At 70.2% G+C, this 44,429-nt stretch carries 24 protein-coding genes and 1 tRNA gene; 14 read left to right on the top strand and 11 right to left on the bottom strand.

Annotation, left to right across the window (positions count from 1 at the left end; all coding sequences use genetic code 11):
- Positions 1 to 212 precede the first annotated feature (212 nt).
- From ACFW2Y_RS14010 to ACFW2Y_RS14020, 3 genes are all read right to left on the bottom strand, one after another.
- The gene (locus tag ACFW2Y_RS14010; protein WP_384877599.1) at positions 213 to 413 is read right to left on the bottom strand and encodes a DUF397 domain-containing protein; all 201 of its coding nucleotides are present in this window, start codon (positions 411 to 413) and stop codon (positions 213 to 215) included.
- Positions 414 to 592: 179 nt separating this feature from the next.
- Positions 593 to 1,453, bottom strand: coding sequence for a helix-turn-helix domain-containing protein (locus ACFW2Y_RS14015; protein WP_384877602.1), 861 nt, complete (start codon positions 1,451 to 1,453; stop codon positions 593 to 595).
- A 260-nt stretch (positions 1,454 to 1,713) separates the two neighbouring features.
- Positions 1,714 to 2,409: a GPP34 family phosphoprotein gene (locus ACFW2Y_RS14020; RefSeq protein WP_384877605.1), complete on the bottom strand. Its 696-nt coding sequence runs from the start codon at positions 2,407 to 2,409 to the stop codon at positions 1,714 to 1,716.
- A gap of 162 nt (positions 2,410 to 2,571) precedes the next feature.
- Here ACFW2Y_RS14020 and ACFW2Y_RS14025 point away from each other — a divergent pair, with 162 nt between their 5' ends.
- From ACFW2Y_RS14025 to ACFW2Y_RS14055, 7 genes are all read left to right on the top strand, one after another.
- Positions 2,572 to 5,073, top strand: a complete 2,502-nt coding sequence (locus tag ACFW2Y_RS14025) for a serine hydrolase (protein ID WP_384877608.1) — start codon at positions 2,572 to 2,574, stop codon at positions 5,071 to 5,073.
- A 137-nt stretch (positions 5,074 to 5,210) separates the two neighbouring features.
- Positions 5,211 to 7,082, top strand: coding sequence for an MFS transporter (locus tag ACFW2Y_RS14030; protein WP_384877611.1), 1,872 nt, complete (start codon positions 5,211 to 5,213; stop codon positions 7,080 to 7,082).
- Positions 7,083 to 7,308: 226 nt separating this feature from the next.
- Positions 7,309 to 9,480: a hypothetical protein gene (locus ACFW2Y_RS14035; protein WP_384877614.1), complete on the top strand. Its 2,172-nt coding sequence runs from the start codon at positions 7,309 to 7,311 to the stop codon at positions 9,478 to 9,480.
- 782 nt (positions 9,481 to 10,262) lie between these two features.
- Positions 10,263 to 10,670 (top strand): hypothetical protein, encoded by a 408-nt coding sequence (locus ACFW2Y_RS14040; protein ID WP_384877617.1) that lies wholly within the window; start codon positions 10,263 to 10,265, stop codon positions 10,668 to 10,670.
- 10 nt (positions 10,671 to 10,680) lie between these two features.
- Positions 10,681 to 11,484 (top strand): ATP-binding cassette domain-containing protein, encoded by an 804-nt coding sequence (locus ACFW2Y_RS14045; protein ID WP_384877620.1) that lies wholly within the window; start codon positions 10,681 to 10,683, stop codon positions 11,482 to 11,484.
- The gene (locus ACFW2Y_RS14050) at positions 11,481 to 12,782 is read left to right on the top strand and encodes a hypothetical protein (RefSeq protein ID WP_384877623.1); all 1,302 of its coding nucleotides are present in this window, start codon (positions 11,481 to 11,483) and stop codon (positions 12,780 to 12,782) included. The genes ACFW2Y_RS14045 and ACFW2Y_RS14050 overlap by 4 nt, the downstream gene beginning before the upstream one ends.
- Positions 12,779 to 13,390, top strand: a complete 612-nt coding sequence (locus ACFW2Y_RS14055) for a hypothetical protein (RefSeq protein WP_384877626.1) — start codon at positions 12,779 to 12,781, stop codon at positions 13,388 to 13,390. The genes ACFW2Y_RS14050 and ACFW2Y_RS14055 overlap by 4 nt, the downstream gene beginning before the upstream one ends.
- Before the next feature lie 335 nt (positions 13,391 to 13,725).
- On the opposite strand, the gene ACFW2Y_RS14060 is transcribed toward ACFW2Y_RS14055, so the two are convergent.
- From ACFW2Y_RS14060 to ACFW2Y_RS14080, 5 genes are all read right to left on the bottom strand, one after another.
- Entirely contained in the window at positions 13,726 to 14,172 is a 447-nt protein-coding gene (locus ACFW2Y_RS14060) for a hypothetical protein (RefSeq protein ID WP_384877630.1), read from the bottom strand.
- Between the two features lie 524 nt (positions 14,173 to 14,696).
- Positions 14,697 to 14,772, bottom strand: a tRNA-Arg gene (locus ACFW2Y_RS14065).
- A 218-nt stretch (positions 14,773 to 14,990) separates the two neighbouring features.
- On the bottom strand, positions 14,991 to 16,154 hold the full coding sequence (locus ACFW2Y_RS14070) for an ISAs1 family transposase (protein ID WP_384877634.1): 1,164 nt from the start codon (positions 16,152 to 16,154) through the stop codon (positions 14,991 to 14,993).
- Between the two features lie 335 nt (positions 16,155 to 16,489).
- A complete protein-coding gene (locus ACFW2Y_RS14075; protein ID WP_384877637.1) occupies positions 16,490 to 17,047 on the bottom strand; it encodes a hypothetical protein in 558 nt (185 codons plus the stop codon).
- An 87-nt stretch (positions 17,048 to 17,134) separates the two neighbouring features.
- Positions 17,135 to 23,074: an RHS repeat domain-containing protein gene (locus tag ACFW2Y_RS14080; protein WP_384877640.1), complete on the bottom strand. Its 5,940-nt coding sequence runs from the start codon at positions 23,072 to 23,074 to the stop codon at positions 17,135 to 17,137.
- Positions 23,075 to 23,817: 743 nt separating this feature from the next.
- On the opposite strand from ACFW2Y_RS14080, the gene ACFW2Y_RS14085 reads away from it, so the two are divergent.
- From ACFW2Y_RS14085 to ACFW2Y_RS14095, 3 genes are all read left to right on the top strand, one after another.
- Positions 23,818 to 28,122 (top strand): FG-GAP-like repeat-containing protein, encoded by a 4,305-nt coding sequence (locus ACFW2Y_RS14085; protein ID WP_384877643.1) that lies wholly within the window; start codon positions 23,818 to 23,820, stop codon positions 28,120 to 28,122.
- A 2,845-nt stretch (positions 28,123 to 30,967) separates the two neighbouring features.
- Positions 30,968 to 34,399 carry a HelD family protein gene (locus tag ACFW2Y_RS14090; RefSeq protein ID WP_384877646.1) on the top strand — a complete coding sequence of 1,144 codons (3,432 nt, stop codon included), beginning with the start codon at positions 30,968 to 30,970 and terminating at the stop codon, positions 34,397 to 34,399.
- Between the two features lie 340 nt (positions 34,400 to 34,739).
- Complete coding sequence (locus tag ACFW2Y_RS14095; protein ID WP_384877669.1) at positions 34,740 to 36,368, top strand: class I adenylate-forming enzyme family protein; 1,629 nt, start codon at positions 34,740 to 34,742, stop codon at positions 36,366 to 36,368.
- Positions 36,369 to 36,503: 135 nt separating this feature from the next.
- Here ACFW2Y_RS14095 and ACFW2Y_RS14100 read toward each other — a convergent pair whose 3' ends face one another.
- The gene (locus ACFW2Y_RS14100) at positions 36,504 to 37,775 is read right to left on the bottom strand and encodes a M6 family metalloprotease domain-containing protein (protein WP_384877649.1); all 1,272 of its coding nucleotides are present in this window, start codon (positions 37,773 to 37,775) and stop codon (positions 36,504 to 36,506) included.
- A 281-nt stretch (positions 37,776 to 38,056) separates the two neighbouring features.
- Between ACFW2Y_RS14100 and ACFW2Y_RS14105 the strand changes: the two genes are divergently transcribed.
- Entirely contained in the window at positions 38,057 to 38,722 is a 666-nt protein-coding gene (locus ACFW2Y_RS14105; protein ID WP_384877652.1) for a TetR/AcrR family transcriptional regulator, read from the top strand.
- Positions 38,723 to 38,819: 97 nt separating this feature from the next.
- A complete protein-coding gene (locus tag ACFW2Y_RS14110; RefSeq protein WP_384877655.1) occupies positions 38,820 to 40,349 on the top strand; it encodes an MFS transporter in 1,530 nt (509 codons plus the stop codon).
- 37 nt (positions 40,350 to 40,386) lie between these two features.
- Here ACFW2Y_RS14110 and ACFW2Y_RS14115 read toward each other — a convergent pair whose 3' ends face one another.
- Positions 40,387 to 40,884, bottom strand: a complete 498-nt coding sequence (locus ACFW2Y_RS14115) for a MarR family winged helix-turn-helix transcriptional regulator (protein ID WP_384877657.1) — start codon at positions 40,882 to 40,884, stop codon at positions 40,387 to 40,389.
- 95 nt (positions 40,885 to 40,979) lie between these two features.
- On the opposite strand from ACFW2Y_RS14115, the gene ACFW2Y_RS14120 reads away from it, so the two are divergent.
- A complete protein-coding gene (locus ACFW2Y_RS14120; RefSeq protein WP_384877660.1) occupies positions 40,980 to 41,786 on the top strand; it encodes a dioxygenase in 807 nt (268 codons plus the stop codon).
- 118 nt (positions 41,787 to 41,904) lie between these two features.
- Here the strand turns inward: ACFW2Y_RS14120 and ACFW2Y_RS14125 are convergent, their stop codons facing one another.
- On the bottom strand, positions 41,905 to 42,915 hold the full coding sequence (locus ACFW2Y_RS14125) for a questin oxidase family protein (protein WP_384877663.1): 1,011 nt from the start codon (positions 42,913 to 42,915) through the stop codon (positions 41,905 to 41,907).
- A 467-nt stretch (positions 42,916 to 43,382) separates the two neighbouring features.
- On the opposite strand from ACFW2Y_RS14125, the gene ACFW2Y_RS14130 reads away from it, so the two are divergent.
- On the top strand, positions 43,383 to 44,384 hold the full coding sequence (locus tag ACFW2Y_RS14130; protein ID WP_384877666.1) for a sigma-70 family RNA polymerase sigma factor: 1,002 nt from the start codon (positions 43,383 to 43,385) through the stop codon (positions 44,382 to 44,384).
- Positions 44,385 to 44,429: the final 45 nt, after the last annotated feature.

Consider the following 44,429-nt stretch of genomic DNA (forward strand, 5'->3'; position numbering starts at 1 on the left):
AGCCCCGTCCGGTCAGGGCCGGACGGGGCTTCCGCTCTGTGCTTCAGGGCTTCAGGGCGTGCGCAGGTGCGCGGACGTCGCAGTTCTGGTGCGTCGGGGCGGCATGAGGGTGACCCCTTCTGCACGGAAAGGGCCGAGCCCCCTCGGCCAGGACGGCGGACCGGTCGAGAGGGCTCATACGTGCTGCGGGTGGCTGTGTCTGTGCATCGGGGTCAGAGGGACCCGTTGCTCACCTGGCCGACGAAGGCGTTCCACGAGCCGGGACCGAAGGAGAGGGACGGGCCCTCGGGGGCCTTGGAGTCCCGCACCGCGATCGCGGCCATCACGGGGGACTTCACTTCGACGCAGGCTCCGTTCCCGCCCGAGTACGAGGACTTCGTCCAGGTGTCCGTACCGCCCTGAATGATTGCCATGCTGCTCACTCCGGTTCTACCAAGTAGCGTTTCTCGCCAACGTTCTTGATGGCGTGATCGACGCTACTCGCCGGCCCCGTCTGGCGGGGCCGGCGTTCACACGACCGAGTGGCATATACCAACCGTGCTTCCGTGGGAGCGATCACGGGCTGTAGGGTGCCTGCCCCAGCCTCCCCGGGTCATCCCTGGGCGTGCTTCTTGGCCATCTTCGCAATGAACTCGCGCGTCTGCTCGACGTTCAGCGCCTGGGCCCTCAAGTGCTCGTACATGACGGAGTACTTGCTGACGTCCGGGGTCTTTTCCAGGTACAGGTCGCTCGTCACGCCCTCGATGTAGACGACGCTGGAGTCCGAGGTGTCCGGGAACTCCAGGATCGAGTACTGCCCGCTGATCCCCGGGTGCGCGCCCATCTCGAAAGGCAGCACCTGCACGGTCACGTGCGGCAGCTGTGACTGCTCGATCAGGTGCTCCAACTGCTCCACCATCAGCTGCCTGCTGCCGACGATCCGGTGCAGCGCACCCTCGTCGATGACCGCCCACAGCCGTAGCGGACGCTCCTCGTCCCGGATCCGCTCCTGGCGCCGGGTGCGGACCGTGACCCGCTTCTCGATCTCCGCCGGCGTCGACTCCGGCAGCGCGCCCGCGATCACGGCCTCCGCGTACCGGTGCGTCTGGAGCAGCCCGGGGATGATCTGCGGTTCGTACATCCGCAGGCTCTCCGCATCCGTCTCCAGACCGATGTAGACGCTGTACGGGATGTCGCCGAAGGCGTGCCACCAGCCCTGCTGGCGGGAGTCCTTGGCCATCTGCATGAGGGAGTCGACCATGCGCTCGTCCTCGACCTCGTACACCCCGCACAGGTCGCGGACGTCACGCTGGCTGATGGAGCGCCGACCGTTCTCCAGCCGACTGATCTTGGACTGGGAGACGAGGAGGCGCTCGGCGACCTGCTCGGCCGTCATGTTCTTCGCCTCGCGGAGCTTGCGCAGCTCCTGGCCCAATCGGCGTCGCCTGACGGTGGGATTGACGTTGGACGCCACGGAAACTGCACCTCCGGCTGTCTGCTGCGTAGCTGTGCGTACCTACTGCTTGGCAGACTGCCACCAAAGGCCGGGTGTGCGCTGGGAAAACAGGACAACGCACGTGTGCGGGGCGGCCGTCCATCACCTGGCGGAGTGGGTGGTGGGGGGGGGGCCCCCCCGCGCCCCCCCCCCACGACCGTGCGGCTTTCGGGGTGGTTCCTCTGGTGCAGGGTGGTTCTCGGCGCCGGCCGCGCCTGGTCGCGCGCTCGACCGGTCGATCAGTGCACGGCCGCGCGGGCCATGCCGCCGCGGGGCTGCGCCGGGACGCCCGCGGTGCTCCGGCGCGGCTGCGCCGCACCGTTCTGGACGTCCATCACGGCGTGCGCCACGAGTCCGCCCATGGGGTCGTGCCGGATCAGGTCGCGCAGCCGGGACCGCGACGACCGTCCTTCGTTGCCGGGGTAGAGGTGCTTCCCGAGACCGACCGCATGGGCCAGCGCGGCAAGCGCCGCGGTCCGCGGGTCCGGCGGTACGCCGGTGCGGATCGCACTGTCCAGTCGGGCACGGATCTCCCGACTGATCGCCGTGTCCGTCGCCTGGTAGCGAGTCGTCGGCAACACCCCGCACATCTGGCTCTCCACGGCATGCACCATGCCGCATCGCTCCAGATGCGAGAGATACGTCTGACGGAGCCCCAGTCGGGGTCCGCCGATCCAGTGGACGGCCCGCACCGGGCTGCCGCGCCTGCGCAGCAGTTCCAACGCGGAGTCCAAAGTCGGATCTCCAGTCGGCCGTGGCATCACCACGGCGATACGATCCCCGTCAGGGGCTATCCGGCCTGCCAGAGCCAGCTCCACTAGCTGCGCTCCGGCCAGACCGAGGTCGAGCGACTGCGGCTGCGCTGTGGTACCCGTGGTCGGGTCCAGAGCGAGCAGTAGAAGCTCTTCCGGAATAGTTCTGCGGCTCCTGCCCATCCATGCCTCCCCGCGTGGATGAATGACAGGGTGACCCCTCTCACATTCATCTGTCGAGAGTGCCCGGGTGGTTCATCCGGGAACCAGTAGGTATGTCGTTCTCGTCTAGCACGGGGGCCAAGGGGTTCACACAGGACACTGGTAGACGGTTCGGACGTACGCATGACGCATGGAGGAGGCACGGTGGCGGGCGAGTCCCCCGACAAGGCGGAGCAGCAGGGGTCGTCTCAGGAGACGGCGGCCCCGGGCGGCGGGGACCGTGATCCCCGGCTCTCCGTGCTCCAAGGGTCAGAGTCCCCGTCGGTTCGGGTCGACCAGCCGACGGCCGTGTTCAAGAACCTGGCTCCGCGTACGCCCGAGGACGACGTGCAGAAGGAACCGTCCAAGCCGGCGGAACCGTCTGCGCCGGAGTCCGGGGCCGAGCCGGAGTCCGGGGCCGAGCCGGAGGGCGAGCGCCTGAAGACGGCCGTGGCGGCATGGGTCGCATCGACGGGGAAGCCGAAGGCCGAGGAGCCGGAGACCGGAGCGTCGAAGGCCGAGGAGACGGCGGACGAGTCGGAGGGCGCCTCGGAGCCGAGGTCCGACGGCGCGGCGGACGGCCCCGAGGCCGACGACTCCGAGCGCGCCCCGGCCGACGGGGACCGCGACGGGTCCGACGACGCGACGGACGGGGCACCTCGCAGCGACGCGGTCGCGGATGCGGACGACGCCACCGGCAAGGAGCCCGGCAAGGAGCCCGTCAAGGAGCCCGTCAAGGACAGTGCGCCGGTCGATTCCTGGTTCGCCGCACGGAAGCGACCCGTGACGGCGAAGTCCGAGGCGCCGTCCGCGCCGGTCAAGCCGTCCGCCCCCGCCACCGATGCCCCCGCCGGCGCAGGAGCACGCCCGGACGACGGCGGTGCCGCTGCCGCGAAGTCCCAGGGGGCTCCGGCCGCCGCGGACGACGAGGCCCCGGTCGACCAGCCGACGACCATGTTCAAGGCGGTCCGTCCGCCGGTCGTGGACCAGCCGACGACCGCCCTGAGGCTCCCGGCCGACCTCACCGCCGGCTCCGCCGCGAAGCCCGGCTCCGACGCCGAGGGTGGCTCCGCCGGGAAGCCGGGCTCCGGCGCCAAGGGCGACTCCGACAGCGAGCGCACCAGCGTCTTCCGGCCGCTGCGCGCCGACATCCCGGCCGAGCAGAAGGCGGAGAAGGCCGCACAGGCGGCACGGGAGACCGAGAAGGCGGCCGGGAAGACGGCCGAGGAGGCCGGGAAGGCGAAGCCCGCCACGGAGGCCGCCAAGCCGTCCGCGGCCGTGCCCGCGCCCGCCCCCGCGCCGTCCGCTGCCGCCGCCGCGTCCGTGGAGCCGGAGCGGACCCGGCAGCAGCCGCTGCCGCCGCTGCCCCCGCTCGACCTGCTCGCGGAACTGACGAACACCCCGCCCCCGCCGCCGAACGCGCTGCGGACGACCGCGCGCCGGCTGCGGATCTGGACCCCGCTGGTGCTGCTCCTGCTGATCGTCTTTGCGATCGTGCAGATGGTCCGCCCGCTTCCGGCGCCCGCCCTGACGATGTCGGCCGAGCCGACGTTCGCGTTCGAAGGCGGAAAGCTGGACATGCCGTGGCCCACCGAGGGCCAGGGGGCCGTCGAGGTCGAGGGCGTCGGCTCCATCGGGACGTACGGACCGCAGAAGCCGGCCCCGATCGCCTCCGTCACGAAGACGATGACGGCGTACGTGATCCTCCGCGACCACCCGCTCAAGGGGAACGAGACGGGTCCGGAGATCGAGATCGACCAGAAGGCGGAGGACCAGGGCAGGGCGGAGCACGAGTCGACGGCCCCGGTCAAGAAGGGGCAGACGTACTCGCAGAAGGAGCTCCTGCAGCTCCTGATGATCCCCTCCGCGAACAACGTGGCCCGGCTGCTCGCCCGCTGGGACGCCGGCTCGGAGGCCGCCTTCATCGAGAAGATGAACGCCGCCGCCCAGGAGCTGGGCATGACCCAGTCCACCTACACGGACCCGTCCGGCCTGCTCGACACCACCATGTCGACGCCGCAGGACCAGCTGAAGCTGGCGGAGGCGGTCATGCGGTTCGACGTCTTCCGCGAGATCGTGAACATGCCGAACGTGACGGTCGACGGCATCCCGGGCCGGATCGAGAACAACAACAACATCCTGCTCGAACCGGGTGTGAGCGGCATCAAGACCGGCTCCTCCACCCCGGCCGGCGGCAACCTGCTCTGGGCGGCCAACACGATCATCGACGGCCAGAACCGCCGCATCCTCGGCATCGTCATGGGCGCGCAGGACGCCAAGTACCTCGGCCAGAAGCTCCAGCTCGCCATCGACAACAGCCTCAAGCTGATCCAGAAGGCACAGCAGGACGTCACCTCGGCGGCCGTGGTCGAGAAGGGCCAGGTCCTCGGCTACGTCGACGACGGCCTCGGCGGCCGGACCCCCGTCGTGGCCACCAAGGAGCTCAGGGCGGTCGGCTGGCCCGGCCTCCTGGTCCAGCTGGACCTCAGCGACGGCGGCAAGGCCGTCCCGCACACCGGCAAGGCGGGTGACGTGGTCGGCCAGGTGTCGATCGGCACGGGCGCGGGCAAGGTCAGTGCTCCGGTCGCGCTCCAGTCGGACCTGGCGGAGCCGGGCTTCGACAAGAAGCTGACCCGCCTGGGCTGAGCGGCCACGCGCGCGGTCGGGCACCCGGGGTCACCGGGTGCCCGACTGTTAGCGTTTCGGGGGGACGAGACGGGCGGCGCCGGAGCCACACGGGCCGCACGAGCACGGGAGAACGGGCAGCACAGGAAAGGGCCGCAGTGACCACCGCCGAGCCGACACGCGCCGACCACGGGTCGAAGCGTTCTTCCCCTTTGCGAATAGTTCTTCCGGCGCAGCGTCCCGCACCGCCCCGGGCCCCGGTTCCTCCCGGCCCCGCACCGCGGCGGAAGCGCCGTTACACCGTGTTGGCCGCCACCGGGCTGGCCGCGGTCGCCCACCTCCTGTGGTACTTCCTGTTCGCGAACAGCGGCGGGGACCTGGCCGCGCAGGACGCCTGGGCCGAGTTCGTCGGACGGCACCCGGACTCCGCGTACAACCTGGCCTGGTACGGCGGGATGCACCCGATCTCGTACAGCGTGGTCTCGCCGTACCTGATGTCGGTGCTCGGCGTCCGCAAGACGATGATGCTCGCGGGGACGCTGTCGGCGGCGCTGACCGCGTTGATCCTGGTCCGGGTGCGGGCGGTGCGCAATCCGCTGCTCTGCTCGATCGCCGCCGTGTTCGCTTTCCTCTGCAACGCGCTCTCGGGGCGGGTGACCTTCGGCCTCGGCATGACGTTCGCGCTGGGGGCGGTCGCCGCCGTCTTCTGCTGGCCGCACCTCCGGTGCGAACACTGGCTCGACCGGACCGACTGTCGCTGCGCCCGTCGTCGGCGCTGGGCCAAGGCGGCCGTCGCCGCCCCGCTGGCCGGCCTGGCGACGGCGTGCAGCCCGGTCGCGGGACTGTTCCTCGGCATCATGGCGGGGGCGCTCTTCCTCAACAAACGGCGCCCCGGCGCGTACGCCCTCGGGCTCGCTCCGGTGGCCGTGGTCGGGCTCTCGGCCTGGCTCTTCCCGTTCTCCGGCACCCAGCCGATGGCGTTCGGCTCGACCGCGCTGCCCCTGACCTTCGGGGTGCTCGTCTTCTGCCTCGTCCCCAGGGACTGGCGAACGGTCCGGACCGCCGCCGTGGTCTACACGGTGGGCACCTTCCTGACCTGGCTGATCGACTCCCAGATCGGCTCGAACATCTCCCGGCTGCCGATGCTCTTCGCGGGCGTCGTGCTGCTCGCGGCCCTGCCGTACACGGTGCCGCGCTCGCGCCGCTGGTACGCGCTGCTGCTCGCCTTCGTCGGGCTCAACTTCTGGATCGGCTTCAAGGGCGTCGACGACGTCATCCGCACCGCCCCGGACGCCTCCTGGGCCCGCGAACTGGCACCGCTCGTCAACCAGCTCCAGGTGCGGGGCGCGGGCAAGGCGAGGGTCGAGGTCGTGCCGGCCTCCAGCCACCGCGAGTCCTCCGCGCTCAGCCCGTACATCAACCTGGCGCGCGGCTGGAACCGCCAGGCCGACATGGAACGCAACCCGCTCTTCTACGACGACACCCTGAACGCGCGGAACTACGAGGAATGGCTCCACCGCTGGGCCGTGCACTACGTCGTCCTGCCCACCGGCACCCCCGACTCCGGCGCCGAACTGGAGGCGGAACTGGTCGACGAGGGCCTGCCCTACCTGAAGCAGGTCTGGTCGGACGCGAACTGGCGGCTGTACGAGGTCGAGGACCCGACCCCGCTGGCCGCCCCGCCCGCCCAGGTGCAGAGCGCCGAGGAGAACGAGGTCGTCATCCGCGTCGACAGCCCCGGCCGGGTCCTGATCCGGGTCCCGTACTCGCCCTGGCTCGCCCTCGTCGACGAGAACGGCGGCAAGATCGCCCCGCCCCAGGAGACCGAGGCCTCCCGACTGGCCCGCGAGGAGTCGGAGACCGAGCTCCCCAAGGTCTTCGCCAACGAGGAGGGCTGCCTCTTCAGCGCGGAAGCCGACGCCGAGGGCGACGAGTGGACCGAACTGGTCGCCCCCCGCGCCGGCGTCTACCGGCTGGCCGCCCCCTACGAGTTCTCCCGGGGCACGCCCTGCCCGGAAGAGCTCCGCTGAGGCCCCGGGCCGCCCCCACCGCCGGAGCCCCGCCTCCCCGGCCCTATCGGAACCCCGCGCCCCTCCGCAACGTCCGGTCATCCCCCGAACACCTCCCCATCCAGTGACCGGCGGAGCGCCCCGCGAGAAGCCGGTTCACGCCGTCGCCGTCGCCGTCGATCACGGCGTCGGAGCGCGCGCAAAAACTCCCGTGCGTCGGCTCGCGCCCCTCTGCGACCATTCGCCCATGGCGCAGAATCTCGAATCGCTGGTCATCCGGCACACCCACCGCATTCCCTCTCCCCAGGGGTCTGCCGGGGAAGGCGCCACCGCCACAAGGCAATTCGACGCGGCGCTGACGACCGTGGGCTTCAAGCTCTCGGCCGAACTGCTGGAGCGGCTGTCCGGGCTGTCCGAGGCCGCGGTCGTGCACACCGCCCGGCGAACGCTGCGCACCGTGAGCGAGATGGTGGGCGACCACGTCCGGCACAACGCGTACTTCATCGACTTCCCGGCGAACGTGCCGGACACCGAAGAGTTCTGGATGCGGTGCGTGACGAAGGCGCTCGGTGACGACGCGTCGCGCGAGAGCGTGCTGACGCGGCTGAAGCACGGGACGCTGGACCTGCTCAGCCTCCCCTCGTACGGCCGCTACCAGCACACCTACGAGGAGATGCTCGCGGCTCAGGACGAGCTGATCGCCTCGGCGGGCGACCGGGTGACCGTCCTGCACCTCGGACGGGACCCGGAAGAAGAACTCACCGACCTGTACCTGTCCTTGGCCGGCAGCAGGACCCCCCTGGGCGAGGACCACCGACACGACCTCAAGACCCTCGCCGAGCGGTGCGCGCTCGGCCCGCAGCCGGAGTCGATCCCCGTCCGGGAGAACCGGGCGCTCGTCAACGAGGCCCGCCTCGCCGTCGGCGCCGACCTCCTCCTGGACACCGTCACCGACGTGCTGCGCCTGGCCTGCGCACTGTCGGGCGGCGACGTGACGCTCCACGAGCCGACCCGGTTCCGGGCGCTGTCGCGGCCGGTGCGCCGGGGACTGCTCGCGGGCCTCGACGCGGTGGTCGCGGCGAACCCGGCGAAGCTCGCCGACGTGCACGCGCACCGGGAGCCCTTCAAGAGGCTCGGTGAGCGCCTCCATCCACACGAGTACCCGCGCTGGCCGCACGCCGCCGACGTGTTCGCCGTCGCGCGGGGGGAGAAGACGGCGCGGTCCTTCGACAGCCGCGTCGAGGAGCTGCTCGACGCGTACGACGTCACCGGTGCGCTGAAGCTGCTGAAGTCCGCTCCCGGCAGACTGTTCCGCGCCCTGGACCTCCTGATGCGCATCGCCGCCGACCAGGAGGAGCGGGACGCGGTGGTGGCCGCCGCGGCGGAGGTCGCCCCCGGGGTCTCCGGCCGGGTCGTCCTCTCGGTCCGTGAGCACTTCCACAACCGGGAGGAGGAGACCGACGCACCCCGCATCTTCGTCAACCGCCGGGGCCGCGCCTGGGTGGCCCGCGACCACCGCCCTCCGATACCGGCCGCCGACCGCGACCGCCTGATCGCCGCCCTCGACGCCGAGGTCCGCCGCCGACTCCAGGTGCCGGACCGGCTGTTGCTCGACCCCGACGTCCTGGACGTGGCGCTCCCGCTCAGCGGCAGGGCGACCGCGGCCGGGCTCGGCGTACTGCCGCGGGGGTCCGTCTCCGAGGTCGACGGCGAGTTGCTGCGCTTCTTCGTGTACTGGAAGCAGAGCGAGGAGCGGACCGACTACGACCTGTCGGCCCTGCTCCTGCACGACGACTACACCACCGACTCCTGGCTCTCCTACACGGCCCTCACCGCCGTCGGGGGCGTGCACTCGGGCGATGTCACCGAAGCACCCGACGGGGCCTCGGAGTTCATCGACCTGTCCCTGGACCGCGTGCGCAGCACGTTCATCGTTCCTCAGGTCAACATCTACGCGGGGGAGGGCTTCGAGGAGGTCGAGGAGTCGTTCTTCGGGTTCATGCTGCGCGGAGGGGAGCAGAAGGGCCGTCCGTTCGAGCCCCGCACGGTGCGCATGAAGTCGGATCTGCGCGGGACGGGTCGTGTGGCCCTGCCCCTGGTCTTCCGGCGCGGGGACGACGGCGGGTGGCGCGCGAAGTGGCTGCACCTCTACCTGAAGGGCATCTCGGCGGCGAACCGGGTCGAGGAGAACCAGGTGTCGGTGTCCAAGGCGGTGCGTGCCCTCGTGGAGCGCGAGCAGCTGACGGTCGGTTACCTGATCGACCTGATGTCCCGCGGCACCACGGTCACGGAGCTGTGGGACGGCGGCCCGGTCCCGGACGGGCCCGTGACGTACATCGGTCTCGAACGTCCGGAGGGACTGCACCCGGACTCCCGGGTCATCACCCTCGAAAACCTGCGCGACGTGATCCCCGGCTGAATGCTAGTGTCACCTTCGGCGAGGCCATGAAGGGGCTTCCTTCTCATTCACTTCCAATGAAATCAAGTTCCTTCGCTTTCCTCGCCCTTGAATTCGACTGAGGGGCGTCCGTGCGGCGCCCCTCAGTTTTCGTGTGTGGCGACGGATCAACGTCGCGGAAAACCCACACGGATCCGCTTCGTTCGCGACGGGTGGCACTCCCACGGCGAGACCACGGAGGGACTTCCTCCTCCGCCGCGAAAGCGGCTCGCATGCGAGGGCCCCCTCCTCTCCCTCGCCCTCGACGCCGATCGGCCCCAGGACTTCCGTGATGCGGCGGTCGACACCCCACCGCAGGACGAGCCCTCGACCGCCGAACCACCCACCCCGCGGCGAACGGGCGAACACCGTGGCCGAGGCCGGCTCCTGCACCGCCGTTGGCCCCCGCCCCGGACGTGGGAGAGCTGCGCCGCTCCCCACGGCTCCGGACGGGACGCCGCTGTTCGAGACGAGCGGACGCCGGGCCCCGCAGGCCGTACTCCCGGCAGGGGCCAATGGCCGCACCGCTCACCCCTCACCGCGTGTCCTTGCCGGGACCGCTGCGCCACGGTGACCCGCCCGGGCTGATTTCGCGCCACTCGAACCACGTGAACAGGCGTACACCTTGTCGTGAAAGCGCCCTCCTCATTGCTTTCCAGCCATAAAAGCCCACATGTGAATTCCGTCATGCCGGTCGTGATCATTCGTGTTCTACGGTCACCACGTCGGCACCACACAGCCCACACAGAAAAACGGGGAACAACATGACACGCACGCGAAAGCGCATAGCGGCGGTCGGCCTCGTCGCCGCGCTCGCCCTTCCGGTCGGGGTCGCCGCCGCCGGTGAGATCACCAACAGCCGCCTCACGTTCTCGATCGCGACCTCCGGATCCAAGGAGGACGGCGACCGCTGGAACGGCCCCGGCTCCGGCCACGTCAAGGCATGCGGCGACGTCCCGACGTCCAACCTGAAGACGTTCAGCGGCTACGTGTACCAGGACAAGTCGTTCATGCCCGACCCCCAGATCGCCTCGGTGTCCCGCGGCTACTCGCAGGCCTACGGCTGCGGTTCCTACAAGGGCACCACCACGGGTGGTAAGTACTACACCAAGGCCACCTGGGCCGGAGTCTCCGGCAGCCGCGCCTACGGCTTCGTGGCCGCCCAGAACTGATCAGGAAACCGTGTCCGTAGACAACGACACCACCGCGGCCGGCGACAGCACGCCGGTCGCGGCCGTCGAGGGCGCCACGGTCCGCTACAAGGCCGTGGTCGCCCTCGACGGCGTGCGCGCGGAGTTCCACTCCGGCACCACCGCCCTGCTCGGACCGAACGGCGCGGGCAAGACCACCCTGCTCTCCCTGCTGAGCACCGCCCGGCGTCCCCAAGAGGGGGCGGTGTCCCTGCTCGGTGACCCGGTCCGCGGTCGCGCGGGCACGCGCCGGGTGCGGGAACGCATCGGCGTACTGCCGCAGTCCTTCGGCTACTACCCGCGCTTCACCGTCGAGGAGTTCGTCGAGTACGCGGCCTGGCTGCGCAAGGTACCGGGCAGCGAGCGGCGCGACCGCGTGCGCGAGGCCCTGAGGCTGGTGGAACTGGAGAAGTACGCGGACCGGCGCATGGGAGCCCTGTCCGGAGGCATGCTGCGCAGGGCGGGCATCGCGCAGGCCGTGGTCAACCGGCCGGCGCTCGTCCTGCTGGACGAGCCGACGGTCGGTCTCGACCCCGCACAGCGGGTCGGCTTCCGCACCCTCATCCGCGACCTCGGCGAACGCTCCGCCGTCGTGATGAGCACCCACCTCGCCGAGGACGTCGCCCACGTCTGCGACCGTGTCCACGTCCTCCTGGAGGGACGCATGCGCTTCTCCGGCACCGCCGCCGAGCTGTGCGCCCGCGCATCCGGCCACGACGGCACGACCCTCGACGGCTCCGCCGTGGAGGCGGGCTACCTGGCCGTCGTGGAGCGGAACGGAGGCGACCGGTCGTGATGCGCGTGCTGCTCCACGAGATGCGGCGCGGCGAGGCCGGCAAGGTCGCCGTGCTGTCGGCCGTGGCCGGCGTCTGGTACCTGGCCTCCGCGGACCCCTCGACCAGTGACTGGATCGGCTGGTGGAACCAGGCCAGCATCAAGGTCCAGGTCTTCGGCGTGATCGTCATGGGCTCCCTGATGAGCGCCGCCGCCGCCTGGACCGCGGGCCGTGCCCGGCGCACCCGTGCCGATGCCTGGGCGGACACGACGCCCCGGGGCGGCTGGCCGCAGGCGCTGCTGCTGTGGGGCGCGGCCTGGCTGTGGTCGTTCGTCGCCTACGCCCTGATGACGGCCGTCGCCTTCTACCGCACAGCCGGGATCAGCGATGTCACGAAACCCGTGTGGACGCCGCTCCTACTGGCCCTCGCGATGACCGCGCTGCAGACAGCCGCGGGCGTCGCCGCCGGAACCCTGCTGCCCTCCCGCATCACCGCACCCGCCATGGGCGTGCTCTGGTACGTGGTCTTCGTCGTCTTCGCGTTCGTGCCCGACCTCCCGCTGGCCAACCTCTTCCCGGCCATCGACGAACACTGGGACGCCACCTTCCGGCCGCACACCACCCGGCTGCTGATCGCAACCGCCTGGTGCGCCGCCGCGGCACTCGTGCTGCTCGCCCTGCCCGCCCTGCTGCGTCGCACCGCGCTCCCGCCCGGCCCGCTCGTGGTGGTTCCCGCCGTGGCCGCGGTGGTTGCGGGAGGCTCGCTGCTCACGTTCCGCGCCCCGGCACCCGACCCGTTCTGGGCGGTGCGGGCGGAGCAACCCGCCGAGCCCGTCTGCGTCACGCAGGGCCGTACGAAGGCGTGCCTGTGGCCGGACGACCGGCACCTGCTGCCCCAGGTCGGCGCCGCCGCCCTGGCAGTGGACCGGACCCTGGGCTCCCTCTCCGGATTCAACCGCAGTTTCCACCAGACCGGGCTGCGGCTGCCCAGCGGCCCGTACAACGCTGAACTGCCGGTCTACCAGCCGGTCGTGGACACCCGCACGCTGACCGAGGCCATGCTCGACGCCGCGCTCCCGCAACCCCCCAGCGGCTGCGAGCCGCACACCCCCGAGGAGACCGGCGGGCTCCCGGACACCTTCCTCTTCCAGGCCGTGGTCCACGCGCGCGCCAAGCTCCCCGTCCCCTATTACGGGGACGAGTTCGGGACCGCCCTGGAACGCGTCCTGAAGGCGCCCGTCGCCGCCCAGGACCAGTGGCTCACCGCCGCCGCGCGGGAAGTCGGCGCCTGTCGCCCCGTACCCCCGCTGCCTCGATGAACCCCGTCCTCGCCTTCGCCCGCAGCCGCGACATGCCCCGCGCGGCAGCCGGATCGCTGGTCGTGGCCCTGGCCACCACGGCGTTCACCGGGACGCGCCTGGAGTTCCCGGACTTCCGCCACCTGGTCGACTTCAGCATTCCGGTCGCGGCGGTCGCCCCCGTGGCGTACGCGGTCGTCCTGGGCACCACGCTGCACTCGCCCATGGCGGACCTGGAGCACACCTCGGCCCAGCCCGTGCACGCCCTCCGCCGCCTCCAGCTGGTCGCCCTCACGGCGCTGGCGGTCCTGCTGGCGGCACTGCCGATGTTGACCGGCCTCCCCCTGGAGGTCTTCGCGGCCTCGGCCCGCAACACCGCCGGGTACCTGGGCCTCGCGGCCGTCAGCGCCCGCCTCTTCGGTAGTGGCCTGGCCTGGTTGCTGCCCCTCGGCACCTTCGGTCCGACCCTCCTGCTCGGCGTGGGAGAGGACAACACCCCGGAATGGTGGGCCTGGTCCATCCAGCACCCTTCCGACGGGACGGCCCTGGTCATCGCCACCGTCCTGTGGCTGGTTGCCCTCCTGCTGCCCGCTCCGCCCCCCAGGCCGGAGGACAGGGCGGAGGTTTGACGGCCGACGACGGCGCACCGGCCCCGAACACGCGCGAGGCCCACCCCTGGGTGATCACGCACTGGGTCAGACGTCGGACCTCTGCCACGGGGCCGCCGAGGACGTCATCGGTGAGTTGCGACCGAGCCGGGCGACGAGTGGAGTGACCCCTTCGGATGCCGGCCATGGCGGCAAGGTGCAGAACGATGTGCCAGGTGACCACCGCATGTCCGGTGGCCGAAGCACTGAGCTTGGGAATCACCGTTCTCCGGCGACCGATAGGCGCTGTGACCTGTGGACACGAGCGCCGAGTCGAGCTGGGCGGCCCTTCTCGGCACCCGCTGTTGCCTGGCAGATCACTGGCCGAGCGGACTCCAGTCGAACCAGCCCCGGGAGGTGTCGTACGGGTACGTGGGTTCGTCGCAGGTCTGGGACGTCCAGATCTCCGAGGCGACGGCATCCGCACGCGCCGCATGGCCGTCCGCCAGAACCACCAAGATCAGAACCACAGGCAGCGTCAGCGCGGCGAGCACCCGCCAGCGACGCACACGTGAGACGACCAGTGCTGCCGCGGACAGCACCAGCCCAACCAGTAGGAGCCACTGGTTCACACTTGCTTCTCGGTCGAGTTCTTCGGACGACTCGACGAGGTCAACGCAGAGTACGTACGTCCTCGGTCCGTCGAGCAGCGACAGGCAGCGTTCCAGTACTGCGACCAGCACGACGAACACCCCCAACACCAGCAGCGAACCCGGTTCTCTCTTCGACTCCGCGACCGACCGGTCCCGCCCCTCAACCCGCATAGCCCCTGCCCTTCGCCCCTCCAGCGGAGGGCCAAGCTGAGCCCAGACGCTACCCACCCGTGCATCGCGGGTGTTCGGCTCTGCCTGGGGCGAAGGCGGCCGGGGAGGGGAGTTCCACGACGCTCACCACGATCCGGCCGGCATTCGCGAACGGCGCCCCTTCCCTCCCGGAGTCTGAGCGCCCCCGACGGAGGCACGTCTCGTAGCCGCGGGCCTGGTCCTCGCCTCATGCCCTTCGGGCCTCTCCACTGCGGGCGCGCGTCGGCGGCGGCAGCGCCGAGCGCAGCCGGGTGCTTTGCCCCCCGGCGTCGCTGACGTGCGCCGCTTCCTCGTCCGACCGGAAAGGCGACGACCAGCGGCAACCGCCAAGCAATCGGACCGGCTGCTCAGGAAGAGGCGCCCCGCCCCGCCCCGCCCCGCCCCGGTCTGGTCCGGTCCGAACCGTTCTGAACCGGACCGACCGCGCTGAGGTCAGAAGTAGATGTCAAAGGCCCCGGACCATGATCGGTCCGAGGCCTTTTGGCTGGTGCCCCCGGCAGGATTCGAACCTGCGACACCCGCTTTAGGAGAGCGGTGCTCTATCCCCTGAGCTACGAAGGCGGGGATCTGTCGGAAAACGTGTCTGAAACCCTCCCTCAAGTGGGCGGATCCAGGATGTCGGCTCCCCGGCAGCTCCATGGTGGGCAGGCGCAAAGGTCTGCGTCACCGCAGACAGTGTAGCGGGTAGCGGTTCTGAGGGCGGCACACCTTGGCAGGGCCGGCGTGAGCTGGCATCGGGGGCAGGTGGCGGCGGGCTGGGACCCAAGGTGCCTGCGTTCTCACCTGCCGGGTTGGATGAGGTCGATCGCGTGGCCGAGGTGTGACTTGTAGTAGTCGGTGGCGTGGGCGGTGTTGGTCCAGCCGGTGATGCGGGCCAGGGCGATCGCGAGGTTGCGGAAGGTGGCCATCGCGCGGGGTGTGTTCCCGGTGCGGATTTTGGAGGCGTCCTCGGCGAGAGTGGTGTCCCGGACGTGGTGGTGGGCTTCGACGTGCCAGTGCTCGCGCACCGCCCGGGCGAGCTGGGCGTCGGTCGCGGAGAACGCGTTGTGGCTGGTCACGGCGTAGATATGCTCGATCTGGATCTTCCCGCTGTTCAGGTCGCGTCGGCGGCGGGTGACCTTGATCGCCTGGGCGGCGTGCGGGAGTCGCAGCCGGCGCGGGACCTGGACGGCTTTGAGGCGGCGGATCTCGTCACGGCCGTGTCCCTTCTCCCGGGTGGCGTGGCCGAGGGGGATCTGGTTCCAGGGCAGCGACTTGAGGAAGTGGTGCAGCTTGGGATGGTTGTCCTTCACGATCGCGATGTAGTTGGCCTTCTTCTCCTCGATGAGGAACTGCGCGTGCGCGTGCTGGGTGTGCAGGGCGTCGAACGTGACGGTGCGGCCGGCAAGGTCGAGCGGTGCGAGAAGCGGTTTGAACTCGCTGATCTCGCCCTTCTTCCCGGCGACCTGCCGCTGGTTCAGCGTCGCGCGTTCGCCGTGGGTGACGGCCGACAGCAGGTGCACCGCCCTGGTCGCCGCGGTGCGCGAGCCGCGCAGGCTCTTGCCGTCGACGGCGACCGCGCACAGTCCTTCGTCCTGGTCGGGGCGGCTGCAGTGTGCCGCGAGCCATGCTCCCACCGCCGCGTCCACCGCGTCGCCGTCCAGACGTGCCAGGAGACGGCCGAGCGTGGTCGCTCGTGGTGCGGCCCGCAGTCCCAGACGGTGACGGACCTCGTCGGGCAGGTAGGCGGCATGCCGCGCGACGGCGGCGAGGGTGGTGGCGCCGGCGAGCACGGCGATCGTGCACAGCGCGAGGATCGGGCCGAGCCGGTAACGGCGGCCCTGCCGACGGCGCGGATCAGGCAGCACGTCGAGGACGTCGGCAAGGTCCAGCAGGCGGTCGAGATCGTCGGAGACGGAGCCCGCATCGTGGTCGAGGTGGCGGGACACAGCGGTAATCAGCAAGGATGGCATCCGGAAGCGGTTTGTTGTGATGAAGCGTCAGACACCTCCATCATCACGAACCGCCTCCTTCAGTTGATCACCTACCCGAACCCCGACAACCCGCTCTCACCCCGGCAGTTCAGGACGTCTCGCCGCCCGAGAACGCACGAGCCCTGGACAGACCCGGACACAAGATCACTTCTCAAAGACCCTGACTTCTACCCCCCTCAATGGCATTTGAATAATGCCGGGGCAGGCTGGCGGTTTCCCTCTCCGCAGTCTTTAGAATTCCAACGAAAAAGGGGACATAGGGAATCCTTGTTTGTCAGGTTGAGTGGGTGATTCTCGTGACGCGGTCACCCCTTGGACAGCGTGTAGGTGTCCCTGGCATCGGGGTCCGAGGTGAGGAAGAACAGGGCCGGTCGACCGGATTTGCCCTTCGTGACACCCATGTACCAGGTGGCTTCGGCTGGGGGCAGAGCCGTACGGGCGGACGCGTCAGATGGTGTGGCGGAAGGGCCGAGCCCAGAGGCGTCCGCCGGGGAGCTGGAGGGCGACGGCGCGCGCGCGGCCGACTTCACCGTCACGTGGACGACATAGCCCCGGCCCACCATGTTGCCGCCCTTGTAACGACCGGGTTCGTAGAGCTCCCAGGTGCCTTGCCCGGTCATGCGCCAGTTGTCATCGAAACGGAATTCCTGGCCGTCAAGGTCGGTCGCTTTCGCCTGCCCGTTGGGGCCGAGGGTCAAAGTGCTGCCCTCCCAACCACTCCAGGTGCCCTGAAGGTCCGCGAGGCGCACCTTGACAGGCGGGGGTGGCGGAGCGGTCCTGTTGTCGACGCAGGAGGACGTCCCAAGGACGAGCCCCGTGACGGCTGTCACGGCCATGAGTCCGCGCCGGATCCGGATGGACATGGACGGATACCTCTTTCTATGGGGGCCGGGTGAGCCGGAGGACAATCCTCCTACCCACCCGGCCATCGAGCACAGTGCTACTGGCCGTTACCGGTCGACCGGCATGTTGATCGACTCACTCCAGGTGACGGTGAACCTGAGCTCGCGTTGCCCAGCCGGGAACACAGAACGCATCCCGTCGGAGAGCATGACGGCAGGGCCCTCCTTGGCGCCTTCCGTGTAACCCTCCTCGGACACCCCGCGGGTCAGCGACTCGACGGTCATCTTCTGTGTGAGCTCGAAATCGACCTTCGCGGTCTTGTTCAGGCTGTGGTACTCGCTCACAGTCGCCTTGAGGTTGAAGGAACCGAGGATGGCGCGGGTCGCGCCTTCCTGGGCCTTCTCGTCCCCGCCGAGATACGTCGCGAAGTCAGCGAGCTCGCCGGCCATCAGCAGCTTCAGCGGTATGCCGTTCATGTTGGCGCCGTACTGGGTCTTGTAGTCCAGACCCGTAATCGTGTCGCCGACCTTGGTGCCCTGGCGCATCCTCAGGTACCTGCGCACCACGTCCATCCAGAGGTGCTGCTGGACGCCGGCGGTGAACTTGTCCCGCTCGTCGAAGTGATAGGCACTTGGTGTGATGCCAGCGAACCACATGGCAACGATCTGCGGGGCGTCCGGATTGAGGATGGTTTCCCCGTTCCAGTTGCCGCCGGACCGGTACGCAGCGTTGGCACGGCGGCCCAGCTCCTGCCGGCGACGCTCCTCGGCAACGGCCTGATGCTGGTAGCGCTCCGTCTCCTTGTTCTGCGCCACGATCTCGTCGTAGCGGCTGCCCTTGCTAACAACCTCCGTACCACCCTTGCAGCGATACATTCCGTTCACGCACTCCTCCAGGGCCTCGCCCGTCGGGTCGGAGAAGGTCATGGGATTGTTGGCGGCGTAGCCGTACCCGTTCATCGTCTGAGGCTTGTCGGCCTCGAGGATCGGGTCCACCGAGACGAAGCGGCCGATCGTGGGGTCGTACTCGCGGGCACCAATATGGGTAAGCCCCGAGTCGGCGTCCCTCGTGCCGCCGATGAAGCCCTTGCCCCCAGCCCAACCGGTGGGCTGGGGGCCACGGGCCTCGCCGAAGAGCGAGGTCTTCCGGCGCGTGACAGCCTGGGCGGCGTCCGCCGTGATCTGCGTCGTGCCCGTGCCGTGATGGTCGGACAGGGTGAAGAGCAGCTTGCCGCCGGTGCGCATTGCGATGATCTTCGACTCGGCCACGTAGTAGCGGGTACCCGTGACTACGCCGGACTTGTCGAGCTTCAGCTCGTTGCCCGCGGGCAGGGTGATCGTCGTGCCGGTGGAGTCCTTCTTGACCAGGCGCTGCCCCTCGGTGGTGTAGATGTACGAGCTGACGTTAGTCCCCTGGGTGACGGACTTGAGGTGGCCCTCGTCGTCCCAGGCCAGCGTCTGCTGGGCGGCGTCACCGATCTTGCGAGTTTCGGTGTTGCCGGCCGCGTCGTAGCCGAAGAGTTCCTCACGGGCCTCGGCGCCGGTCTGGGTGACCTTGGGCAGGTCGTGCTTGCCTGCGGTCGGGGCGGCGTAGGCGCGGACGGTTTCGGCGGCTGGGCCCAAGGTGGTCTTGTGCTTCGTCTCGGTCTTGCGGTTGCCGACGGCGTCGTAGGTGTATGACGTCCAGTAGGCGTCCTGGCCGCCGACTGCGGCGTCCGACGGCGCCGGGGCACAGGTCTCGCCGGTGTTGGTCCAGGCCTCGGTGATCCGGCGCAGGGCATCGACCGCGAAGCACTGGGTGTCGGTGGTCCGGCCCGCGTCTTGGCCGAACGCGGTGGCGATCGACGTCATGTTGCCCGCGGGATCGTAGCCGAACCTGGTGTCGTCGATGCGTTGCGGGGCGATCTCGCGGTCGGTGTAGCGACGCAGCGGTGCACCGGTGTGCTCGTCGTACTCGTTACTGACCCAAACGTGCTGGGCAAACGCGCCGAGCTCTTGCCGGGTGTTACGGCCGTAGTGGTCGTACGTGGTCGCCGACACGAGCGGATCGGCACCCGCGCCCACAGTGTTGAGCAGACCGTGCGCCGGGGTGTAGGTGTTGGCGACCTTCTCCGCCGGCAGCCCGCCCATGGCGGGGTGCCGGGTCCACATCACCTGGCCGGTGTTGAGGTTGTAGGAGGTCGTCCACTTGTACGTGCCCGCGAGGGCGCCCTCGGAGGCCGGGATCGTGGTCTGGGTGACGACCGGCTGATAGAGGCTGTTGTACGCCGTGATGGAGGTCTCGTAGGCGTTGGCGCCGTCGTACCGCGTGGACTTGGACAGCTGACCCTTGGCGACCGTGTCGTACTCCCAGGTGCTGAGGGTTGCCGTGCCCGACTTGAGGGAGACCTTGCGGCCGAGCTCGTCGTAGTCGGTGTGCAGGGTGATCAGTCGAGCGTCGGTGACATCCGTGGCGCGGTCGCCCTTGTCATAGGTCGTTTTGGTTGTGCCCTTGTCAGGGTCGACAGCTTCGGTCTGTCGGCCGCGGACGTCATAGGTGTACTTCCACGAGGCTCCCGACGGGTCGGTGACGAGGTCCACGCGGCCCCGCTTGTCGAGGTGGTACGTCGTCGACTGCTCGGTGGTGCGAGCGGTGTTGGTGTACTCCTTGACCTCCGTCGTCCGGCCTAGGGCGTCCTTGACCGTGGTGGTCGCGGTGCCTCCCTGCGGCGGGATCACGGTGGTGGTGTCGCCAGTGTGCGTAGCGGTGGTGCGCTTGGTCTCGTCACCGAATTTTTTTGCGATCACCGCCGTGACGCGGCCGGCGCCGTCGTACTCGGTGTCGGTGGAAGCCGGGTACTCCAGCTCTCTTCCGGTGACCAGGACGGGCTCGGGCGCTCCGGTGGCGAAGAAGGTCCCGGAGTTCCGCCAGACCAGGCCGCGCGTGTCGTAGAACGCTTCGGTGACGAGGCGTCCCGCGAGGTCTGGCGACTCCATTTGGGTCTGCCGCTCGCGCAGCAGACCGTCCTGGAAGGTGTAGGTGACGTCGTACTTGCTGTCGTGGGTGAGTGCCTTGGTCGTGACGACGATCGGACCGTCACGCCGGATCAGGTACTCGAACAGGTAGTTGGGGGAGTCGGGATAGGTGGTGGCCGAGCGGTTCGGCTGCCAGACCTTGGTGACCCGGCCGAGTGGGTCGTAGGAGGTGGTGGTGACCTTTCCGTTCGGGTCGGTGACCTGGGTGGCTTCGGCGCGGAGCGGGTCGGTCACAGTGGTCGTCGTGTGTCCCTTGGGGTTGGTGACGACCATGGTGGTCGGCGCCTCGCCCGTGGCGGGGGTGTAGGAGGTCTTGGTGACGTTCCCGTAGGCGTCGGCACCAGCCAGGGTGCGGCCGTAGGCGTCGTAGCAGAGTTGGGTACCGTCGGTGCCGCAGACGGACGGGGTGCTGGAAACCGCGTCGTATCCGTTGCCGGCGCCGTTGATGCGGTCGGTCTTGGTCACCAGACCGCGGCCGGGCACGGTGCCCAGGCTGCCGCCGTCGTAGTAGGTGCGGGTGTCGTCGATGACGTCGGTGGGCCGGGAGACGGTGCTGCCGCAGGGCACGGCGACGGTTTCGACGCGGCTGACCTTGTCGAGGATGTGGGTGGTGGTGTTGCGGGCGTAGCTGGTGGTGACGCATTTCTCGTCGCCGGGCTTGGCGGTGTCGCCGGTGAACGACTCGGTGGCGACCATGCCGTAGGAGTCGAACGTGCGGGTCAGCTCGGTGGTGCGGGTGCCGCCGGAAACAGTGGTGCGGGTCTCCTCCTTCTCGGTGCCCATGAGGTACGACTCGAGCGCGGGCAGACCTGTGCGTGTCCGAGACGCGACAAGCGCCGAACGCCACGGCGTGTAGGAGGTGGCGGAGACGAGCTTGCTCGTGTCGTCGCCGTTGTAGGTCGCGGTCTCACGCGGCATGCCGGCGAACTGCTTGCGGTCGGTAACGGCGACACCCGCGCTGTTCTCGACGGCCTTGCCGTCCCGGCCTCGGAAGTAGCGAGTCTCGGTGAGGGTCCTGGGGTCGGACGCGGCGCCGGTACGGGTCTGGACCCGCTCGTATCCGCGGGCGACGGAGTAGGTGCGGTCCTCGGCCTTGGCGAACTCGTCGGTGCTTTTCGCCCAGGCGGCGCCGCCGAGGTAGGAGTACGAGGTCACCTTGTCCGGCGACTCGACGAGATTGTCACCTTCCACGACCTGGTTCACGACGTAGGAATGGAACCAGTCGAGCTGGGCGGTGTCGCCCTCGTAGGCCCATTTCACTGGGTAGCACCGGGTGGTGTTGGTGCCGTCGGCCGGTGGGAGCGTGGTGGTGGTGCAGTCCGGCTGGGAGTAGGTGACGCCGATCGTGCCGCCGGTCTCGGTGGTGATCTGATAGAGCCGGAGCCGGACGAACGGGGCGAGCCCGTCGCCGATCGTGTCGACGCGGTTGGGCCTCTGCTCACCGGCGAAGGTCACGGGAGGCAGCGTGAGCGTGCCACCGGTCTTGCCGGTGCGTTGAATGGACTTCAGCCACATCGGGGTGGAGATGCCGTCACCGGAGGCGGGGAAGTCCTGGTCGAGGGCCCAGGTGTCGACGTCCTTGTAGACACCGCCGGTCAGCACCTTCGTGGTGATGGACGTGAGCCGCTTGCGCGACCAGAAGGTGGGTGAGACCTGTTCCTTGCACTTGGCACCGTCCTTGCAGTAGCGATCGAACGGGACGTCCGGCCAGTTCTTGGCGTGGGCATCGTCGAAGGTGCCGCAGTCGGTCAGGCAGCGCTCGGAGACACCGAAGGTCACCTGGCCCATGGCCTTGCCCGAGTACACGGCGTCGGAGCGCAGTCCGTAGTCGATGTGGTCGAGCCAGCCACCCCGGACGTACGAAGTCGCGGTGGAGTCACCCGTGGTTGTCGAGACGTTGCGGCCGTAGTTGTTCTTCTCGGTGTTCCAGTAGTACGCGGCGGCGTTGCCGTGCGGGTCGACCACATAGTCGAGCTGCCAGCGCCAGGCCTGCTGGCACCAGCCGCTCGCGAAGCTCGCGTTGTAACAGGGCTCACCCGTGTGGTTGCCGAAGACCGGGACCGTCCAGGTGGAGTTGGTGACCGGATCGTCGGCCGCCGTGCCGTGGTCGCTCCAGCCGGGCAGCCGGTTCAGACCGAAGAAGTACTGGGTGCCGTCGGTCGTGGTGACCTTCCAGTGCTCGCCCTTGCCATCAACAGCGTCCGTACCGCCGTCACCATTGGTGGCGCCGGTCAGCTTCTCGACCTTCTCACCAGAGTCCGAGGCAGGGTGCCAGCCCTTGCCGGCCTCGTAGACCAGCTCGGTGTTCTTGCCGCCGAGCGACAGCGTGACATTGTCGTTGAACCAGCACAGGTCACCGACCTTGGCCGTGTTGGTACCACCGGTCATGTCATCGTTGCACGGCTTGTATCGCCGCTCGATGAAGCCGGGCTCCCAGTCCCAGCCGTCACCGATCCAGGACGGCTGGTTGTTCGACGCGGCCGTACGGCCGTCCACCGACTGCGAGTTGTAGCTCAGGGAGATCTTGGGATCGAGGCCGCCGGGAACGGTCGGCACGCCGATCGGCTGGGACCAGGTGAAGGAGCCCGTCGACCCGCCCGTGCTCCACGAACCCGAGGCCTGCAGCGACGTCGCCTTGTAGTTGCCCGTTGGTCCCGCGTCGCCCGCCGTCACGGCCATGACCATGGGGGCACCGGACGTCGGGATGGCGCTGGTCGCGGACAGCTTACGCATGCGGGTGTTGTTGTCGGTGAAGAGCGGCTTCTGTACTCGGCACTTGGCGAGCTCGGGCGAGGTCAGTGCGCACGCAGGTAGTTCGACCAGGCGGAGCCGGGCGGACCAGTCGCCGCCGTAGGCGTCGCGGAATGCTCCGTAGTCGACCGAGACCCGGGCCGGTACCGCGGTTCGGCCCGCATCGGCGCGGGCGACGGACAGCAGCACGCCGTCGACGCCCGCCTCGCGAGCGGCGTTCCGGGCGGCAATGGTGATCTTCACCTTGGCCGAAGCCGCGTCCCGGATCGGGCTGTCGGCCATCGCGCCACGCGCGGACGGAGCCAGCTTCGCGGTCGGCGGGCCCGCTGGGGCCGCCGTGACTGAGACGGGCAGGGTGCCCGCTCGACCGTCGCTGGAAAGAAACGTTTCGGCTGTGCCGGGCGCGGGCCAGGTCGCCTGCAGGGCCTTCTGGTGCCATGCGTGGGCGGTCGCGGCGTCGGCCTTCTTGACGCCCCCCATCGCGACCTTTTTCACTGCGACGGGCTTGGGCTGCTTCGGATCCGGTAGCTGTGGACCACCATCCGAACTTGCGGCCGCCGCGGCGCCGGGAAGTATCCCGGCCAAAATTGCGGCAGTCAGGAACACATGCAGGCCGGGCCTGCGGATGTGTCTCATTCATACCCCCTAGAGAAATGCCTTACCGAGGAAAGACGCCGGAAGGTTAACAGGTGCCCGATGAGGTATTTCTCTTTTTTGCGCGCAAAAGGGGGCCTAGGGTTCCCAGAGGTTAAAACCATGGCGAAGTGGATCAGTCGGGGTGAACTGGATTCAGGGTCGATATCTCCTCGGTAAGCAGGGTTTGGCGGTTGGTGCTGTCAGCCGGGGAGATACAGTCCAGGGGATTGTCGCTCATCAAGGGGGTATGTGTGTCTGAAGGAAGACGGTTGCTGTCCGAAATAAGATGGCATCACGACACGCCAGGAAAATATGGTCTGGTCGCGCGAGGGATTTCCTTCGCACTCGCGGGGGCGCTCTCCACGTCCGGGATCCTCGCGCTTCCCGGGATGGCGCCCACTGCCGTGGCCGTGGCGTCCGACCCCGTGGCCGACGGCTCCAAGTCCGAGGAGGACTACGCGCTCGAACAGGCGGCGGCTACCGGCCAGCCATACGAGCTCGTCTCGGCCCGCACCGAATCGACGGACACCTGGGCCCTGCCGGACGGGATGTGGTCGGTCAAGCGCTACGGCACGCCGGTACGGCTGCTCCAAGACGGTGCCTGGGTTCCCACGGATCCCACTCTGGTGTTCACCACGTCAGGGACGGTCACCCCGAAGGCGTCCACCGTCGACGTGATCTTCTCAGGCGGCGGCACCGGGCCGCTCCTGACCGGCGTCAAGGACGGCCGTTCGCTGTCACTGACCTGGCCCAAGCCGCTGCCCACCCCGACCCTGGCCGAGAACGTGGCGACCTACGCCGAGGTCCTGCCGGGCGTCGACCTCCAGCTCAAGGCGGAGATCGAGGGCTTCTCCCAGCTCCTGGTCGTCAAGACCCCCGACGCGGCCAAGAATCCCGAGCTGGCCGCGCTCAAGTACAAGCTGGACACCATCGGCCTGAACGTGCGCACCGATGCCGACACCGGCAGCGTGAGCGCGGTGAACCCGGCCGGCCAGACCGTCTTCACCAGCCCCTCGCCGCTGATGTGGGACTCCACCACCGCCACCAGCGGTTCGGGTGCGACGACCATGATGCAGACCTCGTACGCCGCCACGACGACAGAGACCGAGGGGGCGACCCCGGCTCCGGCCGACGTCTTCGAGCCGGCGCCAGGTGCGCAGGACGCCCAGATGCCGACCACGGTCACCGGGGACACCCTGGAGATCAAGCCGGACCAGGAGCTGCTGACCAGCGCGGACACGCAGTACCCGGTTTACATCGACCCGTCCTGGGCCTGGGGTGAGAAGCAGAACTGGACCCGGGTTTACAAGCAGTACCCGACGACTTCGTTCTGGAACACCAAGGACCCGATCCGGGTCGGCTACGAGGCCGAGAGTGGCGGTTCGAACCGCGTGTCCCGGTCGTTCGTCCAGCTCGACACCAGTGACACCAAGTATGCGCAGGTCAAGAGCTCGGTCTTCCGGATCCGCAACACTTGGTCCTGGTCCTGCCAGGATCGCCCGGTCGAGCTCTGGCGCACCACCGGCATCTCCAAGCAGACCACGTGGACCAAGCAGCCCCAGAAGAAGGCGAAACTCGCCACTGTCGACGACGCCAAGGGCTGGAGCAAGGATTGCGCGGCCGGCAACCTCGAGTTCGACACCACGTCCGCGATCCGCGACGCGGCCGCCGGCGGATGGTCCAACATCACCTTCGGTCTGTACGCCTCGGACGAGACCGACACCTTCGCCTGGAAGAAGTTCGACCCCAAGACGGCCATCCTGGAGACTGTCTACAACAACCCGCCGAAGACCCCGAAGGGCCTGGGCACCAACCCGAGGACCTCGTGCGCGGCCGGCGGACTGATCGGCAACACCCGGGTCAGCCTGTACGCAACCTTCGACGACAAGGACGGTGGCAACCTCACCGCAGAGTTCCAGCTGTTCAAGGACGGCGCAACTACGCCGACGAAGACGGTGGCCCTGCCCGCCAACAAGGGCAGGGTCACCACCTGGGCGGTCCCCGATGCCGACCTGCCAACCGGCGACTGGACCTGGAAGGCGCGCACAAAGGACCAGGACAACGCGTACTCCGGCTGGTCGTCGACCTGTAAGTTCACCATCGACCGGACCCGGCCGAGCAAGCCGCCGGTGATCGCCTCGACGCTGTTCCCCAACGGTGAGAACGGCTGGCCCGCCGTGACCGGAAAGGCCCGCCAGACCGGCCAGTTCACCTTCGACCCCAACAGCGTCGCCGACGTGGCCCACTACGTCTGGTGGACCGACTACAACCCCGACCCGAGCGAGACGGCGCCCGGCGTCGCGGCCTCCGTGACCCCTCCCGGCTACGGCCCGCACTTCGTCTACGCGTACAGCGTCGACAAGGCCGGCAACCGCTCCGACACGGCCACGTACGTCTACTACGCCACGCGCTCGCATACCCGTGACCTGCCGGCGGATCTCAACGGCGACAACAACAGCGACATCTGGAACGTCGACTCCAACGGCACCCTGCTGACCTACGCGGGGCAGGGCAACGGCACCTTCGCCGCGGCCACCAACGGCGGCAAGTACTTCACCGGTGCCGACGTCGAGTCCCGCGGGGACTGGCAGCAGGACGGCTACAACGACCTGGTCGCCCTGGAGTACGACGAGGTCGACAAGAAGAAGAAGCTCTGGACCTACCCGAACAACGGCCGCGGTGTCATCAATGGCGGTCCCACCGAGCTCACGGTCTCCTGCCCCGTGAAGAACGAGGAGCTCGGCTGCTTCGGTGACGACGAGAGCTGGACCGGCGACGACCACTGGTACAACGCCGAGCAGATCATCGCGCCGGGTGACATCAACGGTGACACCCAGCCCGACCTGCTGGTCAAGCAGGGCAAGTTCCTGTGGGCGTACTACGGCAACCGGGCCACGTACGACCTGGACCTCGGCAACACGCGGTCACCGGTGCTCGTGGGCGAGGGCGACTGGGACAAGTTCACCGTGATCGCCCCCGGCGACGTCAACGGTGACAACGTGGCCGACCTGTGGATGCGTGAAGACGCCACGGGCGACATCTACCGCTCGTACGGTCAGAAGGGCGCGAAGGGGTACCTCGACCCGACGACCTGGGGCAACACGGCGGGCCGGGTGAAGATCGCGGTCGGCTACCAGGCCTATGCGTACCCGGCGATCGGGTCCGTCGGCGATGTCAGCGGCGACGGCATCGCGGACCTGTGGGCCCGCAAGACCGACAACACGATGCTCGGCTGGTACGGCAAGATCCCCGGCACCGACAACAAGTCCTTCGGCGCCGCTTTTGTCATCGACGGCATCGCCGGCGGCGCGCGGATCCCCACCGGCACCACCCTGGCCGCCGGGCAGTCCGTGTCCTCGCGGTCGGCCAAGCTGACGATGCAGAACGACGGCAACCTCGTCATCACCTCCGTCACCGGCAAGGTCCTGTGGTCCACCAAGACCGCGGGCAATACCGGCGCCACCGCCCACATGCGCGGCGACGGCAACCTCGTGGTCCTCAAGGCGGACGGCACCACCGTCGCCTGGGAGTCGAAGACATCTGCCGCCGGCGGCTACGCGCTCCTGCAGGACCGCGGCGACCTGGTGGTCTTCAATGTGAAGAGCCAGTCGCTCTGGTCGAGCGGATCGTCGATCCGGCACGACTACAACGCCGACGGCCGCAGCGATATGGCCGACTGGTACGACTTCGGTGCCGGCGACGACGCGCTCCACACCTTCGCGACCAACTCGGACGGCACCTTCGCCCATCCGGTGCAGGCCTGGCACGTCGCCGCCGGTAACTACTACGCCGGAAATATGAAGCGGGTCACGGGCGACTTCAACGGCGACGGTATCGGCGACGCCGCCTCCGTCTACGGCTACTCCGACGGCTCGGTCGCGCTCATCACCTGGCTCGGCAAGGGGAACGGCACGTTCAACGCACCCGTCAAGTCCTGGAAGGTAGCGCCGGGGCAGTGGACGTTCTCCCGGATGACGCCGTACAGCGGTGACTTCAACGGCGACGGCCGGGACGACGTGGCTGTTTGGTACGACTACGCCAACGGTGATGACACCATCTTCACCTTCACCGCCACGGTCAACGGCACCTTCAACAACCCGGTGAACTACTGGACCGGCGTCAACAGCTGGGAGCAGTCCCGCGCCAAGACCGTCACCGGTGACTTCAACGGCGACGGCAGGGACGACCTCGCAGCCTTCTACGGCTACTCGAACGGCGACGAGAAGATCTGGACGTTCACCGCGACGGCCAACAACACGTTCGTGCCGGTGGCCTCGTGGTACGCCAGGACGTGGGGAGACTGGGCCCGTACGTCCTTCCACGCGGGCGACTTCAACGGCGACGGCCGGGACGACGTGGCCGCCTGGTACGACTACGTGGACGGTCACGACGCGATCATTGCCTTCCCGAGCAATGCCAATGGGACCTTCACCTCGACGTACGAGGCGTGGTCGACGCCCGCAGGCAACATGACGCGGGCCAACGTCAAGCTCGTCACCGGCGACTTCAACGGCGATGGATTCGATGACTTCGGCGGCTTCTACGGGTACAGCGACGGCAGCGTCAGGACGTTTACCTGGACAGGCAAGGGCGACGGCAAGCTGAACGGCACCGTGGCCGGCTGGTACGCACCGGCTGGGAACTGGACCTACTCCCGGGTCTACTTCCTGGAGCAGCAGCTCTCGATCCAGTAATCCGGTCGGTCCACTGGTCCCGAGTAGTACTCGGGACCAGTGGGGGAGAAGATCCCTGCTCGTGGCCGAAGGCAAGCTGAATGTCAGTACCGGTACCAGCGGTTCCTGGGCCTGGACCGACTCGGAGACGAAGGCGAGGGCCGACACGCAGGCCATCACGAAGACCTGGGATGCCAAGAAGGGGATCGCGCAGGGCTGTCACCCAGCGGGGTCTTGTCGGTCTACACGACGGCGTACCGCCATCTTGACGGTCGGACCACGACCAAGACCTGGGGGACCTTCGACGTGACCACCTGGAAGCCCGTGACCTACTCGAAGATCCCTTCGAATCGGATCGCTTTCGATGCGAAGCAGACCCTCGGGGTACAGCCACGATGAGAAGCCTCATGCGCGCAACTGCGGTTCCTCTGGCGCTGGGCCTGCTCCCCGGGTGCGGCGCTGGTGTCGAGAAGCCGCCTGCTATCAGGCCCACCGGTTCGGCCTCGAGCGTCTCGCCTTCGACCATGCCGCCGACGGCCGACCGGACCGCTGAGCTGAGGCAGGTGAGCACCCCACCGAGGCAGGGAGCTCCGAAGTCGTGACCAGACAGGATTCTGCGACGTTCCTCTGGGAGACCCCCAAACGTCGTCTGTACCTGGCGGAAGCGGCGGCATCCGGCGCGGACAACAACCGGAGGTGCGGTGACCCGTCCACGGTCGACTGGAAGCCCGGCGCGCGCGTCACGCCCGTGCTCGGCCCCGGCACAACTCACGAGGCATGGATGGTCGTGCTCCTCACGGAGCGCGGGGCACGGATCACGTCTGTCACGTCCCGCGGCAAGAGCGTGGCATCGACGTTCGTCAGGAACCCGGCATCCGGGTCGGGCGGCCGGGCGTGTACTACGTCCAGCTGGCCGAACTTGCGGTCGGTGATCTTGAGGTGACGCTCCAGGTCGCCGGCCTTCGCGAGGTCGAACGACTGACCTTCTCGTAGCGTCAGCTCCCCGGAAGTCCCGAAGGGTGGCGGGGGCGTTTTCGGACGCCCCCGCCATTGCATGTGTGCGGTGGCGGCAGGCGACCCCGCTTAGCCAACGTTCTTGAGTGTGCGAAGCAGGTGACGCTAGGTTCGCCCGTCTCATCGATGCGGCCATCGCGCGGCCACAGGAGCGAAGACGAGCCGCCCTGACTACGGAGCGACGGAGCAGGTGGCCTGGTGTCCTGCTGGTGGCAGGACTCAGGCAGCGGGCGAAATCGCAGGGAACCTGAGCCAGTCGTGAAGGACAGGGCCGAGGTGCGGTCTCACCTGTGGCGTTTGGAGAATCGGGAAACACGTTTCGAGGCTCTGAGGAAGAGCCGCTCTGACCTGGGGATTCGTCGTTCTAGGCACATCCTACGAAGGCGGGGCTTGCCGAAAACCGTGCCGGAAACCCCAGTGGGGGATGCCGGGCGGAGTAAGGCAAACGCCATGGTCAGACCTCCGTCAGGGATCCTGTCGGGTGGGTCCGGAGGGACACTTTCCCGGGCAGGTGCCCTGAAGGCCGACTGACCGCTGACAGCCTAGCGGATAGGGGTTACCGAGGTCTCCTCCGTTGTCGCTGTGCACGGCTATGTGTTGCTGCAGGCCTCTTGACCTGCACTTTCCTGGTGGAGTGTGTGGAGGTGTGGCTCGGCGTGGTCGAGTGTCGGCGGTGCGGGGCGAGGAGGCGTGTCCGTTCTGGTGGGTAGTTCCCGTTGTCGTCACGCGCGGCTGCGACGCATGCCTTCGCGTCGCCCCACACGCCGCACGGGGCGACGCTCACCCCACTGGACACCAGCTGTGACGGCCAGGTGCTCTTCACCCGTGGTCACCCGTCGACCGACGTCTTCCCCGAGGTCACCGGGGGCGTAAGCCCGAGCCCGGACACCTGTGACACCAGCCGGTGGAATCGGCCCCGGGGACCCCCTGGAAGGGCGGAGGTGATGAAGGAGGCGACGTCCGTCCGCCCGGCGGCACGGGGGACGCCAAGCCGCCTGCGCCCGCACGGCCACTCCTGACAAGGACGACTGCACCACGGAGAAGCAAGGGGAAACGCACCTGCCCTGCACCGTCGGTTCTCAGTGGCGGCCGCTTTCGCGACGCCGCCCTGACCGCCTGCACCGCTCGGCGCGAAGGCGACGCACCGCAGGGCTCCCGGTCCACCGACGCACCCGCACCGTCCGCTCCGGACCGGTCCCACCCACGACCGTCCACGTCCGCGACGCCCCCTCCTGGGACGGCGACCACGAAATTGCCATCGGCATTGCCATCGGCCGCGGACTGGCTGGACCGGGCCGTGCTGGCCGGCCAGGCGCCGAGACGGGGAGACAGCGAGGTGATCGCACCCGGTTACCGGAGGGACGACTTCCTGACCGGTCCCGCCGTGCGAGGGGAGATCCCCCTCGGCACACCGCGGCCGATCGATGCGGCGGGAACGTACCAGCTGGTCGTGGCCGGCGGAGGGATTGCCGAGAACTCCTGACCGCGTGCCGGTCCGGTCCCTTCCGCAGCCGGGCCGGCGGCACGAGCGCTCACGGATCGATGCCCGTGCACGAAACCGAGGCCGTGTCGTGGCTCCGCCTCGGTGGCCCCGCCTCGGGGGCTCCGTCGCCCGCAGGGGTGCCTTCCGTTCCTCGGAGGACACCCGGTGCCCCGGCTTTTCCCCCGACTTTCCGGTGCACGAAGTCTGACCCGGTCGCCGTCGTATGTGTGCTCGACGGATCGAATTCGATCATTTGGTCCGGGGGCAGCATCCTGACTGTTCGTCACCATCCGCTCTCTGGTAGTTGTTTGAGCGGGGTACGGGCATGCGCTCGTGGCGGTGTTCCCCGGCACCGCAGGGAGGACGCAGATGAGCACCACCACTCGGGACGAGATCCTCGCCGGCGAACAGCGGGCGGTGGATCACGCGTACGACTGTTACACCGCGAAACTTGCCGAACTGAGCGGCACTTCGGCCGCCACCGCCTCGGCGAGCGGCAAGGACGGAATCGCCAACCGGGCCGATGCGGAGGCCCGTGCGGAGGCCTACGGCGGGCTCGGCGACGAGGCCCTGGTCTTCGCTCGCGTCGACGCCCCGGAGGAACCGGGAGGAGAGCCCCGGCCGTGGTACATCGGGCGCCGTGGGGTCAAGGACGACGCGAACGATCCGGTCGTCCTGCTGTGGACCAGCCCCCTGGCGAAGAAGTGGATCGAGGCCCGGCCCGAGGACCCGGACGAGGTGGTCCTGCGCCGACAACTCCGCTGCGTACAGCGGATCGTCGAGGGCTACTTCGACGAGATATCCCCGACGGAGCACGCCACCGCTCCCGCGCCACCGGGCGGACCCGAGCCCGCCGCCGTACCGCGGCCCCGGCGGCCCGTCGACGAGGACGCGCCGGGAGAAGGGGAAACGGAGGTTCCCCCCGTCCCGGAACGCACGCCGGTGCCCACCCCCGGCGACGTCGTACGGTGGCAGCGGCGGAAGCCGCTCCAGCCCGACGACTTCCTGCTGCGGGAGCTCCAGCGGTCCCGCCGCGGCCGGATGCGGGACATCGTCGAGACCATCCGGCGCGACCAGATGGAACTGGTCACCGGTTCGCCCTCGGACATCCTCGTCGTGCAGGGCGGTCCCGGTACCGGCAAGTCGGCGGTCGGTCTGCACCGAGTGACCTGGCTCGTCAACAACGAGCACTTCAAGGCCCAGGACATCCTGGTCATCGGCCCGCACCAGCGCTTCCTCGACTACGTCGGGCAGGTCCTGCCCACCCTCGGCACCCGGGACGTCAACGCCGTCCAGCTGGACCGGCTGTGGGAGGGCGAGGTCCTCGGCACCGACTCCTCGAAGGCGCGCCTGGTGAAGTCGGACGACCGCATGGCGGCCGTGCTGCGACGCCGCGTCGAGAGCGACTACCGCCCCGAGGCCCTCGACGCCCTCACCGTCGAGCCCTCCTTCGAGGGCGATGAGCCCGCGATCGTCGTCACCGCCGGCAGTACGACCCTGCGCGTGCCGAAGCCCGAGGTACTCGCCCTCCTCGACCGGGCCCACGCCGGCGACGGACCCTTCCGGGAGCGGCGCGACCGCTTCCGGGGCCTCCTGGTCGACCGGCTTCTGCAGGAGCTCGCCGACATCGCACCGCGCCGCGGACAGACCGGCACCATCCGCCGGGATCTGGAGCGCCACCGCCGGGTCGAGCGCCTCCTCGAACGGGTCTGGCCGTCCCCCGGGCCCCGGGAGGCCCTGCGCAGCCTCTACGACTCGGCCGACCTCCTGCGGGACTGCGCCGCCGACATCCTCGACGAGGACGAGCAGGCAGCCCTGCTGCGGGCCCGCGCCGCCAGCGCCGACGCCGACCCGTGGACCCTCGACGACCGCGTCTGCCTGGAGGAGCTCCGGGTGCTGATCAGCGGGGACACCCCGCCGCGGTACGGCCACATCGTCGTCGACGAGGCCCAGGACCTCACGCCCATGCAGGCCCGCTCCCTGCGGCGGCGCCGTGCCGCGGGCGGCTCCATGACCGTCCTGGGCGACCTCGCGCAGGCGACGGGCGCCCACCTCCCGACGAGCTGGGACCTGCTCGGCGCGCTCCTCTCCGACCACGGCGACTGGAGCGTGGCCCGGCTCGACACCAGCTACCGCGTCCCCGCCGAGATCATGGAGTTCGTCGCCCCTCTCGCCCGGACGGTCGCCCCGGACCTGCCGTACCCGCGGGCCGTCCGCGAGGTCGGGGCGGGCGCCGTGCGGACCGTGGCCACCGAACCGTGGCGGCTGCTCGACGACACCGTCGCCCACGTGGCCCGCCTCGTGCACACCAGCGACGGCAGCACCCCCCGCTCCGTGGCCGTCGTCGTCCCCGACGACTCGGACTGGCTGGACGCGATCGGCCGCCGGATCGACGGGGGCGACGACATCGCCGCGCAGGACCGCGAGACCGTGTCCGTGCTGGCCGCCAACCAGGCCAAGGGCATGGAGTACGACCACGTCCTGGTCGTCGAACCCGCCACCATCGCCGACCGCGGCCCCGCCGGGCTGCGCCAGTTGTACGTGGCCCTCACCCGCAGCACCCAGAGCCTCACCGTCCTGCACACCACCCCCCTGCCGGAGGCGCTCACCGGAGCCGGAGCCGGAGCCGGGGACGGGGACGGTGCGGTGCCGGCGGCGTCCGACGCCCGACCGGAGGGCGGCGGGACCGGAAGGCTGCCCCGGGTCGGCACCGACATCAGGGTCGAGGTCATGGAGCGGACCCCGGGGGGCCGCTACCAGGTCAAGCCGCTGTCCCCGGTGATCGACCGGCCGCTCGTCCTCACCGTCCGCCACGGCTCGGTCCCCCCGCGCCGCGGCGAAGAACTGGACTGCTGGGTGTTCGCCAACGAGACCGGCCAGACGGTGCTCACCGCCGACCGGCGCGGCCGGTCGCCGATCTCGGAACGGATGGCGGGACGCTACCTGACGGCACTGGACGTACTCGCCGAACTGGTCGGCGGCGAGGGCGAGGTGCCCGACGCCCACGGTCGTCTCTCCGAGCTCCAGGGCATGGCCAACCGCATCCTCCGACGGGACCAGGCCGACTGGGTCGACGTGCTCCACCTCTTCGGCGAACCCGACCGGGAACGGCTGGGGATCCTCCGCGACCTCGCCGCGACCACCCACCGCGCCCTCAAGGAAGGCACTTTCGACACCGGCCGGCTTGCGGAACAGCTGGCGGCTTCCGCTTGGGCGGGTCCGCTCGCCGAAGCGCGGCGACGGCTCCAGGAGCGATTCGCCCCCACCACCGAGGAACCGGACTCCCGCACCACGGCTCCTGCCGCCCCCCAGACACTCGAACAGAAGGAAGACGCCCAGATGACCACTGTGGACGAGATCTCCGTCCGGCCGGCGACCGGACGGGACGACGTGCTGCGCACGCTGGAGGCGGCTGCCGGGGCCGACCGGACGTGCAAGAAGCACGAGGCGGTCCGCCACGCACTGAAGGCGTCCCTCCTCTGGGCCGACCTCCAGCCGACCGACTCGACGGTCGTCGACGTCAGTTGTGCCACCGGGCGGGGCCTCTTCCTCTACGAGGTCCTGGGCGCCGGACGCTCCACCTACGCGGGGCTCCGGGAGGGGGCGACCCGACTCCTGGAGATCAACCACACGCTGCCCGAACGGGCCGACGGCCTCTACCTCGTGCTCCCCGAACCGCCCGCCGAGGAATGGTCCGCGGACATGATCCGCGACGTCTTCCACGTCCATGTGATCTGGCGGGACCCGGCCGGTTGGGGCGGTGAGAACGCGGAGGTGGCGGTGGGATCCGCCGGGGCGTAGCCCCCGACGGGAGAACCTGGCGCCCCGGCCTCTGCAACACGCCCCGCCGGTACGCCCGAAGGGAACCGGACGGGGCGGAGGGGGACGGCTCCCCGGACGGCGAGCGGTGGCTCGGGGACCTCGCCGGAGCGCTCGCGGACCGACTGGGCTGAGCGGGGGGCCGCTCCCGCACCGGCCTCCGGGTTCCCCCCGTCCGGCTGCGGCCTTCGGGGGCGTCCCGGTCGCGGTGGGCGGAACCACCGGCCGGGCCGGGTGGTCGTCGTCACCACGACGGACGCGGACCGCTGGCCTAGGGTGGCTGCGCGGGTGTCCAGCGGGTGTCCAAGGGGAGGGTGTGGAGATGGTTGGTGGGGTCGAGCGGCTGACGGCCGTCGGGGCGCCCTTCGCCGTCGAGGACGGCGTCTTCGTCGGCGGGCCGCAGACCCTGCGGGAGTTCGTCGAGGTGACCTGGGCCTACGGGGACCGGCCGTTCCTCGTGTCCGAGGGCGTGCGGATGGGCTACCGGGAGTTCTTCGACGCTTCCTGCGGGCTCGCGCGCCGGCTCGTCGGGAAGTACGGCTTGCGGCCCGGGGACCGGGCTGTCGTGGCCATGCGCAACCTGCCCGAGTGGCACGTCGCCTTCTGGGCCGCGCAGCTCGCCGGGCTCGTCGCGGTGCCGCTCAACGCCTGGTGGACCGAGGAGGAGTTCGCGTACGCGCTCGACGACTGCGCGCCCGGGGTGCTGCTGGTCGACGGGGAGCGGCTCGGGCGGGTGCGGGAGTGGGCCGTGCGGAACGCCGTGCCCGGGATCGTCTTCGGGGACGGGGCGGCCCCGGGGGAGGGGACCGCCGGGTTCGTCGCGTACGTGCCGGACACCGATCCGGTGCCGGGTCCGCCCGCCGTCGACGTCCTGCCCGAGCAGGACGCCACCATCATGTACACCTCCGGCACCACCGGGCGTCCCAAGGGGGCCGTCGCCACCCACCGTGCGCAGGTCGGCGCCGCCATGAACCCGCGGTACTTCGCCGCCGCGGCGGCCCTGGCGCGCGGGGAGGTGCCAGGGACCGGGCCGGCGCCGGTCTCGCTGACCACGTTCCCGTTCTTCCACGTCGCCGCCTTCACGTCCTTCTACGCCGTCATGGCGGCCGGCGGGACCCTGGTGATGATGAGCAAGTGGGATGCGGGGCGGGCCCTCGAACTGATCCGAGAGGAGTCGGTCACCCACTTCGCCGGGGTGCCGACCACGGCGCTCCAACTCCTCGACCTGGCCCGGAGCACCGGTGATCCGCTGCAGAGCCTCACGCTCCTCAGCACCGGTGGCGCCGCCGCCCCGCCGGGGATCGTCGGGGGGCTCGTCGACGGCTACGGCGAGCGGATCGAGCCGCGCAACGGCTACGGGCTGACCGAGACGTGCGGCGGGGTGCTGTCGAACGTGGGGGCCGAGTACCGGTCGCACCCCGAGAGCGTCGGGCGGCCCTCGCCGGTGACCGGGGTGCGGATCGAGCGGCCCGACGCGGAGGGCGTGGGGGAGCTGTGCTTGCGCGGGCAGTCGTTGGTCCGCGGGTACTGGGGGGACGCGGAGGCGACCCGTGCCGCCTTCACCGAGGACGGCTGGTTCCGGACCGGTGACCTCGCCCGGGTCGACGGGGCCGGGCGGGTCAGCATCGTCGACCGGCTCACGGACATGGTGATCCGTGGCGGGGAGAACGTGTACTGCGTCGAGGTCGAGAGCGTGCTGCACCGGCACCCGGCCGTCCTGGACGCGGCCGTGCTGGGCGTTCCGCATCCGCTGCTCGGGGAGGAGGTCGTGGCCGTCGTGCGGCTGCGGCCCGGGGCGGTGGTCGGGGGCGAGGAGTTGCGGGCCCACGTGGGTGCGCGGCTCGCCGCCTTCAAGGTGCCGGTCCGGGTCCTGTTGCGGGAGGCCGAGCTGCCCCGGAACCCGACGGGAAAGCTCCTCAAGCGGGAGCTCAGGAACCTGTTCGGCGGCTGACCCGGTGCCGACCGGCGGGCCGGTGCGGACCGCCGGGCCGGGCCCGACGTGGACCCGCGGGCCCGGCGCCCCCGGGGATGTGCCGGCTCAGCGCCGGCCTCGGTGTCGGCCTCAGTGCCGGCCTCGGTGTCGGCCTCAGCGTCGGGTGATGCGGACCCGGTAGGTCCCCGACGGGTCCTCGTCGACCACCGTGATCCGGATGCCGTTGGTGCGGTCGATGAAGGTCTCGCCGGGGCCGTAGGGGGCGTCCGAAAGCTCCGCGTGCACATTGGCCCGGCGGGTGCAGCCGCCGCTGGCCCGCTCGCTGTCGGCGACGGTCACCGGGCCGTGGCCGGTGTCCACGTCGGAGTCCACCCGGTAGACGAGGACGCCCTGCTCGCAGACGGCCTCGTCGTTGCCGCCCTTGCTGCGGACCTCCACCGCGTATCCGGAGGTCTCGGAGAGCGGGACGAAGGCGAGCTTGGGACCGCCGGGGAGCGCGAGCGGGGTCAGGCTGTAGTCGCCCGTGCCGGGGTCGGAGGCGCAGCTGACCTGGTCGTTGTCGAGCCAGCCCAGCTTCCACTTGTGCCAGCCGAGGAGGTCGTTGTTGGCGCCCCAGTCCTCGGACATGATGTCCCAGTGGCCGACCGTGCCGCCGCCGTCCGCGGTGTAGAGGTCGGGCAGGCCGAAGACGTGGCCGTTCTCGTGCGGCAGGACGCGGTAGCCGGTTTCGGCGAAGCTGCCGGAGCCGTCGTCCTGGCGGCTGTAGACGAAGGACGTGTTGGCGAGCGGCACGCCGTCGGCGTAGGGGGCGTCGTCGTTGCCGGAGAAGGTCACCGACAGGACGGTGTCGAGGGCGGAGGGCCCTGCGTTGGGCGTGACCAGGACGTTGACCAGGTCGTACGCGCTGAAGTCGACGCGAGGGTCGGCGGTCTTCACGATGTCCTCGACGAGGGCGCGGTATCCCGGCTCGTACGGGGATCCGCGCTCGATGCCGTACGCGGAGAACGCCTGGGGCATCCGCAGCCAATCGGGCACCGGGGCCTCGGCCTGGTAGTGCAGGCGTCCGTACGAGCTGACGCGGAACCAGTCGGCGGTCTGCGGGAAGAACTCGCGGAAGCGGCCCATGGCGGTGCCCTCGCCGGGGGCGTCCGGGAAGTCGATCATCAGGTTGAGGGCCCTGACGAGGCCGGTGGAGCGCACGTATCCGGGGGCCGTGGGCAGGCCCTCCGACATCTGCACCCCCATCGTGGTGGAGATGCGGCACGGCCCCAGCTGGGCGCCGCTCGGCGCGGCGGCCACTGGGCCCGCCGAGGCGGGGGCCGGCCCGGGAAGGGTGGTGCTCGCGGAGGCGAGCAGGGTGAGGGAGAGCGCCGTGGTCGCCGCCAGGGCGACGGGTCTGCGTATCCGTCGGCGGGGGTGCTGCATGCGTCGCCTCTCCGGTGGGGGAAGGTCGGCGGCACGACCTCTGCGGCGGGTCCGCGCCGTGCGGCGGTCCGCGCCGTGCGATCAGCCTGTGACGGAGGGGCCGGGTGCGCGCGCCGGGTGGCCCGATCGTGGGTACCCGACGGACCCCGGAGCTTGTGATGCGGCTCACAGGGAGGGTGGGAAATAACCGGGGACTCAGTCCCCGTTTACGCCTGTGTTCAACGAAGTGGGGATTCCTTCCCCGGATGACCCGTCCGAGTGAGTGTTGAGGAGGCCGTGGCGTGACCAGCACCGCAGACACCGCGCCCGCCCGCCGCGTACCCCGACCGCGGGCCGATGCCCTGCGCAACCGCGAGCGGATCGTGACGGCGGCCCGCGAGATGTTCGTCGAGTTCGGCTCCCAGGTGCCGTACGACGAGATCGCGCGCCGGGCCGGCGTCGGGAACGCCACCCTCTACCGGAACTTCCCCGAGCGGGACGGCCTCGTCCACGAGGTCGTCCTCTCGATCATGGCCCGTCTCGTCGAACTCGCCGAGCGGGCCGTCGCGGAGGAGGACGACACCTTCGCCGCCCTCCGCCGCTTCGCCTTCGGCGCCGCCGACGAGCGTGTCGGAGCCCTGTGTCCGATGCTCGACGGGGCCTTCGACAAGGACCACCCCGACCTGATCGCCGAACGCGAGCGCCTGGAGGAGGCCGTCCAGGGCCTCGTCGGGCGCGCGCAGCGGGCCGGCCGGCTCCGCGCCGACGTCGGGGCCGGCGACCTGATGGTCGCGGTCTCCCAGCTGACCCGGCCGCTGCCCGGATCGGGCTGCGGGACCTTCGCCCCGTTCGTCCGCCGTCACCTCCAGCTGTTCCTCGACGGCCTGGAAGCACCCGCCCGCTCCGAACTGCCGGGAACGGCCGCGACCCTGGAGGACCTGAGGCGAGACTCCTGCTCCTCCTCCTGAGCACCGCCCGGGGGCGTCCGGCCCCCGACCCGACGTGCACCACCCGCACTCCCCCGCACCCCCTTCTGCCCGTACGCGCCAAGAGGTGGCTCCACCCATGCCGAAAGTCCCCGACAACACCCTGACCGTGCCGGATCCCGGCCGCTGGAAAGCGCTGGTCTTCATCGCCCTCGCCCAGCTGATGGTCGTGCTCGACGCGACGATCGTGAACATCGCCCTGCCCTCCGCCCAGCAGGACCTCGGGATCTCGGACGGCAACCGGCAGTGGGTCATCACCGCCTACGCCCTCGCCTTCGGCGGCCTGCTCCTCTTCGGCGGTCGCATCGCCGACCTGTGGGGCCGCAAGCGGACCTTCGTCACCGGTCTGATCGGCTTCGCCGCCGCCTCCGCCCTCGGCGGGGCCGCCACCGGCGAGGCGACGATGCTCGGCGCCCGCGCGCTCCAGGGCGCCTTCGGCGCGCTCCTCGCGCCCGCCGCGCTCTCGCTGCTCGCCGTGACCTTCACCGACGCCAAGGAGCGCGCGAAGGCCTTCGGCATCTACGGCGCGATCGCCGGCGGCGGCGGCGCCGTGGGCCTGATCCTCGGCGGTTTCCTGACCCAGTACCTGAACTGGCGCTGGACCTTCTTCGTCAACATCCCGTTCGCCGTGGTCGCCGCCGTCGGCGCGTACCTCGTCGTCCGCGAGCCGGCGGGGGGCCGCAACCGCTCCGCGCTCGACATCCCCGGAGTGGTCCTGTCGACCCTGGGCCTCGTCGCGCTCGTCTACGGCTTCACCCGCGCCGAGTCGGACGGCTGGACCGATGCCGGCACCGTCGGCCTCTTCGTCGGCTCCGTGGTCCTGCTCGTCGCCTTCGTGCTCACCGAGGCGCGGGTGAAGTCCCCGCTGCTGCCGCTGCGGGTCCTGACCGACCGCAACCGCGGCGGCGTCTACCTGTCGCTCGGTCTCGCCGTCATCGCGATGTTCGGCCTGTTCCTCTTCCTGACGTACTACCTCCAGGTCGTGAAGGGGTACTCGCCGCTCAAGACGGGCTTCGCCTTCCTGCCGATGATCGCGGGCATGATCGTGGGCTCCACCCAGATCGGCACCCGGCTGATGACGCGCGTCCCGCCCCGGTTCCTGATGGCCCCCGGCTTCCTGACGGCCGGCGTCGGCATGCTGCTCCTCACCCAGCTGGAGATCGGCACCTCGTACGCCGGTCTGATCCTGCCGGCACAGCTGCTGCTCGGCCTGGGCATGGGCACCGCGTTCATGCCGGCCATGTCGCTGGCGACGCTCGGCGTGGACCCGCGCGACGCCGGTGTGGCCTCCGCGATGGTCAACACCTCGCAGCAGGTCGGCGGTGCCATCGGCACGGCCCTGCTGAACACGATCGCCGCCTCGGCCACCACCGCGTACCTGACCGACCACGCCGCCGGCGCGACCACCCCGGCAGCGCAGCAACTGCTCCAGCTCCAGGGCATGGTCGAGGGCTATGCCGCGGCCATCTGGTGGGCGGTCGGCATCCTGGCCCTCTCGGCCACGATCGCCTTCGTGCTCGTCAACACCGGCCGGCCCGGGGGCGGCATGGTGGCCGGGTCCGGTGCGGGCGCGGAGGACGAGGTGAGGGTGCCGGTCGTCGCCCACTGACCGGAGTCCACGGACGACCTGCCCTGGTTCCGCGCGTTCAGCGGAGCCAGGGCAGGTCCGCGTCCGCGTCCGTGGGTTCGAGTCCCGCGGCCATCAGGCGCATGATCTCGCCGAGCTGTTCCACCTGCTCGCGGGAGAGCCGGTCGAAGAGGGCTTGGCGCACGGCCGTCACGTGACCGGGGGCGTTCTGTCGGAGGACTTCGACCCCCTCGTCGGTCAGCCGGGCGAACTGGCCGCGTTTGTCGGAGGGGCACTCCTCGCGCCGCACCCAGCCGTTCTTCTCCAGCCGGGCGATCGCATGGGAGAGGCGGGAGCGGGTGATCTTGGCGCTCTTGGCCAGTTCCGTCATCCGGAGCCGACGGCGCGGCGCCTGGGAGAGCTGGACGAGCAGTCCGTAGTAGACGTGCGGCATTCCGGCGTCGCGCTGTAGCTGGCGGTCGAGATGGTCCTCCAGGAGCGTGGTGGCGTGCAGGTACGCGCGCCAGACGTGCTGCTCCTCGTCGGTGAGCCAGCGGGGTTCGGTGGTGTCTCCCATGGCCCCATCGTACGACTCGTGCTTGAAAGTTGAACTATGTCGCGCTACGGTGGACCTGTTAGCTTGAAGCTTCAAGTATGGGGAGGGCGGTCACCATGAACGCCACGCCGGAAACGGACGCCACGCGGGCACGCATGCCCGCGCTCTACCTCTCCCACGGCGCCCCGCCGCTCGCCGACGACCCGATCTGGCCCGGTCAGCTCGCCGCCTGGTCCGCGGACCTGCCCCGCCCCACCGCGGTCCTCATGGTCTCGGCCCACTGGGAAGAGGCCCCGCTCGCGCTCGGCGCCACCGAGACCCTCCCGCTCGTCCACGACTTCTGGGGCTTCCCCGAGCACTACTACCGCGTCCAGTACGCGGCCCCCGGCGCCCCGCGGCTCGCCGAGGCCGTCCGCAAACTGCTCCGCGCACCCGGCACCCCCGTGCAGGACGTCCCGGACCGGGGGCTCGACCACGGCGCCTACGTACCGCTCGTCGAGATGTACCCCGCCGCCGACGTCCCGGTGCTGCAGATCTCCCTCCCCACCCTCGACCCCCGCCGCCTCATGGACATCGGGCGCAAGCTCGCCCCGCTGCGCGACGAGGGCGTCCTGATCGTCGGCAGCGGCTTCTTCACCCACAACCTCGCTGCCCTCCGGCACACCGGCCCCGGCGTCCCCGGCTGGTCCGCGGAGTTCGACGCCTGGGGGAGCGAGGCGCTCGCCGCCCGCGACGTCGACGCCCTCCTCGACTTCGCACACGCCTCGCCCGCCGGCCGTCTCGCCCATCCCCGCACCGAACACTTCGCCCCGCTCTTCGTCACCCTGGGCGCGGCGGACGCGACCGGGGACCTCGACGCGGAGCGGTCGGTGATCGACGGCTTCTGGATGGGGCTGGCCAAGCGGTCCGTCCAGTTCGGCTGACCGCTGCGGCGGTCGGCTCCGCACGGCGGCCGGGGTGTCGTGGAGCGGTTGGGGTGCCGTGGGGCGGGGCCCCGGACGGGGAAGCGCCGGGGAGGTCCGTCCCGTTCGGGTCGATCCGCTACGCCAGCGGGGGGTTCAGCTCCACCGAACGGACCGCGGCGGCCAGGGCCGGCCGGTCGCCGACGTCGAGCGCCGCGTCGGTGAACTTGATCGTGTGGTCGTCGCCGTGCACGGCCGCCCGCTCGAAGACCTCCTCGGCGGTGAGCGTCGTCTCCCGGTACGGGGCGGCTTCGCGCGGCGCGTAGGCCGCCGTCACCGCCGCTGCCGCCGTCCAGGCCGCCCGCACGCTCGGTGCCCACAGTGCGCGGGGGAGTGCGGGCAGGGTCCGCAGGACCGCATTGGGTGCGGTCGCCGCGTGCACCAGCATGACCGGCTCGCCGTGACCGTGCGACGCGTAGCGGTGCGTCGCCGCCGCCACCAGCTCGGTCAGCAGCGCCTCCGCCGCGTCCGGGTCCGTCGTTCCGCCCCACCGGGGGAGCGCCGTCAGCCGGGCGAGCCGCTCCCGGATCCCGCCCTTCTGCTCCGGTACCGGTGGTACGGCGTCGAGGGCACCCCGTGCGGAAGGTGCCCCGTCCAGCGGCACCAGCGGCACCAGCGGCTGGTGGCGGGCCGCCCAGTAGCCGAGGGCGTGGGCCAGCTCGGCGCGGCGCGGGGCCGTCTCCCCGGCGGACGTCAGCAGGGTCCGTACGGCGTGGCCGGTGCGGATCACCGGATGCGTCGCTCCGCCCGCGATGCCGGGCAGCAGCCGGGGCCACCACTCGGCGAGGACCGGGCGCCAGGGCCGCTCGGCCAGCTCGTCCACGAAGAAGCGGGTCCAGTCGGTGATCCGGGTCGGGTCGCCGAGCGCCTCGCGCCAGCTGCCCGCCGTGATCGGGAGGCGTGCGGGCGGTGGTTCCTCCAGCTTGGCCGCGTAGCGGTCCAGCCAGCGGTGCACGGTCGGGGCCTGGCCGTGGTGGACCAGGGCCTCGACGGCCATGGGGGCGTGGTTGGTGAGCCAGCCGTTGCGTTCGGGGCCGGTGGCGTGGAGCCGGCCGAGGGCCTCGTCGAGGATGCCGGTGGTGTCGGTCATGGGGCGACGCTAGGCCGGGCCGCGGCGCCGGCGGAACGGGCCCGGGACCTAGTCCTCCGGTCCGGGGGACCGGGCCCCGGGACCGAAGGCGGACCCGGCCCGGGCGGGCGGCGGGAGTCCTCTCCCGGGCGAGAGGGGATCCGCTTCCGGGGGAGAGGGGGTGCGGGCGGGCAACCACACGGGGCGCCGGCGCGTCTGAGGGGGTGGCGCCGCACGTGAGGGCGGTCTCACCGACAGTGTGGTCGTGGACCCCGCCGTGGGCGCCCGGGCCACCCGCCGCGCCCGGTCTGACCTGCACCTCCGCAGGTCCCCGTGGCACGCCCGTGCGGACGGAAGTCGCGCAGGATACTGCATGATCGCGAAAATCCATGCGCCTGGTGGGAATTCTGTCCTGATTCCAGTCGTTGTTTCCGTCGGATGCAGGGCACCCGGAAGGGTGTCGCGACCTACTCAGCAAGGGAGCACGCATGGCAACCCGTGCCGTCGCCCGTCGTCAGACCTCCGCCCAGAGCGGGGCCGCACGGGCAAGCAGCGTTCGCGCCGTGGGCGGGGAGATCGCCGACCGCGACCTGGTCGGCATGTACCTCGACGAGATCGCGCGCACGCCCCTGCTCGACGCCGCCAAGGAGGTCGAGCTCTCCCAGACGATCGAGGCCGGCGTCTACGCCCAGCAGATACTCGACGGGGAGATCGAGAGCGAGGCGGGCGGAGCGACCCGCGAGGAGCTCGAAGCGCTGGTCGCCGAGGGCGAGCGTGCCAAGGACCTCTTCATCAAGTCCAACCTGCGGCTCGTGGTGGCCGTCGCCCGGCGCTATCCGCGCAGCGGGCTGCCGCTGCTCGACCTGATCCAGGAGGGGAACGCCGGCCTGGTGCGCGCGGTCGAGAAGTTCGACTACGCGAAGGGCTTCAAGTTCTCCACGTACGCCACGTGGTGGATCCGCCAGGCCATCACCCGGTCCATCGCCGACCAGTCCCGGACCATCCGGCTCCCCGTCCACCTGGTGGAGGAGTTGGGGCGGATCCGTCGGGTGCAGCGCGAGTTCAACCGCGAGCACGGGCGTGAGCCGGAGCCCGCGGAGGTCGCGGAGGAGCTCGGCTCGACGGCGGAGCGGGTCACGGACGTCCTGGACTGGGCGCGGGACCCGGTCTCCCTGAACATGTCGGTGGACGACGAGGGCGAGACCCAGTTCGGCGACCTGCTGGAGGACACCTCGGCGATCTCCCCGGAGCAGTCGGTCCTCACCCTGCTGCGCAGCGAGGAGCTGGACGACCTGATCGACAAGCTCGACCACCGCACGGCGTCCATCATTCGGATGCGGTACGGCATCGAGGACGGTCGCGAGCGGACGCTGACGGAGGTCGGCAAGCAGCACGGCCTGACCCGCGAGCGGATCCGTCAGATCGAGAAGCACGCCCTGCTCGAACTGAAGAAGATGGCCCACGACACCGGCTTCGACGCGGTGGCCTGAGGAAGCCGCACGGCGGCCCCGCAGGGGCCCGGGACCTCCCGGGCC

Origin of the sequence: Streptomyces sp. NPDC058877 (genome assembly GCF_042742855.1) — a bacterium.
In the GTDB taxonomy this organism is placed as follows: Bacteria; Actinomycetota; Actinomycetes; order Streptomycetales; family Streptomycetaceae; genus Streptomyces.

Bases quoted from the DNA above. Each gene is read 5' to 3' on its own strand.
- ACFW2Y_RS14010 (WP_384877599.1), bottom strand. From the start codon at position 413: ATGGCAATCATTCAGGGCGGTACGGACACCTGGACGAAGTCCTCGTAC.
- ACFW2Y_RS14020 (WP_384877605.1), bottom strand. From the start codon at position 2,409: ATGGGCAGGAGCCGCAGAACTATTCCGGAAGAGCTTCTACTGCTCGCT.
- ACFW2Y_RS14025 (WP_384877608.1), top strand. From the start codon at position 2,572: ATGACGCATGGAGGAGGCACGGTGGCGGGCGAGTCCCCCGACAAGGCG.
- ACFW2Y_RS14035 (WP_384877614.1), top strand. From the start codon at position 7,309: ATGGCGCAGAATCTCGAATCGCTGGTCATCCGGCACACCCACCGCATT.
- ACFW2Y_RS14040 (WP_384877617.1), top strand. From the start codon at position 10,263: ATGACACGCACGCGAAAGCGCATAGCGGCGGTCGGCCTCGTCGCCGCG.
- ACFW2Y_RS14055 (WP_384877626.1), top strand. From the start codon at position 12,779: ATGAACCCCGTCCTCGCCTTCGCCCGCAGCCGCGACATGCCCCGCGCG.
- ACFW2Y_RS14060 (WP_384877630.1), bottom strand. From the start codon at position 14,172: ATGCGGGTTGAGGGGCGGGACCGGTCGGTCGCGGAGTCGAAGAGAGAA.
- ACFW2Y_RS14075 (WP_384877637.1), bottom strand. From the start codon at position 17,047: ATGTCCATCCGGATCCGGCGCGGACTCATGGCCGTGACAGCCGTCACG.
- ACFW2Y_RS14080 (WP_384877640.1), bottom strand. From the start codon at position 23,074: ATGGCCGACAGCCCGATCCGGGACGCGGCTTCGGCCAAGGTGAAGATC.
- ACFW2Y_RS14085 (WP_384877643.1), top strand. From the start codon at position 23,818: ATGGCGCCCACTGCCGTGGCCGTGGCGTCCGACCCCGTGGCCGACGGC.
- ACFW2Y_RS14090 (WP_384877646.1), top strand. From the start codon at position 30,968: ATGAGCACCACCACTCGGGACGAGATCCTCGCCGGCGAACAGCGGGCG.
- ACFW2Y_RS14095 (WP_384877669.1), top strand. From the start codon at position 34,740: ATGGTTGGTGGGGTCGAGCGGCTGACGGCCGTCGGGGCGCCCTTCGCC.
- ACFW2Y_RS14100 (WP_384877649.1), bottom strand. From the start codon at position 37,775: ATGCAGCACCCCCGCCGACGGATACGCAGACCCGTCGCCCTGGCGGCG.
- ACFW2Y_RS14110 (WP_384877655.1), top strand. From the start codon at position 38,820: ATGCCGAAAGTCCCCGACAACACCCTGACCGTGCCGGATCCCGGCCGC.
- ACFW2Y_RS14115 (WP_384877657.1), bottom strand. From the start codon at position 40,884: ATGGGAGACACCACCGAACCCCGCTGGCTCACCGACGAGGAGCAGCAC.
- ACFW2Y_RS14120 (WP_384877660.1), top strand. From the start codon at position 40,980: ATGAACGCCACGCCGGAAACGGACGCCACGCGGGCACGCATGCCCGCG.
- ACFW2Y_RS14125 (WP_384877663.1), bottom strand. From the start codon at position 42,915: ATGACCGACACCACCGGCATCCTCGACGAGGCCCTCGGCCGGCTCCAC.
- ACFW2Y_RS14130 (WP_384877666.1), top strand. From the start codon at position 43,383: ATGGCAACCCGTGCCGTCGCCCGTCGTCAGACCTCCGCCCAGAGCGGG.